Origin of the sequence: Acidovorax sp. K2F (assembly GCF_025246485.1) — a bacterium.
Taxonomy (GTDB): domain Bacteria; phylum Pseudomonadota; class Gammaproteobacteria; order Burkholderiales; family Burkholderiaceae_C; genus Acidovorax; species Acidovorax delafieldii.
Map to the genome: position 1 here is coordinate 110,517 of NZ_JAOBSQ010000007.1, position 41,957 is coordinate 152,473.

The window sequence follows — 41,957 nt, forward strand, 5'->3', positions numbered from 1 at the left end:
AAGGTGAGAGGGTTCTTGCGGTCCGGGCGGTTGAGCGTGACGGTGCCCACACCATCGGCAAAGGTCCAGGCAAAGTGCTCGGCCACATAGCTGGCTTGCGGGTTGAACTGCTCGCGCATGGGGTTGCTCGCCCCGATGAAGTGTTTCATTCGGCTGTCTCCAAAGAATTGTTTTGTGTGTGTTCTTTCACCTTGCCCAGCAGGCGGTACAAGGTGCTGATGTCGCGCTCGCCCAGCGTGGCGAAGGCCTCGACGATCCATTGCTCGTGCTGGCGTGCCATGGTGTTGAACTGCTCGCGGCCTTGCGGCGTGAGGCGCACGAGGTACGCGCGGCGGTCGCCTTCCACGTCCATGCGCTCCACCAGCCCTTCGGCCACGAGCTGGTCGGTGATGCCGGTGATGTTGCCGCTCGTCACCATCATGCGGCGCGAGAGTTCCTTCATCTTCATGCCGTCTGGCGCGCGCTCCAGCTGGGCCATCAGGTCAAAGCGTGGCAAGGTGGTGTCGAACTGCGCGCGCAGGTGGCTGCGCACCTGTTTTTCGATGAGCTGGGTGCAGGTGAGCAGGCGCAGCCACAGGCGCAGGGCCTCGGGGTGTTCACTGGGAGCGGCGCCGTGCAGGCGGGCTTCGAGGTCCATGGCTAGCCTTCTTCCTCGGATGCTCTGTTTTTGGTAGCTGCTTGCGCTTGATTCACTAGCGCTTGTGCCTGCTTTTGCTTGGAAATTTCGCGCAGCATCTGGTCGCGGCCGCTGTGATACTGCACCGGCCAGTCGGTGTGCGCTGCGGCCACGGGGCTCAACTGCGCGGCGGCGTGCAGCGTCCAGGCCGGGTCGGCCAGGTGGGGGCGCGCGATGGCACACAGGTCGGCACGGCCGGCGGCGATGATGCTGTTGGCGTGGTCAGCCTCGGTGATCGCGCCCACCGCCATGGTGGCAATACCCACCTCGTTGCGGATGCGGTCGGCAAACGGCGTCTGGTACATGCGTCCATACACCGGGCGCGAGTCGCGTGTGGTCTGGCCGGAGGACACGTCGATCAGGTCTGCGCCTCCCGCCTTGAAGAGGCGCGCAATGGCGATGGCGTCGTCGGCAGTATTTCCGTCAGGGAGCCAGTCGTGCGCAGAGATACGCACGCTCAGCGGCTTGTCGGCCGGCCACACGGCGCGCAGCGCGGTCAGCACCTCCAGCGGGTAGCGGCAGCGGTTCTCCAGGCTGCCGCCGTATGCATCGGTACGCTGGTTGGTGGCGGGGCTCAAAAAGCTGGCCAGCAGGTAGCCGTGGGCGCAGTGCAGCTCCAGCCAGTCAAAGCCGCAGGCCACGGCGCGGCGGGCGCTGTCCGCAAAGGCGGCAGTCACGCGGTCCATGTCGGCGCGGGTCATGGCGGCAGGTGTCTGGTTTTGCGCGCCATAGGCGATGGGGCTGGCGGCCAGCAGGGGCCAGTTGCCCGCCTCCAGCGGCTCGTCCGTGCCCTCCCAGCCCACGCGGGTGGAACCCTTGGGGCCGCTGTGGCCGAGCTGCAGGCCGATCTTGGCCGTGCTGCTGCCGTGCACAAAGTTGACGACGCGCGCAAAGGCGGCTTGTTGTGCGTCGTTCCACAGGCCGGGGCAGGCGGGGGTGATGCGACCCTCGGGTGTGGGGCTGGTCATCTCCACCATCACCAGCGCCGCGCCGCCGAGGGCGCGCGCGCCCAGGTGCACCAGGTGAAAGTCCTGCGGCACGCCCTCGACTGCGCTGTAGGTGGCCATGGGCGAGACAACGATGCGGTTCTTGAGCGTGAGGCCTTTGAGCGTGAAGGGCGTGAGCATGGGCGGAATCGCGGCCTTGCCACCCGCGAGCCAGGCCTCGTAGCCCTCCAGCCACGCGGCATCGCGCAGCCGCAGGTTCTCGTGGCTGATGCGCTGGCTGCGCGTGAGCAGCGAGTACGTGAACTGCTCCACGGGCATGCCGGCGTAGCGCGCCACGTTCTCAAACCACTCGGTGCTGTTGCGCGCGGCGTTCTGGATCTTGAGCACCTCCACGCTGCGGCGCGCTTCATAGTGCTGCAGCACTTCGTCCATGGGCAGGCCGGTGGCGAACTCGTTGGCGAGGTCGATGGCGTCTTCCAGTGCGAGCTTGGTGCCGCTGCCAATCGAGAAATGTGCCGTGTGCGCTGCGTCGCCCATCAGCACGATGGGCACACGCTTGCCGCCAACGGTCTCGCGGTGCACCCAGGTGTTGCAGATCACGCGCGGAAAGCGGATCCAGTTGGCCGAACCGCGCAGGTGCGTGGCGTTGCTGATGAGCGCGTTGCCGTCCAGGTATTGGGCAAACAGCTTTTCGCAGAATGCAATGGCCTCGGGCTGTTCCATCTGGTCCAGGCCGTGGGCCTTCCACACGGCCTCGGGCGTTTCGACGATGAAGGTGGAGGTGTCGGCGTCAAACTGGTAGGCGTGGGCCTGGAACCAGCCATGCTCGGTCTGCTCGAAAGCAAACGTAAAAGCGTCGAACTTTTTCTTGGTGCCCAGCCATACGAAGCGGCACTGGCGCAGATCGATGTCTGGCTGGTAGGTGGCTGCGTAGCGGGTGCGGATGCGGCTGTTGAGGCCGTCGCTGGCGATGACCAGGTCGGCGTTGTACTGCGCAGCCAGCGCCTGGTCGTCGGCCACGTCGGTTTCGAACACCAGCTCCACGCCCACCGCCAGGCACCGGTCCTGCAGGATGTTGAGCAGGCGCTTGCGGCCAATGCCGCAGAAGCCGTGGCCGGTGGAGCGCACGCTGCGCCCCTTGAAGAACACCTCGATATCGTCCCAGTGGTTGAACGCGTCGCCGATCAGGGCTGCCGTGGGCGCGTCGGCCGCCTGCAGGTTGGCCAGCGTCTGGTCCGACAGCACCACCCCCCATCCGAAGGTGTCGAACGGCCGGTTGCGTTCGACCACCGTGACGCGGTGCGCGGGGTTTTGCTGCTTCATGAGCAGTGCGAAGTAGAGACCGGCGGGCCCACCGCCAATGCAGAGGATGTTCATGCCAAAATAGTTTAGGCTTAAACAAAATACTGTCAATGGGGCCTTCCCGGCGAAACCCCTGATGCCATTGCGGGGTGTTGACGCAGTGCAGCAAATTTTTCAAGATGCGCCGCATGAAGCACTTGCTGCACACCTTGGAGGGGCGGCTGGCGGCCTTGCCGGTGCCGATGGCGGTCCAGTTGCCTGCGGGCCAGCAACTGGGCGCGCCCGAGCCCGCCGTCACCTTGCGCTTTCGCGACCGCATGGCCCTGGTGGCGCTGGCCACAGGCGAAATCGGTAGCGTGGGGGCTGCCATCGTCGAGGGGCGCGTGGCGCTGGAAGGCGGCATGCGCGACCTGATGGTTGCGGCCGCAGGCCTGCTGACACGCGACCCGGCCCGTGACCAGCACCATGGCTGGTGGCAGAGGGTGCTGACACGCGCGCGGTCGATGGCGGTGCACACGCTGGCGCACGACGCGCGCGATGTGCAGTTTCACTACGACCTGTCGGACGACTTCTACGCGCTGTGGCTGGATCCGCGCCGCGTGTATTCGTGTGCGTACTACCGGTCCCCAGACCTGACGCTGGCCCAGGCCCAGGAGGCCAAGCTCGACCACATCTGCCGCAAGCTGCAGCTGCAGCCCGGCGACCGGTTCCTGGACATTGGCGCGGGCTGGGGTGGCTTGCTGCTGTGGGCGGCCGAACACTACGGCGTGGATGCCACGGGCATCACGCTGTCGCGCAACCAGCATGCGCATGTGCAGCGGCGCATTGAAGAGCGTGGGCTGCAGGGGCGCGTGCGCATGCAACTGGTGGATTACCGCGAGCTGCAGGTGGAGCAGCCCTTCGACAAGATCGCGTCGGTGGGCATGTTCGAGCATGTGGGCCGCGCACAGATGCTGCGTTACTTTGAAACCGTGGCCCGCCTGCTGCGCCCGGGCGGGCTGGTGCTGAACCACGGCATCACGGCCGGGGGCGCAGACAACGCGCAGCTGGGCGCAGGCATGGGTGACTTTATCGAGCAGTACATCTTCCCCGGCGGCGAGCTGTTGCATGTGAGCACGGTGCTGCACGACATGGCCCGCGCAGGCCTGGAGATGGTGGACACCGAGAACCTGCGCCCACACTATGCGCGCACGCTGTGGGCGTGGTCCGACGGGCTCGAAGCCCGATTGCCTGCAGCCCGTGAGGTGCTGGTCGCACAAGGAGGGGAGGAGCAGGGTGATAAGGTCTTGCGTGCGTACCGCCTGTACCTTGCGGGCAGCGCCCTGGGTTTTGAACGTGGCTGGATGGCGCTGCACCAGATGCTTGCCATCAAGCCGGATGGCGACACGGCCAGAGGCCTTTTGCCCGGCGCACAATCGAGCTATCCGTTCACCCGCGACTACATGTATGCGGACCCTGGCAACCTCTTCCGATAGGCCTTGACCATGCTCTACAAGTTCAAATCCCGCGCCACCGCCGACCTGATCATGCTCGAACCCCAGGGGCGCCAGATCGTGACCATCATCGGCAAGACCCCTGGCGCCAGCGGCATCGTGACCGCTGCCCAGATCCCCGGCGCCATTGCCGCGCTGGAGGCGGCCGTGATCGCCGACGAAGCGCAGCCCGAAGCGCAGGAAAACGATGAGGCTGCGGTTGAAGAAATCAACGAGGCCGTGCGCCTGCGCCAGCGTGCTGCGCCGTTCATCGAGATGCTCAAGCGCAGTGCTGCGGCGGATGTGGATGTGGTGTGGGGTGTGTGACCTGATCGCGAATGCGTCTACCGCTCACCAGCGTTGTCAGCCTGGCTGCGTGCGGTCCGCAGGCGTTGCAGCCCATGCTCGCGCCACGGCTGATGCGGTGGCGCCAACCATCAATCCACCTTGGCCCCCGACGTCTTCACCACCTGAGCCCACTTCTTGTGCTCGTTGTCGATGTGCTTGGCAAATTCCGCCGGGGTGTTGCCGCCGGGGATGGCGCCTTGTGCCAGCAGCCGCTCCTTCATGGCGGGCGTGGCCAGTGACTTGGCGACTTCCTGCTGAATGCGGTTGACGATGTCGGCGGGTGTGCCCGCCGGGGCCAGCAGGCCGAACCAGGAACTGGCTTCGTAGCCCTTGAGTGTGGGGCCGCCCGCTTGCTCCACGGTGGGCACATCGGGCAGTGCGCCCGAGCGCTCGGAGCTGGTCACGGCCAGCGCGGTGAGCTTGCCGGCCTTGATCTGCGCCATGGACGAGGGCAGGTTGTCGAACATCACGTCCGCATTGCCCGCCACCATGTCCATGAGCGCCGGGCCCGAGCCACGGTAGGGCAGGTGCAGCATGAAGGTGCCGGTCATGCTTTTGAACAGCTCGCCAGCCAGATGGATCGACGTGCCGTTGCCGCTGGAGGCCATGTTCATCTTGCCGGGGTTGGCCTTGGCCACCCGGATGAAATCCTGCACGTTGTGAATGCCCTGGGCCTTGGCCTTGTCGGCATTCATCACCATCACATTGGGAACAGCCGCCACCATGGTGATGGGCACAAAGTCCTTGATGGGGTCGTACGGCAGCTTCGCGTACAGCGCACGGTTGATGCCGTGGGTGCCCACGGTGCCCATCAACAGCGTGTAGCCGTCGCCTGGCGACTTGGCGACGATCTCCGCGCCCACATTGCCGCCGGCGCCAGCGCGGTTGTCCACGATGAACTGCTGGCCGAAGGCCTTGGACAGCTCGGGCGCCATGGCGCGGGCCAGGATGTCGGTCGTGCCACCGGGCGCAAAGGGCACGACGATGCGCACCGGCTTGGTGGGCCATGCCCCCTGGGCGCGCGCCATGGTGGGCAGCAGCGCCGCCGCGCAGGCCAGTGCAAGCGCACTGGCCGCCAGGGTCAGCGCCTGGCGACGTCGCGTACGAAGTGGGTGCACGGCGACTGTCGCACCGGATGGGCGAGTGGGTGCGTGGGGGGGAGTGCGTGCCATGGAGATCGATCCTTGATGTAGGGGGGAGGAGAAAGGTCTGCCCTGGTTCTACGCGCGTTGGCGCAGTGGGGGCAGATGGATAACCCCAATCCTGTCGGCGCATGGGATTTGCCAGGTGCTATGTCTTGCGCATGGTGCGATCAATAACCCACCACGCACCCATGAAAAAAGCCGCAACGCGGCGGCTTTTTGGGGGCTGGCAGGGCTGCGTTCAGAGCCCTGCCGGGTGCGGAAGGATCAGTCCGCGTAGGTGCCAGCGGCCTTGATGACGGCGCCCCACTTGTCGATCTCAGCCGCCACAAACTTCTTGTGTTCCGGGCCATCGATGCGCTTGTCGGTGATGACCACGGCGCCCAGGGCTTCCTGCTTCTTGATGAACTCAGGGTCCTTCAGCGCGACCTTGAGGGCGTCGTTGATCTTCTTCTGCACATCGGCTGGCGTGCCCTTGGGGGCGTACAGGCCGTGCCAGATGCTCACGTTGAAGTCCTTCAGACCGGATTCGGCCAGGGTGGGCAGGTCCTTGAGCGCGGGCGTGGTCAGGCGCTTGGCGGTGGTCACAGCATAGGCCTTGACCTTCTTGCCTTCGATCTGGCTGGTGGTGTTGGTGGTCTGGTCGCACAGCAGGTCGATCTGGCCGCCGATCAGGTCGGTGATGGCAGGGGCCGTGCCCTTGTAAGGCACATCCGTCATGTCCGTCTGCAGGGCAGACTTGAACATCAGTCCGCACAGGTGCGAGGCCGCACCCAAGCCCGCGTTGCCCAGGTTGATCTTGCCCTTGTTCTGCTGGATCCAGGCCGTCAACTCCTTGAAGTTGTTGGCGGGCATGGTGGGGCGAGCGATCAGCGTCATGGGCACTTCGTTGACCATGCCCAGGTATTCAAAGTCGTTGGGTACGCTGAACGACAGCTTGCGGTACAGCGCAGGCATGGTGGACATGCCGATGTGGTTGAGCAGCAGCGTGTAGCCATCGGGTGTAGCGCGGGCTACGCGGGCGGCACCGATCGAGCTGCCTGCGCCGGCGGTGTTGTCCACCACAACGGTCGCGCCCAAAGGCTTGCGCAGCGCCTCGGCCAGGTCGCGCGCCACACGGTCGGTGGGGCCACCCGCCGCAAAGGGCACCACCAGGGTGACTGTCTTGTCCTTGGCGGGGAAGTCCTGCGCATGGGCGCCAAAGGCGGCCACTGCAGCGGCAGCGACGAGGGCGAGTTTCAGCGTTGTTTTCATGGGTGCTCCTGTAAATGACGGGCCATGATAGCGAGGGGTATTTCCGGCAACATTGCGGATAGTACGTAGCACACAAGCCATATGGTCTTTAAGCCAAAGAGGCCTGTAGCGCAGATATTTATTGGCTTGAATGCTATTCAAAAGATAGCATTTGTAAGGGTAAACACTGCGGTACCCCGGCGCGCAAAGTGGACATGTTTTGCGCTGTCGCAAGGGCTGGCGCGATGTCCTGGCCATTGATGTGCATGCACATCTTTTGGGCGCCAGCATGCGTTGCCGGCGCTGCCAGCACCGGCTCACGCAGCGCTCCTGCGGCCCCTGCGAGAACGTCAGCGGGCTCTCAGGGGCTACTTGTAGCTGCGCGCGTCTTCGATGACCTTGCCATCGTTGGGCAGTGTGCCCGGCGGCACCATCTGCACCTCGCCGCGCAGCTTGGTCACTTCGCGGATGGCGTCGCTGAGCTGGTGGGCCAGGCCCTCGGCGGTTTCGGTGGTCTCCACCTGCAGCACCATCTGGTCGTTGGCCATCTCGCCGCTGACCACGAGCCGGGCACGCTGCACCTGTGGAAAGCGCCGCGCGATGGTGGCGATCTGGCCGGGGTGCACGAACATTCCGCGCACCTTGGTGGTCTGGTCAGCCCGGCCCATCCAGCCCTTGATGCGGGTGTTGGTGCGGCCGGTGGGGCACCGGCCCGGCAGCACTGCCGACAGGTCGCCAGTACCAAAGCGGATCAGCGGGTAGTCAGGGTTGAGCGTGGTGATGACCAGCTCGCCCACCTCACCCTCGGGCACGGGGTCGCCCGTGCCGGGACGCACGATCTCGACGATCACGCCTTCATCCAGCACCAGGCCTTCGCGGGCCGAGGTTTCATACGCAATCAGGCCCAGGTCGGCGGTGGCATAGCACTGGTAGCCCGCGATGCCACGCTCGGCAAACCAGTCGCGCAGCGAGGGCGGGAAGGCCTCGCCCGACACCAGGGCCTTGGTGACGGTGGGCAGCGCCACGCCCATCTCTGCAGCCTTCTCGACGATGATTTTCAGAAAACTGGGCGTGCCGATGTAGCCCGCAGGCTTCAGCTCGGCCATGGCCTGCACCTGCTGCTCGGTCTGGCCCGTGCCACCGGGGAAGACGGTGCAGCCCAGCGCGTGGGCGCCGGTCTCCATCATCGAACCCGCAGGCACAAAGTGATAGCTGAAGCTGTTGTGGATCAGCTCGCCGCTGCGAAAGCCCGCTGCGTGGATCGCGCGCGCCATGCGCCAGTAGTCACGCCGTGTGCCCTCGGGCTCGTAGATGGTGCCGGGGCTGGCGAACACGCGGGTCATGCCGGGCCCGAAGTTCAGCGCGCTGAAGCCACCAAACACATTGGCCGCGCGGCCCGCCTGCTGCCGCTCCAGCAGCTCGTATTTGCGCGTGACGGGTAATTGCGCCAGCGCGTCGCGGCTGGTGACAGTCGAAGCATCCACGCCCGCCAGGATGCTGGCAAAGGCGGGTGACGCCTTCTGGGCATGGGCGATCTGCTGCGGCAGCGCCGCCATCAAGGCCGCTTCGCGCTCGGCGGGGCTGCGCGTTTCCAGGGCGTCATAGAACGTGCTCATGCCTGGGTTTCCTTGTGAGGTTGTTTGAGTGAAATATGCCTCTAGCGCTTTTCCATCAAGCGTAAGTAGCTATAAAAACAGGAGTTGTTGAAACTGGGTTCGAGAAGGGTGTTGCCTTGAAAACTCGCGCGCCCGAGGCCAGCGCCACCGCGCAAGGGCCGCCCCGCCGCGCTGGTGGCGTCCCCCTGAGGGGGAAGGCGCTGAAGGCGACACAGGGGGCATGTCAGGCCAACCAGCGCTTGCGCCGCTTGTAGCTTTTGACATCCTTGAAACTCTTGCGCTCGCCGCCGCCCACGCCCAGGTAGAACTCCTTGACGTCCTCGTTGTTGGCCAAGTCGCTCGCGGCGCCGTCCATCACCACGCGGCCGCTTTCCATGATGTAGCCGTAGTCCGAATACTTGAGGGCCATGTTGGTGTTCTGCTCGGCCAGCAGGAAGGTGACCTTTTCCTTGGTGTTCAGGTCCTTCACGATGTTGAACACCTCCTCCACGATCTGTGGTGCGAGGCCCATGGAGGGCTCGTCCAGCAGCACCATGCTGGGGTTGGCCATGAGCGCGCGGCCGATGGCGCACATCTGCTGCTCGCCACCCGAGGTGTACGCCGCCTGCGAGGTGCGGCGCGTCTTGAGACGCGGAAAGTAGTTGTAGACCTTCTCCAGGTTGGCCGCGATTTCGGCCTTGCTGGTGCGGGTGTAGGAGCCTGTCATCAGGTTCTCTTCGATCGTCAGGTGGGCAAAGCAGTGCCGCCCCTCCATCACCTGCACCACGCCACGCTGCACCAGGTCGGCGGGCGACAGGTTCTCGATGCGCTCGCCACGCAGCTCGATGGAGCCCTTGGTGACGGCGCCGCGCTCCCCCTGCAGCAGGTTGGAGATGGCCCGCAGTGTGGTGGTCTTGCCCGCGCCATTGCCGCCCAGAATGGCCACGATGGAGCCCTCGCGCACCTGCAGCGAGACGCCCTTGAGCACCAGGATCACGTGGTTGTAGATGACCTCGATGCCGTTGACGTTGAGAACGATATTGCTGTTGGAGTCCATGGTGTTGCCTTCCTGTACCAATCCAAAGAGTTGTTGCACAACCCTTTGGATTGGCGGCTGCCAAAGAGGCAACCGCTGTTCATTGGCCCTTGAGACGGTCGCTGCCCCGGCCAGTGCCACCGCGCAAGGGCCGCCCCGCCGCGCTGGCGGCGCCCCCCTTCCCGCAGCGCGCAGCGCCAAGAGAGAAGGGGGAAGCGGCAAAGCCGCTCAGGGGGATGTGCTTAGCTCTGGCAATCCGCCGCATCCCGGCGCGTCATCTTCTTGTCGGCCAGGTACTTGTCCGCACCGGCCTTGACCATGGGCTTGAGGATCTGCTCATCGGCCTGGTACCAGTCGGACGAGAAGTTCCACTTGCTGCCATCCCAGGTGTGCACGCGCGCCCAGGTGGAGCCCATGTGGTCGGCGCAGCTGGTGGACAGCGGACGCATCACGCCGCCAAAGCCCAGCGCGTCCAGCTTCTTCTGGTCCAGGGCCAGGTTTTCCATGCCCCAGCGCACTTGTTCGCCAGTCATGACCTTGCCCTTGCCAAAACGCTCCTGCGCGCGGCGCACCGATTCGACGGCCAGCATCTGGATGATCACGCCACGGGTGTACAGCACCGAGCCCACTTCGTCCTTGGGTCCCGTGCCCTGGCCCTTGTCGTGCACGTTCTTCAGGATGTCCTGGATCACCTTGGGCTGCTGGCCCGAGGTGTTCAGGGCCAGCGCGTTGTAGCCCTTGGCGCCTTCACCCACGTCACGCACATCGGGCTCGGCACCAGCCCACCACACGCCGTACATCTTGTCGCGGGGGTAGCCAGTGGCCTGGGCTTCCTTCAGGGCGGTGGAGTTCATCACGCCCCAGCCCCACAGCAGCACGTAGTCGGGGCGGCTCTGGCGCACTTGCAGCCAGGTGGCCTTCTGCTCCACGCCAGGGGCTGTCACAGGCAGCATCTGCAGCTCAAAGCCGTGCATCTTGGCGCGCTCTTGCAGCAGCGGGATAGGCTCCTTGCCGAACGGGCTGTCGTGGTACACCAGCGCAATCTTCTTGCCCTTGAGCTTGTCCAGACCGCCGTTGGCCTTGCCAATGTGCTGGATCAGGATGTCGGCGCCGGTCCAGTAGCTGCCCATGAATGGGAAGTTCCACTTGAACGCCTGGCCGTCCTGCGCCACCGACAGGCCGTAGCCCAGTGTCATCAGCGGAATCTTGTCCACGGGGGCTTTTTCGGTCAGCGCAAACGTGATGCCGGTGGCCTGGGGGTCGAACAGCGACACGCCGGGGCGGCTCTTGAGGCGCTCATAGCATTCCACGCCACGGTCCGTGGCGTAGCCCGTTTCACATTCTTCAAAAGTCAGCTTCACACCATTGATGCCGCCATCGCGGGCATTGATCATCTTGATGTAATCCTGCTTGCCGTTGGCCCATGGCACGCCGTTGGGCGCGTAGGGGCCTGTGCGGTACGACAGCAGCGGGAAGAACTGCTCCTTGGCTTGTGCGAAAGCGCTCGTCGCGATGGACGATGCACCGGCAGCAACCACCGCAGCGGCGATCACGATTTTCGAAAGCTTCATGGATGTCTCCTTTGGATGAATGTGTTGAAGCACGGGAAAAAACAGGACAGATAGACAGTTAACGCGGCAATGCGGCAGGCACGTATCGGGACTTGCGAGTAAGGGGTTTCCTGCAGTGCTGTCCGGTCAATGGGGGAAGGGCCACAGGCGCAGCTTCTGCTTGGCGGTGGACCACAGCTTGGCCAGCCCATGGGGCTCGACGATGAGGAACCACACAATCAGCGCACCGAAGATCATCAGCTCGGCATGCGATACGCCCGCTGTGGACACCTCGATGCCAAAGAGCCCCATGAAGGCCGGCAGGAACTGGTTGAGCACGATGGGCAGCACCACGATGAAGGCCGCACCAAAGAAGCCGCCCATGATCGAGCCCAGCCCGCCGATGATCACCATGAACAAGAGGCGGAACGATATTTCCACCGAGAAGGCTGCTGGCTCCCACGCGCCCAGGTGCACAAAGGCCCACAGTGCACCGGCCATGCCCACGATGAACGAGCTGACCGCGAACGCGCTGAGCTTGGCGTACATGGGGCGGATGCCGATCACGGCGGCGGCCACGTCCATGTCGCGAATCGCCATCCACTCGCGGCCAATGGCGCCACGCACCAGGTTCTTGGCCAGCAGGGCCACGATGACCAGCAACGCCAGGCAGAAAAGGTATTTGCTGGTGGCGCTTTCGATGGGCATGCCCAGCACCTGCAGGTTGTTGACCGACACCGACCCCGAGTCGGAGTTGTTGGTGAACCACTTGATGCGCAGGAACATCCAGTCGCTGAAGAACTGCGCCGCCAGCGTCGCCACGGCCAGGTACAGCCCCTTGACGCGCAGGCTGGGCAGCCCGAACAGGATGCCGAAGAACGTGGCGCACAGGCCGCCCAGGATCAGTGCAGGGATCAGCGGCATGCCTGGAAAGCGCACGAAGAAGTTGTAGGCGCCGTAGGCTCCCACGGCCATGAAGGCGCCCGAGCCCAGCGAGATCTGCCCGCAGTAGCCCACCAGGATGTTCACCCCCAGGGCCGCCAGCGCCATGATGACAAAGGGGATCAGGATGGCGCGGAAGATGTAGTCGCTGGCCAGCATGGGCACGGCGATGAAGGCAATGGCCAGGATGATGCCGATGGCAATGCGATCCTGCGCGATCGGAAAGATCTGCTGATCGGCGCGGTAGCTCGTCTTGAACTGGCCGTTTTCGCGGTAGAGCATGGAAGTCTCCTGTTCTTGTTGTTATGCGTTACACGCGGTCAATGATCTTTTCTCCGAACAGGCCCTGTGGCCTGAACAAGAGGAACACCAGCGCCAGCACATACGCAAACCAGATCTCGATGCCCCCGCCCACGAAGGGGCCCAGGTACACCTCGGAGAGCTTCTCGCCCACGCCGATGATCAGCCCGCCGATGATGGCGCCGGGCACCGAGGTGAGGCCGCCCAGGATCACCACGGGCAGCGCACGCAGCGCCACCGTGGTCAGTGAGAACTGCACACCCAGCTTGCTGCCCCAGATCATCCCGGCGACCAGGGCCACGACACCGGCCACGCACCACACGATCACCCAGATGCGGTTGAGCGGAATGCCGATGGACTGGGCGGCCTGGTGGTCGTCGGCCACGGCGCGCAGCGCGCGGCCGGTGGAAGTCTTCTGGAAGAACACCGACAGCAGGGCCACCAGCGCGGCGGCAATGGCGGCGGCAATCACGTCTTCCTTGTTGATCAGGATGCCGCCCTGAAAGAGGCTGTCGAGCATGAAGATCGGCTCCTTGGGCATGCCCACATCGATCTTGTAGATGTCGCTGCCGAACAGCGTCTGGCCCAGGCCTTCCATGAAGTAGGTAATGCCCAGCGTGGCCATGAGCAGCGTGGCGCCCTCCTGGTTCACGAGGTGGCGCAGCACCAGCTTCTCGATCAGCCAGGCCACCACAAACATGATGGCGCCTGCGATCACAAAGGCCGCCAGGTTGGCCACGATGGGGCTGCTGATGCCCGTCCACTTGGGGATCCACTCGGAAAAACGGGCCATGGCCAGCGCTGCGAACAGCACCATGGCGCCCTGTGCAAAGTTGAACACGCCCGAGGCTTTGTAGATCAGCACAAAGCCCAGCGCCACCAGCGAATACAGCATGCCGGCCATCAGGCCGCCGATCAGTGTTTCAAGAAAGAATGCCATGTTGTCTTCTCCTGATCAGTGCGAGGTGCCGAGATAGGCACTGATCACGTCTTCGTTGCTGCGCACTTCGTCGGGGCTGCCGTCGCCGATCTTCTTGCCGTAGTCCAGCACCACCACGCGGTCGCTGATGTCCATCACCACGCCCATGTCGTGTTCGATCAGCACGATGGTGGTGCCGAACTCGTCGTTCACGTCCAGGATGAAGCGGCACATGTCCTGCTTTTCTTCCACGTTCATGCCGGCCATGGGCTCGTCCAGCAGCAGCACCTGCGGCTCCATGGCCAGGGCGCGGCCCAGGTCCACGCGCTTTTGCAGGCCGTAGGGCAGCTGGCCCACGGGTGTCTTGCGGTAGGCCTGGATTTCCAGGAAGTCAATGATGTGCTCGACGTATTCGCGGTGGCGGATTTCCTCGCGCTCGGCCGGGCCGATGCGCAGCGCCTGCATCAGCAGGTTGCTTTTGATCTTGAGGTTGCGGCCGGTCATGATGTTGTCGATCACGCTCATGCCCTTGAACAGCGCCAGGTTCTGGAACGTGCGCGCCACGCCCATCTCGGCCACCTGGCGCGAGTTCATGTGGTCAAACGTCTTGCCCCGGAAGGTGATGGAGCCCTCGGACGGCGTGTACACGCCGTTGATGCAGTTGAGCATGGAGCTTTTGCCTGCGCCGTTGGGGCCGATGATGGCGCGGATCTCATGCTCCTTGACGTTAAAGGAGATGTCGGTGAGCGCCTTCACGCCGCCAAACCGGAGGCTGATGTTCTTGACGTCGAGGATGACGTCGCCGATCTTTTTAGTGGTCATGGTGGGGGGCTTCTCCAGCGGGTAGAGCGCGGGCTTCATGCGGCACTCTTCACAGGCGCAAATGTCTTCGTGTCCGACAGCTTGAGCGTGGCGCTCACGCTACCGGTGCGGCCGTCCTCGAACTTGACCTGGGTCTCGATGTACTGCTCGGTGCGGCCTGCGTACAGCGCATCCACCAGCACGCCGTACTTGTCGGCAATGAAGCCCCGGCGGACCTTGTTGGTGCGGGTGAGTTCGCCGTCGTCGGCGTCCAGCTCCTTGTGCAGCACCAGGAAGCGGCTGACCTGGCTGCCAGCCAGCATGGTGTCGGTGGCCAGGTCGGCGTTCACCTTCTCGATGCACTCGCGGATCAGTTCGTAGACCTCGGGTTTTTGGGCCAGGTCGGTGTAGCCAGCGTAGGGCAGGTTGCGGCGCTCGGCCCAGTTGCCCACGGCGTCGAAGTCGATGTTGACCATCACGCAGACCTTCTCACGCTTGTCGCCCAGGGCCACCACCTCCTTGATGTGCGGGAAGAACTTGAGCTTGTTCTCCACGTACTTGGGCGCAAACATGGCGCCGTCGTTGGCGCCGCCCATGATGCGGCCCACGTCCTTGACGCGGTCGATGATCTTGAGGTGGCCGTGGGCGTCCAGAAAGCCTGCATCGCTGGTGTGGTACCAGCCGTCGGCCGTCAGCACCTCGGCCGTGGCGGCCGGGTTCTTGTAGTACTCCTTGAGCAGCCCGGCCGACCTGACCAGGATCTCGCCGTTGTCGGCCACCTTGATTTCCACACCGCGAATTGGCACGCCCACCGTGTCGGCGCGCGCCTGGTTGTCGGGCTGCAGGCACACGAACACGGCGGTTTCGGTGGAGCCGTACAGCTGCTTCAAGTTGATGCCGATGGAGCGGTAGAAGGTGAACAGGTCGGGCCCGATGGCCTCGCCCGCCGTGTAGGCCACGCGCACGCGGCTGAAACCGAGGTTGTTGCGCAGCGGGCCGTACACCAGCACATTGCCCAATGCGTACTTGATGCGGTCGAGGGTGCCCACGGGCTCGCCATCCATGAGGGCGGGGCCCACGCGTTTGGCGACGCGCATGCAGGCCTCGAACATCTTGCGCTTCAAGGCGCCCGCGTCTTCCATGCGGATCATCACGCTGGTGAGCAGACCTTCAAAGATGCGCGGTGGCGCAAAGTAGTAGGTGGGGCCCACTTCCTTCAGATCGATGGTCACCGTGCTGGCCGACTCGGGGCAGTTGACCACGTAGCCGCAGGCCAGCCACTGGGCATAGCTGAAGATGTTCTGGCCGATCCAGGCGGGTGGCAGGTAGGCCAGCACTTCTTCGCTGCTGGTGAGCTTGTCAAATTCGGCGCCCGCACTGGCGCGGTCCAGCAGCGTGCTGTGGGTGTGGACCACGCCCTTGGGGTTGCCCGTGGTGCCGGAGGTGAAGAACATTGCAGCCACGTCGCCGGGCTGGGCCTTGGCCACCTCGGCCTTGAACCAGCCGGGGTTCTTTGCCGCAAAGGCCTTGCCGGACTCGATCAGGGCATCCAGCGATGCCAAGCCGGGCTCTGCGTAGTTGCGCAGGCCGCGGGGGTCGTCAAAGAAGATGTTGGAGATCTGCGGGCATTGCTCGCGGATTTCGAGCAGCTTGTCCACCTGCTCCTGGTCTTCCACCAGGCAAAAGCGCACCTCGGCGTTGTTGAGCGGGAAGATGCACTCGGCCGCCACCGCGTCCTGGTACAGCGGCACGGGGATGGCGCCCAGCGACTGGGCGGCCAGCATGGTGGCGTACAGGCGGGGGCGATTTGCGCCCACCACCACCATGTGTTCATGGCGCTTCAGGCCCGCCAGGTGCAGGCCGGCCGCTACCTGTTCCACCAGGCGCACCAGGTCGGCCCAGCTGTGGGTTTGCCAGATGCCATATTCTTTTTCGCGCAGGGCCGGGGCATTGGGGCGCTCGGCGGCATGCTTGAGCAGCAGTTGCGGGAACGTGGTCAACATTGCAGGTTCCTGAAAGTGAGAAGGTGTCAGCCCGGTGACTGCCGGGCGCGCAAGCTTGTGATTGCGCGATGGGGGAATGCTAGGACCCACTTTGACGTCATCTTGTCTTGCCGACGACAATTTAGGGGTAACTCCCGGGTGGGTAAAACCCTGCCCACGGGCGGGCGGTATCCTCCGGGGCATGTACGCCCCGTTCTTCGGCCTTCAGCACCCGCCGTTCTCCATCGCCCCCGACCCCCGCTACCTGTTCATGAGCGAGCGGCACCGCGAGGCGCTGGCGCACCTGCTGTACGGCCTGGACGCTGGCGGTGGTTTTGTACTGCTGACCGGCGAGGTAGGGGCGGGCAAGACCACGGTGTGCCGCTGCTTTCTGGAGCAGATCCCGCCGCATTGCAACGTGGCCTACATCTTCAACCCCAAGCTCACCGTGGGCGAGCTGCTGCGCTCCATCTGCGACGAGTTTGGCGTGCCCCACCGGCCCTCAGTGGCAGGCGTGGAGACGGTCAAGGACTACATCGACCCGCTCAATGCGGCTTTGCTGACGGCGCACGGCGCCGGGCGCAACACGGTGCTCATCATCGACGAGGCGCAGAACCTGTCGGCCGACGTGCTGGAGCAGCTGCGCCTGTTGACCAACCTGGAAACCAGCGAGCGCAAGCTGCTGCAGATCATCCTCATCGGCCAGCCCGAGCTGCGCACCATGGTTGCCAGCCCTGCCTTGGAGCAACTGGCGCAGCGCGTGATTGCGCGCTTTCACCTCGATGCGCTGAGCGCGCAGGAAACCCAGCAATACATCGCCCACCGCCTGGCCGTGGCGGGCCTGCAAGGCCCGCTGCCCTTCAGTCGCAGCGCCATCCGGCGGGTGCACACGCTGTCGCGCGGCATTCCCCGACGCATCAATCTGCTGTGCGACCGGGCGCTGCTGGGTGCCTATGCCGCCGGGGTGCGCGAGGTCAGCGCCCGCATCGTCCAGCGCGCGGCGGCTGAGGTGTTTGATGCGCCAGCGTCGGCCGCTGCTGCGCGCAACGCCCGGGGCCTGTGGCCGCGCTGGGCGGTTGCGGGCCTGGGTGTGGTGGCGGGAGCCGCCCTGGTGGCGGGAGGCTGGGCACTGGGAACTTGGCCGCAATGGTCTCGGCAAGGCGCCGTGACATCCGCCGTGCCTGCGGGCGCCATGGCCAGCAAAACATCTGCCAGCGCGCCACCGAGCGGCGCTGCCAGCACAGCGGGGGTAACGCCCGCAGCCCCTGCGTCAGGGGCTTCGGCCCCGCGCGGGGCAGCGCCGGTGGCCATGTCAGACCTGCAGCAGTTTGTGGCCGCACTGCCCGCCAGCGATACCGCCGCCTGGCAGGCGCTGGCCTCGGCCTGGGGTGCCAGTGTGGCCGATGGCGCCGACGCCTGCGCCGCATTGCCCCGCGACGGTTTGCGCTGTTATCGCAACCGCCGCGCCGGCCTGAACCTGGTGCGGCAGATCGATCGTCCGGTGCTGCTCACGCTGTTCCCGTCCGAAGAGGGCGACGTGGCGGTGTCGGCCGTGCTGCGCCGCCTGGACGGCGACTCGGCCACGCTGGAAGGCGGGGGCCGCACGGTGCGTGTGCCCGTGGCCGAGCTGGCCCAGGTGTGGCGCGGCGACATTGCCACGCTGTGGCGCACGCCGCCCGATATGCCCGACAAGGGCGACCTGGCGGAGACCCCCGCTGGCGCCGCCTGGCTGGACCAGCAACTGGCCACGGCTGCAGCCGGGGGCACGCGGGCTGCCGTACCTGCAGCCGGCCGCGCGACCACGCCGGCCCAGCGCCAGTCCCGCATCCAGCGCTTCCAGCTGGCCCAGGGGGTGACCCCGGACGGCCGGGCGGGCCCCTTGACCCTCATGCTGCTCAACCGTGTCAACGGCGTGAGCGAACCGCGCTTGCGCACCGGAGGCTGAACCCAGTGTCTTACATCCTTGATGCGCTGCGGCGCGCAGAAGCTGAGCGCGGCCGTGGCGCTGTGCCCGGCATCCATACCCCGGCGGTGCCTGTCCCCGGTGCCGTGCCGGTGGCAGGGCGATCGGCCATCAGCCCGGTGCTGATGGCCGTGGCGGTGGTGGTTGTGGCTGCTGTGGCGGCCGGTGGTACCTGGTGGTTTTTGCAGCGGCCGGTGCCTGCGGGCGCCGTGGTTGTTGCTGCAGCGCCCGCACCATCCGCCGCTGTGGCGCCGTCCATGCCGGCGGTAGCGTCCACGGCGCCGCCCGCAGCGCCTGCCGCTCTGCCGGCAGCCCCCGAAGCGGCCCCTGCGGTGGTGGCGGCGGTGACGCCCCCTCCGGCAGCCGCGCCCCGCGCGGCGGCACCGCAGCGGGAGCGTCCCGCGCCGGTGTCCAGCAACTCGGTCGCACCGCGCTCCCCCGCCACAGACTCCGAACGGTCACGCCCTGCAGAGCCTGCCCCCCGTGAGCGCGTGCCTGCGGCCCCAGCGCCGCGTGTACCCGACATGGCTGCGGCCAGTCCAGCTCCTTCGGCAGCACCGGCGGCTACGGGCACCGTGTTTGCCCAGGCCGATCTGCCCGAGGCTGTGCGGGCACAGCTGCCGTCGCTCAAGATCTCTGGCGTTACCTATTCCAGCAACCCGGTGTACCGCATGGCCATCGTCAACGGCCAGGTGCTGCACGAGGGCGACCCGGCCGGGCCGGGCCTGCTGCTGGAGAAGATCGAGTCCGGCCGCACCATCTGGTCGTTCAAGGGCTACCGGTACGGATTGGCTTCGCAATAGCAGTATTTGGGCAAGATTGGCCGGTAGCGCTAGTGCAATATGCGCTGGCAGCTATTTAATTGATAGCAATTGTGTGGGCATGCGCTAAGCCACCTGTGCCGCTCACATTCGCTGAGAACTGGGGGGCCCAGGGCTATCGCAAGAACCGCCCGTCGCGCCCCACCAGCGTGAGCTCCACAAAGCGCGAGGCGTTGCGGTCGGGCGTGCTGGCGCTGATCTCGAACCCGCCCAGGTCCCACTTTTTCAGGTTCCAGGTGGCGTCGATGAAGGCTGCGCGGGTGGGGTTGCGGCCTGCGCGCTGCAGGGCCTCGGCAAACACGCGGGCGTTGATGTAGCCCTCCAGCGCCAGGTGCGAGGGCTCGGCCGTGGCGCCGGATGCCTTCCAGGCGGCCTGGAATTCGCGCACCACGGGCATCACCACGTTGGAGGGCAGGGGCACCACCTGCGAAATCGCCATGCCCGTGGCGTCCGCGCCCAGGGCCTTGACGGTGGCCGGGGTGCCCATGACCGACAGCGCGTACAGCGTCACGCCCCGCTTGAGCGCGCGGAACGCCTTCACGAACTCCAGCGTGGGCTTGCCCGCCAGGCCAATCACGATGGCCTCCAGGTTGCCGCCAGCCAGCTTGGCTGCGGCGCTGCCCGCGTCCGAGGCGTTGTTCTCCACCGTCACCGTGGTGGCTTCGGGCAGTTTCAGCCGGTCCATGGACTGCTTGGCCGCGTTGAACACCTCTTTGCCGAACGAGTTGTTCTGGTAGACGATGCCAATGCGCTGGATGCCGATGGTGGACAGGTGCTGCACCAGCTTCTCGGCCTCGTCGGCGTAGCTGGCGCGGATGTTGAACACGTTGCGGGCGTTCTTGGTGCGGCTGAGCTGTGCGCCGGTGAAGGGGGCAAAAAACGGGATGCCGCTCTCGATCACCTTGGGCAGCATGGCGTCGATCATGGGCGTGCCCATGCAGTTGAACAGCGCGAAATATCCGGGGTCGGCCAGAAACTGCTCCACATTGGCCAGTGCCTTGGGCACGTCGTAGGTGTCGTCCTGGGTGACGAGTTCAATGGCCTTGCCATGCACGCCGCCGCGCGCGTTGATGCCCGCAAATGCGGCCTTGGCGCCCTGGTGCATGGCCGAGCCCAGGTCGCCCAGCGGGCCGGTGAGGGCGGTGGATTGCGCAATCTTGATTGCGCCCTCCTGCGCGCGGGCCGCGCCGCTCCAGCCCAGCCCGGGCAGGCCGACGGCCGCTGCGGTGGCGGCTGCGGCGGCCAGCACCTGGCGGCGGGCCAGGGGGCGCGGCGCGGTGGGCGCGGGTGGGACGGTGCGTGCGGTGATGGAAGGGTGTTGGGTCATGGTGCTTGTCTCCTCGGGGGCTCCGGCCCTGTACGGGCGGGGCGCGAGGCGACATCATCCCGTCACGATTGGCATTTTTTTGTCGGTCTGGCGACAATTGGGATCGTGGTATTCCCGCATGCCGGGGCGGCTGCGGGACGCCCTTTTTCGTGAGAACCTTTGCGCCATGGACCCACGCACCCACCAGGACCTGTCGCTGCACCAGCGGCGCCGTTCGCCCACGCCGCAGGAGCTTGACGGTATTCCGTGGCTCGACTTGCTGCTGCCCGCCGAGCGAGAGCGCGCCGTGGCCTCGTTGCTGGTGGGGGACGCCAAGGCGGGCGACTATGTGTGCCGCGTGGGGCGCCCGGTGACCTACTGGTTTGGGGTGGTGGAGGGCCTGCTCAAGATGAGCACCGACAACGCCCAGGGCCAGACCATGACCTATGCGGGCCTGCCGCCCGGCGGCTGGTTTGGCGAGGGCACCACCATCAAGCGCGAGCCCTATCGCTACAACATCCAGGCCCTGCGCAAGAGCGTGGTGGCCGGGCTGCCGATTGACAGCTTTCACTGGCTGCTGGACCACTCCATCGGCTTCAACCGTTTTGTGATGAACCAGCTCAACGAGCGCCTGGGCCAGTTCATTGCAGCCCGCGAGATCGACCGCCTGAACAACCCCGATGTGCGTGTGGCGCGCAGCCTAGCGTCGCTGTTCAACCCCGTGCTGTACCCGGGCGTGGGCGAGGTGCTGCGCATCACGCAGCAAGAGCTGGCCTATCTGGTGGGGCTGTCGCGTCAGCGGGTGAACGAGGCGCTGGCGGCGCTGGAGGCGCAAGGGGCGATCCGGGTGGAGTACGGCGGTCTGCGGGTGCTGGACCTGGCGGCGCTGCGATCGAGTGTGACACCCCCCTGAGGCGCTGTGCGCCTTCCCCTGGCGTGGAGTGCGCCCGATTGAAAGTCCCGTCAGCTACGCGGCAGTGCGGGAGCGCGGGATGATGGGGCTGAGGCCAGGTGGCGCGGGGCTGCCGTGCGCGTGGGCGCTGGCACTGCGGTGGGCGATGCGGAGGCGCTGGCCATGCCCCAGCTGTTTTCGTCGCCGCCGTCGCGCGTCAGGCGGAAGGTGCCCACCATCTGTGTCAGGCGTCCGGCCTGGTCCTTGAGGCTGTCGGCAGCGGCTGCGCCTTCCTCCACCAGGGCGGCGTTCTGCTGGGTCATTTCTTCCAGCGCACCCACCGACTGGCTCACATGCCCGATGCGCTGGCTTTGCTCCTGCGTGGCCGCCGTGATCTCGCCCATGATGTCGGAGACGCGGCGCACCGACTGCACCAGTTCTTCAATCGTCTTGCCGGCGTGGTTGACGAGCGTGCTGCCCTCTTGCACCTGGTCCACGCTGGTTCCGATCAGCGCCTTGATTTCGCGCGCGGCCTGGGCCGAGCGCCCCGCCAGGTTGCGCACCTCGCCCGCCACCACCGCAAAGCCACGGCCTTGCTCGCCCGCGCGAGCGGCTTCCACCGCCGCGTTCAGCGCGAGGATGTTGGTCTGGAACGCGATGCCATCGATCACGCTGATGATGTCGGCGATCTTGCGCGAGCTGGCGCTGATGGTGTCCATGGTGCGCACCACCTGGCCTACCACTTCGCCGCCGCGTGTGGCCGCATCGGACGCGGTGGACGCGAGCTGGTTGGCCTGGCGGGCCGAGTCGGCGCTTTGCGACACCGTGCCGGTCAGGTCCACCAGCGCTGTCGCGGCGCCCTGCAGGTTGTGCGAGGTCTGTTCGGTGCGCTGGCTCAGGTCCAGGTTGCCCGAAGCCACTTCGGAGCTGGCCACCAGGATGGAGTCGGCGGTCTGGCCGATTTCGCCCACCAGGGTGCGCAGGCGCTCCTGCATGGCGGCAATGGCTTCGAGCAGGCGGCCGGTTTCGTCGTGGATGCGCACTTCGACCTGCGAGGTGAGGTCGCCGCGTGCAATGCGCTCGGCCACCACGACTGCGCGGCCAATGGGGGCGGTGATACTGGCCGTGATGCGCCAGGCAATCAGCGCGCCCAGCCCGATGGCCAGCAGCACCAGCAGCCCGCCCACCACGCGGGCACTGCTCTGGGTTTGCTCTGCCGAGACGGTGGCCTCGGCATTCAAGGTGTTTTGCAGCTCGATCAGTTCGCGCAGCTTGGCGCGCCAGGCGGTTTCTGCGGGGGCCACGCGTGTCATCAGCGCCAACGTGGCGCTCACGGTGTCGCCGTCGTCAGCGGCCTTGATGGCGCTGTCCAGTTCGGGGCGGGTCTTGCCGCCCAGGGCCTGCACCTCGGTCAGCAGCTTGAGTTCTGCGGGGGTGGCCGTGGCAGGGGTGAGCAGCTGGGTCAGAGCAGCTTCTTGCGTGGCGTATTCCTTGAGCGTCTTGCCCACGGCCACGATCTGCTCGCGCGCCTGCTTGGGATCGATGTCGTTGAGCATGGCGGCGGAGCGGCTCTGGATGCCGATGGCGCTCACGCTTTCCAGCATGCCGTTGACCAGCTTGGCTTTGTTGGCGCCCACGCCGGTGATCTGCGTCATCTGATCGTGCACTTTGCCCACGGACAGCTGGCCCACTGCCGCCACCGCCACCAGGAGTACCAGCATGCAGCCGAACCCCAGGCCGAGCCGGCTGGAAATCGACAGGGATTTGAAGGTGGAAGCAGCCGGCATGGGGGTCCTTGGGTATCGAAAAGGATCAAAGCGTGATCAAACGGGGGCCTCTGCGCAAAGCAATAACGGTGCCCACCGGCCGCCGCGCGTCCGTTGAACGGGCGCTGGAGTCGGTGCAGTGTAGGCAATAACAACAAAATGTGTCATGAGCGTTGAGGATGGTCCCATGCCCGATCTGCATAGCCGTGTTTGTTACAAATGCCGCGCCGCACGACCCTGGTGCACTGGCGTCAAAGTGCAACAGAAGGTGGCGCTGAAACTATTGGAAAAACCATCGCAGGCGCCGGTAATGAATGCCTTTGTTGCTATCAAAAACAAAGTGAATGTGGTGCTTGGGGTTTGCCCTTGCCCCCGCCACGGGTGCAAGCGATCAGGTATAAACCTGTAACACTTGCGAGGTCTTTCATGCATCCGTTTTTTCCCTCTTCCACGCTGCGCACCGCCCTCGCTGCAGCCACCCTGGCCTTGCTGGCCGGCTGTGCGGTACCCCGGCCAGACACCGGTTTGCGCGAAACCCTGGTGGCCGTGACGGCCTCGCATGAGCTCATTACCTTCCAGGCCGCGCAGCCCGAGCGCATCCTGGAGCGGCGCCCCGTGACAGGCTTGGCGCCCGGCGAGCGGCTGGTGGGCATCGACTTCCGCGTGGCCAAGGGCGTGCTCTATGCGCTGTCGCAGGCGGGCCGCCTGTATACGCTCGACATCCCCACCGGCGCGCTGCGCCCGGTGGGCCCTGCACCCGCCGCGCTGGCGCTGCAAGGCGCAGTCTTCGGCTTTGATTTCAACCCGGCAGCCGACCGTATCCGGGTGGTGTCCAACACCGGCCAGAACCTGCGTCTGCACCCCGATACCGGGGCGGTGGTCGATGGCGACACTGCGGTGGAAGGGGTGCAGCCCGACCCCAGCCTGCGCTACGCCTGGGGCGACGTCAACGCCCGCCGCAGGCCCGACATTGCCGGTGCCGCCTACACCTACAACCCCAACGACAGCAAGATCACCACCAACTACGCCATCGACCGTGCGCTGGGCGTGCTGGTGATGCAGGGCTCGCGCGAGGGCACCCAGCCCGTGGTGTCGCCCAACGCCGGGCAGCTGCGCACCGTGGGCCCGCTGGGGCTGGGGCCGCTCACGGACGTGAGTTTTGACATCGCCGACGTGGGCAACACCGCCCTCATCGCCGTGCGCACCGCCGCCGATACCCAGACCCGGCTGCACCAGGTGGACCTGGCGACCGGCGCCACCCGCCCCCTGGGCTTGGTGGGCGATGGCGCGCCCCTGGTGGGCCTGGCGATCGAACCATGAGGCCGGACGGCCTGCCGACGCTGCGGCCGCGCGCGGTGCACCAAGCCTTGCGTCACGCCATGCGTACCTCGTCAGCGGCACTCGCTGCGCTGGCGTTGGTGGCCGGCGGCGCGCAGGCAGGCACCGTGCAGGTGGATGTGTCCGACGCTGCGGGCAAGCCTGTGGCCGATGCGGTGGTGTTCCTGGACTCGGCCGAGGCGCGCAAGCAGGTCAAACCGCTGACCGGTGTGGAGATGGCGCAGGAGAAACGGCAGTTTGTGCCCGGCCTGCTGGTGGTGCCGGTGGGCACCGAGGTGCTGTTCCCCAACCGCGACTCGGTGCGGCACCATGTGTACTCCTTCTCGCCAGCCAAGAAGTTCGAGCTCAAACTCTACAGCGGCACGCCATCCAACCCGGTGCTGTTTGACAAGGCCGGCGTGGTGGCCCTGGGCTGCAACATCCATGACCAGATGGTGGGCTGGGTGCTGGTGGTGGACACGCCGTACTACGCCCGTACCCCCGCCGCCACTGGCAAGGCGCAGCTCGACAACGTGCCGCCCGGCACCTACACGCTGCGCACCTGGCACACCCGCCTGCCGGTGGGTACCCCAGCCCTGGAGCAGGCGCTGACCGTGCCTGCTACAGGCTCTGCCACGGCGTCGGTGCGCATGACGGGGTTGCAACCTTGAAGCGGCTGCGCCTGGCCCGGCGCAGCCTGATCCTGCGGTTGGTGGGGTTGTCGCTGCTGCTGCTGCTCATCGTGCAGGCGGCAGGGTTTGCCGTGGTGCGGGCCTCCATCGACCGCAATGCCCGCGCCCAGATCGCGCGGGCCCTGGACCTGGACGAAAACATCTGGCGCCGCCTGCTCGACCAGAATGCCGAGCAGCTGCGCCAGGGATCGGCTCTGCTCGCGGCTGACTATGGCTTTCGCTCGGCGGTCAACTCGGGGGACGAGGAAACCATCCAGTCGGTGCTGGAGAACCATGGCAGCCGCATCGGCGCAGCCGTGACTGCGCTGCTCGGAACGGACCTGGAGCTGCGCGCGGTCAGCCTGTCCGACAGCATGGAGCAATTCCCGGCCACGCTGCGGCAGGTGGTGCCGCGCCTGGCGCAGCAGCCCCAGGGCAGCCAGATTGCGGTGATGGATGGCGTGCCCTACCAGTTCGTGATGGTGCCCATGCGTGCGCCGGTGGTCATTGGCTGGGTGTTGATGGGTTTTCGCATCGACCAGTCGCGTGCCGACGAAATGCGGCAGCTCTTGTCGGTGCATGTGGCCCTGATGATCAAGTCCCCGGAGGGAGCGATGACCCTGTCGGTCAGCACCTTGCCCGCAGATGCGCGGGCCTTGCTGCTGAGCACCGGTGGCGCGGCAGGCGAGCTGCAGACAGCCGAGGGCACCTTGCTTGCGCGCTCCAGCAAGCTCGACAGCGTGGGGGGAGAGGTGCACTCGCTGCTGCTGCGTTCGGTGGACGAGGTGGTGGCGCCTTATCGCCAGCTGCAGGTGTTGCTGGCCATCATCACTGTGGCGGGTGTGCTGCTGTTTGCGGCAGGCACGGGCCTGGTGGCGCAACGGCTCACCACGCCCCTGCGCTCGCTGCTGGCGGCCACGCAGCGGCTCTCACGCGGTGAATACGATGTTCCGCTGGAGCACACCGACCGCACGGACGAGATCGGCAACCTGGCGCGTTCGTTCGACCACATGCGCGTGGACATCGGCGCGCAGCAAACCGAAATCCGCCGCCTCGCCTACTGGGACCGCTTGACGGGCCTGCCTAACCGGGAGCGCTTTCGTGACGCCGTGGTGCAGGCCATCGCCGCAAGTGCCGATCCTGCGCAGCCGCTGGCAGTGCTCACGCTGGACCTGGACCGCTTCAAGCATGTCAACGACGTGCTGGGCTACACCTTTGGCGACCGCCTGCTGCAGGCCGTGGCCGAGCGTCTGAGCCAGCAGGTGCGTTCGCCCGAAGACATGGTGGCGCGCCTGGGGGGCAATGAGTTCGCCATCCTGCTGCAGCGCGCCGACGCCGCTGCGGCACACGAGATTGCCCAGCGCATCAACCAGTCTTTCGAGGAACCTCTGGCCTTTGAGGACCAGACGGTGGACCTGAGCGCAGGCATTGGTTTTGCCTGCTGGCCGGGCAATGCGGGTGACGCCGACACGCTGCTCAGCCGCTCTGAAATCGCCATGTATGCCGCCAAGCGCAAGCTCAGCGGAGCCCTGCAGTACGACGCAGCGTTTGATTCGTCCAGTGCGCAGACCCTGTCGCTGCTGACCGAGCTGCGCCACGCCGTGGAGCACCATGAGCTGCGCCTGTACCTGCAGCCCAAGGTGCCCTTGCACGGGCAGCCGGGCCTGGCGGCCGAGGCGCTGGTGCGCTGGCAACACCCGCAGCGCGGGCTGGTGCCGCCCATGCAGTTCATCCCGTTTGCCGAGCAGACCGGGTTTGTGCGCCACCTCACGCTGTGGATTTTTGAAGAAGTCGCGCGCCTGCTGGCCGACCCGCGCACGCAGGGCCTGCCGCTCAGGGTGTCGGTCAACCTCTCCACCCGCGACCTTCTCGACCCCGAGTTGAGCCACCGGCTGGCTGACATCCTGGCGCGCCACGGAGTGGCGGCCAGTGCCTTTTGCCTGGAGATCACCGAAAGCGCGATCATGGACGATCCGCAGCGCGCCGAGGCCATGCTCAACCGCCTGTCGGAGCAGGGTTTCAAGCTGTCCATCGACGATTTCGGCACGGGCTATTCGTCGCTGGCCTACCTCAAGCGCCTGCCGGTCGATGAGCTCAAGATCGACAAGTCATTTGTGATGGGCATGGAGACGGGCGAAGACGACGCGATGATCGTGCGCTCGACCATCGACCTAGCGCACAACCTCGGGCTCACCGTGGTGGCCGAAGGCGTGGAGACCGCCGCCATCCTGGAGCGCCTGCGCCTCCTGGCCTGCGACGAGGCGCAGGGGTATCACATTGCGCGGCCCCTGCCGGTGGATGATTTCCTGGCCTGGCAAGCCCGCCAGGGGTAGCTGGCGCCAGGCCGTTGCATCTCAGTTTGGGGGCTAAGAACCTGTTCAAAGCAGTTCACAGGCGAAAATACACCCAATGTCTTCCTCCTCCTCTCGCCCGCCCGCGGGCTCCGCTGCTGCCCCAGCCTCTGACGCTGGCGGCTCCACGCCTGCTTCTTCCTCTGCGCCTGCCGCGCGTCCCGTGCTGCGCCGCCCGACCCTGGCGGCCAAGCCTGCGCCTGCACGGCCTGCGCCGCCACCCAGAGCCCCCCGTCCGTCGCGCGCTCCAGCGCCGTCCAGCTACCGCGTCGCGTCAGGCGCCTTTGTGGCGCCAGTGCGCCAGGTGCCTGCGCCGGCCACCAGCACCGTGGGGGGCTTGCCCACCTCGCGCCTGAACAAGCGCATGGCCGAGCTGGGTCTGTGCTCGCGCCGCGAGGCCGACGACTGGGTAGAGCAGGGCTGGGTCAAGGTCAACGGCGTGGTGGCGACCATGGGCCAGCAGGTCACGGCGGCCGACCGCATTGAGGTGGACAAGATTGCCCAGGGTTTCCAGGAGCAGCGCGTCACCATCCTGCTGAACAAGCCCATTGGCTATGTGAGCGGCCAGGCCGAGGACGGTCACACGCCCGCCGTGGCGCTGATCAACCCCCGCACCCACTGGCGCGATGACCCCAGTCGCAACCGCTTCTCTCCGCCGCAGCTGCGGGGCCTGGCACCTTGCGGGCGGCTCGATATCGATTCGGTAGGCCTCCTGGTGCTGACCCAGGACGGTCGAGTGGCCCGGCAGATCATTGGCGAGGACTCCGAGATGGAAAAGGAGTACCTGGTGCGCGTGGTCTACCAGGCCCCCGGTCAGGCGGTGCCACGCCACCCCGGCGAGCGCTCCGCGCCGCTGCAGGAAATCGACGAGCGTGACCCGGTCAGCACCAATGTGCAGGCGGTGTTTCCCAGAGAGTTGCTGGAACGCCTGCGCCATGGCCTGAGCCTGGACGGCGAACCGCTCAAGCCCGCCAAGGTCGATTGGCAAAACCCCGAGCAGCTGCGCTTTGTGCTCACCGAGGGCAAAAAACGCCAGATCCGCCGCATGTGCGAACTGGTGGGGCTCAAGGTGGTGGGTCTCAAGCGCATCCGCATCGGTCGCGTGACCTTGGGCAACCTGCCTGTGGGGCAGTGGCGCTACCTGTCGCCCAACGAGCGGTTCTGAGAGCCCCGGGCTCCCTGACACTTTTTAAACGGAGCCCTTTCATGCCCCCACCGTCCACACCCCGGCTGCGCAAGCCTGCTGCTTCTGCCCCTCCGGTCGACGGCGCCACTGTGGCGAACGCCAACCCGCTGCGTCAGTTGCGGGCGTCCGACCTGCGCGGTGTCGCGCGCCTGGCCGCGCAGGCCACCACCGGCATCAGCCGGGTGGCCGAGGGGGTGCACCAGTCGGTGCTGGGCACGCTGGGGCTGCCGGGCGGTGCCCAGCCGGGTCGTACGCGGGGGCTGACCGGGTTGGTGTACCAAAGCATCCGGGGGGTAACGCAGCTGGTGGATGCGGGTCTGCAGGCCGGGCTGGCGCGGCTGGAGCCGTTTTTTGCTCCGGCCACGCCATCCGACGCAGTGCATTGGGAGCGCGAGGCGGTCATCGCAGCGCTCAACGGCGTGATGGGCGACCGGCTGCAACGCGACGGTAACCCGCTGTGCACGCAGATGGGCTGGTACCAGCACGGTCTGCCCCTGGACTTGCGCGCGCTGGCTGCACCGGGCGCCGCCACGGGCAAGCTCCTGGTGCTGGTGCATGGCCTGTGCATGAACGACCTGCAGTGGCTGCGCCATGGCCACGACCATGGCGCCCATCTGGCCGAGGTCCTGGGCTATACCCCTGTCTACCTGCGCTACAACACCGGCCAGCACACATCCACCAACGGTGCTGAGTTATCGGCCCTGCTTGCATCCCTGGTGGCTTCGTGGCCCGTGCCGGTGACGGAGCTGTCCATCCTGGCCCACAGCATGGGTGGGCTCGTGGCGCGCAGCGCCTGCCACCATGCTGCACAGGCCCCGGCAGGCTCCGGCGGCTGGCTGCCCCGGCTGCGCCACCTGGTTTTTCTGGGCACCCCGCACCACGGCGCGCCCCTGGAGCGCGCGGGTCATTGGGTGGATGTGCTGCTGGGCAGCACCGCGTACTCACGCCCCTTTGCCCGCCTGGCCCAGTTGCGCAGTGCGGGCATCACCGACCTGCGCTACGGCCATGTGCTCGATACGGACTGGCAGGGGCGCGATCGCTTTCGCAAAAGCCCCGACCAGCGCACCCCGGTGCCGCTGCCTTCCGCGGTGGCGTGCCACGCGGTGGCGGCCACCCTGGCTGCGCGGCGCAGCCCGGTGGGCGAGCGGCTGGTGGGGGACGGGTTGGTGCCCTTGAACAGTGCGCTGGGCATCCACGATGATCCCGAGAGGACGCTGGGCTTTGCCAAGCCCCGGCAGGCGGTGTTCTACCGCCTGGGCCACCTGGACCTGCTGGCAGATGCGGGCGTGGCCCGGCAGCTGCAGGAATGGATGCAGGTATGAGTACCTGGGCGGCCTGCTTTTTGACGCAGGCGGCGCTTGCCAGGGGCCGGGGCGCGGCTACCATGTCGCAGTGCGCTACGTAACAAGGAGAATTTAGTGAGTGATCCGAAATACCGCCTGGTGACCCGCAGTGACTTTGACGGCCTGGTCTGCGCGGTGCTGCTCAATGAGCTGAACCTGATCGACGAGATCACTTTTGTTCACCCCAAGGACATGCAGGACGGCAAGGTGCCTATCACCAGCCGCGATATCACCACCAACCTGCCCTACGTGCCGGGTGCGCACCTGGTATTCGACCACCACGAGTCCGAAACGATCCGCAACTCGGGTCGCCGCGACGAGAACCACATCATCGAGGCCCACGCCCCCTCGGCCGCGCGCGTGGTCTACAACCACTATGGCGGCAAGGCCGCGTTCCCGCGCATCACCGACGAGATGATGGCCGCCGTGGACCAGGCCGACTCGGCGCAGTATTCACGCGACGACATCCTCAACCCCCAGGGCTGGGTGTTGCTGAACTACCTCATGGACTCGCGCACGGGCCTGGGGCGTTTTCGGGAGTTCCGCATCAGCAACTATGCGCTGATGATGGACCTGATCCAGTATTGCCGCGACCACACCATCGACGAGATCCTGGCGCTGCCCGATGTGCAAGAGCGCGTCAATCTGTACCGCGAGCACGCCCCCAAGGCCCAGGCCCAGCTGCAAAGCTGTGCCATTCGCATCGGCAATCTGGTGGTGCTGGACCTGCGCGACGAGGAAATCATCTGGGCGACCAACCGGTTCATGATCTATGCGCTGTTTCCACAGTGCAACATCTCCATCCATGTGATGTGGGGCCTGCAGAAGCAGAACACGGTGTTTGCCACCGGCAAGTCCATCCTGGACCGCAGCAGCAAGACCCACGTGGGTAACCTGATGCTGGAGTTTGGCGGCGGCGGCCACGCGGCGGCGGGCACCTGCCAGGTGGCCAACGACAAGGCCGACACCATGCTCAAGACGCTGATCGAGCGCATCACCACCGACGGCTGAGCACTGAGGCCCGGCCGGGCGGTCAACGACCGCCATGCCTGGCCCTTGAAAAACGGGCGCACGCCCCTACATCACGCCTGCTGGTTCGGCAGGCGTGATTTTTTGTGCCGATCCCATTCGTATTCGTTCAGACCGATTTCCATAGAGAGAACCCCTCCATGAGCAAGCAAACCCTGTCGTTTCAGGCCGAAGTGGCCCAGCTGCTGCACCTGGTTACCCATTCGCTGTATTCCAACCAGGAAATCTTCCTGCGCGAGTTGATCTCCAACGCGTCGGACGCCTGCGACAAGCTGCGTTTTGAGGCGCTGGACAAGCCCGCCCTGTACGAAGACGCGCCCAACCTTGAAGTGCGCGTGACCTTCGACAAGGCCGCCAAGACGCTGACCATCACCGACAACGGCATCGGCATGAGCCAGCAAGAGGCTATCGACCACCTGGGGACGATTGCCAAGAGCGGCACCAAGGACTTCATGGGCAAGCTCTCGGGCGACCAGAAGCAGGACGCCCAGCTCATCGGCCAGTTCGGCGTGGGCTTCTACTCCGGCTTCATCGTGGCCGACAAGATCACGGTGGAATCCCGCCGTGCGGGCCTGAAGGCCGAAGAAGGCGTGCGCTGGATCAGTGGCGGCACTGGCGACTTTGAGGTGGAAACCATCACCCGCGCCCAGCGCGGCACCAGCATCATCCTGCACCTGCGCGACGACGCCGAGGAATACCTCAACGCCTGGAAGCTCAAGCAGGTCATCGCCAAATACTCCGACCACATCAGCCTGCCCATCCTGATGGAAAAGGAAGAGTGGAAAGACGGCGAGCTGATCAACCCCAACGACGAAAACGGTGGCCGCCAGCCCGGCGGCATGGTCAAGACGGGCGAGTGGGAAACCATCAACAAGGCCAGCGCCCTGTGGACGCGTCCCAAGAAGGACATCACCGACGAGCAGTACGCCGAGTTCTACAAGACCATCAGCCACGATCACGAAGCCCCACTGACCTGGGCGCACAACCGCGTGGAAGGCAACACCGAATACACGCAGCTGCTGTACATCCCCGCCAAGGCGCCGTTCGATTTGTGGAACCGCGACAAGAAGGCTGGCGTGAAGCTGTATGTGAAGCGTGTGTTCATCATGGACGACGCCGAAGCGCTGATGCCCACCTACCTGCGCTTCGTCAAGGGTGTGATCGACTCGGCCGACCTGCCGCTGAACGTGAGTCGCGAGCTGCTGCAGGAAAGCCGTGACGTGCGGTCCATCCGCGAAGGCTCCACCAAGCGCGTGCTCTCGATGCTGGAAGACCTGGCCAAGCACGACAGGCACGACACCGCAGCGGGCGCCGACGGCGTGACCGACGTGGTGGATGCCGACGACAAAGCCAAGGAAGGCAAGTACACCGCGTTCTACGCCGAGTTTGGCGCCGTGCTGAAAGAAGGCCTGGGCGAAGATTTTGGCAACCGCGAGCGCCTGGCCAAGCTGCTGCGTTTTGCATCCACCACCAGCGACGCCGTGACGGTCGGTTTTGCCGATTACAAGGCCCGCATGAAGGAAGGCCAGGAGGCGATTTACTACATCACTGCCGACACCCTGGCTGCTGCCAAGAACAGTCCACAGCTCGAAGTCTTCAAGAAAAAGGGCATCGAGGTCCTGCTGATGACCGACCGCGTGGACGAGTGGGCACTGAACTACCTGCACGAGTTTGACGGCACCCCGCTGCAAAGCGTGGCCAAGGGTGCCGTGGACCTGGGCAAGCTGCAGGACGAGGCCGAGAAGAAGGCCGCTGAAGAGGCTGCCGAGGCGTTCAAGCCCGTGCTCGCCAAGCTCAAGGAAGCCCTGAAGGACAAGGCCGAAGACGTTCGCGTGACCACCCGCCTCGTCGATTCACCCGCCTGTCTGGTGGTGCAGGACGACGGCATGAGCACACAGCTGGCCCGCATGCTCAAGCAGGCCGGCCAGCAGGCGCCCGAGACCAAGCCCGTGCTGGAGGTGAATGCCGAGCACGCGCTGGTCAAGAAGCTCGACGGCAGCGTGCACTTCCATGACCTGGCGCACATCCTGTTCGACCAAGCCCTGCTGGCCGAAGGCGGCTTGCCAGAAGACCCTGCGGCGTACGTCAAGCGCGTGAACGCGCTGCTGGCCTGAGGTTCTCGCAGGTGGTGGGCGGGTGCGCCCCCGGGGCGAAATCTGCTTTCACCCCGCGTGAATAGGGGCTGGGAAGCCATTCAAAGTGAAACCCCGGGGCTGGGCAGCGCCCGGGGTTTTTCTTTGGCCGCTGCGGGGCCAACTCACTCCGGCGGCTGAGCCTGCTCCAGCAGCCGCGCATGCACCTGGTTGCGCTCTTGTGGGGCTGCATCCATCAAAGTCTTGAGGGCCTCATCGGGTAGCCGCATGCCGCGACGCCGGTCGGTTGCCACCGGTAGATTGCGCCAGCCGGAGAGCACCAGCCAGTCCCACAACTCCCCCGAAATCCGATGGGTGACCGCCATCTTCAGCGCCTCCCGTTGGATGTCCGTGCCGACCGCAGGCACCTGCCCCACCGGCGCGGGGCGGCGTGCCTGTCGGATCGAAAAAACGTTGCGTATCCAGTCCTTCATGGGCGGGGGGCGTGTTGATAGGGTGCAGCATAGCCCACCGTGTTGGCTTTGCTCAAGCCTCACGGGCCTTGCATAACGCCGCACAACGCTGCCGTCCGCAGCGGAGTTCACTGCGTTGGCGTGCGCGGAATGTCCTGCGCTCCAACGCGTGAATCACTGAAGCCCTGATGGCCTGCGCGGGCCAAGGAAACCAAGGGCGGCGCCTTCTCCCGCCGAATTGATCACCACAGCACTGCACGCGAGTGGTGCGAACGATACGCATTGCGTCACGCAATGGTTAACGATTGTTGCCCCGCAGCAATGCGCCTGTTTCGTGGCTAGATTCGAGTGCTGCTTCAGCCACCAAGGCTGGGCGTCTTCGCGGTCTCCCCTCACACCGATTTTTACCAACCCGAAAAGGGGCTGGTGAGGTTGCGGCGTGGCCAAAAACTTGAGCTGTTCATCACTTCAGGACCAACTATGTTCAATCCGTTGTCGCGCCTCTTTGTGGGCGCGCATCCGCCCAGTAGACAGATGCAGGAATTTGACGGTACTACGCAGCCCGAGCAGGGCATGCGCCATCAACGCTGGGCGGAGAAATCCCGCCGGGCATCCCGCGCCTTGCGCCGGTTTGGCTGGCTGTTGCTGGCGAATGGATTGGTCGCGGGCGCTGCCCTGGCGCAGTCTGCGGACCTGGTGGTGAACCACGCAGACTCTCCGGACCCGGGGCCAGCTGGCGGCATCTTCACGTACACGCTGCGAATCGACAACAACGGACCCAATGGGGCGGTGGGTGTCACGTTGACAGACACCTTGCCCGCAGGTTCCGTCTTCATTGATGTGAACACCACCGCAGGCACCTGCAACCAGGCTGGCGGCACGGTCAGTTGCGCCTTGGGCGACATTCCGTTCAATGCCAATCAAACGGTGACGGTGCGCGTGCGCTTGCCTTCGGCCGGGGTGTGGACCAACACCGCCACGGCGGGCAGCACCACCGCAGACCCCAACGCCAGCAATAACGTCAACAGCATCCAGGCCACAACGGCCACGCAAGCGGCTGACCTTTCGGTGTCTGCAGTTCCGTCTGTTGCCAGCGTGAATGCAGGCCAAGCTTACAGCTACGCATTGCAGGCTACCAACCAGGGGCCGGACGCGGCAGATGGCAGCCAGAGCATTAGCTTCACCGTGCCTGCCGGGGCTTTGATCACCGCAGCACCCTCGGGCAGTGGCTGGTCGTGCACGCCGTCCAGCGGCTATCCGCTGAGCAGTGGCAACGTGAGCTGTACCCGCTCGGGCACCTTGGCGAATGGTGCCACCACCTCGGTGTTGACCGTACCTGCTGTGTCCAATGTGAACGGCACCGTGACTGCCGCATTTGCCGTGGCTGGCCGCAAGCCAGACAGCGCGACCATGCCGGATGGGGATTTGACCAACAACACGGTCACTGTAGATGTGGCCTCCAACGCTGGAGCGGATGTGTCGGTCACCAAGACGGCTGCCAGTTCCAACGTGGCGCAGGGTGCCAACGTGGTGTACACCCTGACGCCCCGCCTCAATGGCGGCATGTCGCTGGTGGGGCAGGTCGTCACGGTGACCGACACCTTGGGGGCGGGGTTGACCTTTGTTTCTGCGACGGGCTCCGGATGGACATGTGATGCCACCATCACCTGCACCCGGTCAGAGTACACGGGCGCCAACTTCAGCAACATGCCCGCGATTACCGTGACAGCCACGGCGGATAACACCGGGGTGTTGAGCAACACGGCGGGTGTCAGCACCGCGCTGCCCGACCCTGTGCCTGGCAACAACAGCGCCACGGCCAATGTCACGTCCAGCAACGACGCAGACATGCGGTTGACCAAAACGGCGAGCATCAACCCGGTGGTGCCCAACCAGCCATTCAACTACACACTGACAGCACGCAACACCGGCCCCTTGGCCATCCCGGCGGGCCAGACCATCACCATCACAGACCAGGTTCCGGCGGGGGTCACCCTCAACACCCTCGTCAGCGCGACCGGATGGACCTGCGATGCTTTGCCGTTTGCAGGGCCTGGTGCATGGAACTGCTCTCGTTCCACTGCGTTGTCGGCCAACACCGACGCGCCTGTGGTCACCGTCTCTGCCATGCTGACCGGCACCGGTACGGCCACCAACAACGCCTGCGTGGCCCTGGGGGCAGGCGTACGGGTGGACAGCAATGCCGCCAACAACTGTGCGGGGGTCGGCGTCACATCGACCGCAACGCAGGCCGATCTGCGGGTGGTGTCTAAAACGGCGTCGCCCGCCACCGTGGTGGCCGGCGAGAACCTGACCTATGTCATCACCGTGGAGAACCTGGGCCCTGCAACGGCCACCAATGTGGTGGTGTCGGACACGTTGGCCAGCCTGGTCAATACGGGGGGCTTTCAGTCGGCTACAGCCTCGCAGGGCTCTTGCACGCCCAACGGGGTGACCAACGGGACTTCGCAGAACCTGAGCTGTTCTCTGGGCACCCTGGCAGCAGGTGCACAAGCGACGGTGACCCTGGTGGTACGCCCCAATATCGCAGCTACCGGAAATCGCACGAACACGGCCACCGTGCGGTCCACCGATGTGGGCGATCCTGATCAATCCAACAACAGCGGCAGCGTGACCAGCCAGGTCACGGCCCTGGTGGATGTCACGGCTGCCAAGACCGCGACCCCCGCCTCCGTGGCTGCCGGAGCACCGATCACCTTCGTGGCGACGATCGGAAACACCGGGCCGTCCACCGCGCAAACGGTGCAGATGGTGGACACCTTGCCCTCCAACGCCGCCTTCATCGAGCTGGTCACCGTCAGCGGCGGTGGATCCTGCTCGCCGATCACGGCGGGCACCGTCGGAGGAACCCTCACCTGCACCTGGACGAGCATCACGGCGGGCTCGCAGCAGACGGCCACCTATCGCATGCGGCCCCTGGGCAACGCTGCGGGCAGCAACGTCGTCAACAGCATTGCTGCAACCACTGCCACTGCCGAGTCCAACACGAGCAACAACAGCGCAACGACCACGACACCCGTCACGGCCGCACAGCTCGATATCCTGGTGAACAAGGTGGACAGCGCCGACCCGGTGGACCTGGGGCAACCGACCACATACACCATCACCATCAACAACAGCGGACCTTCCTATGGGACCAACGTGGTGATGACGGACATCTTCCCGGCCCCAGGCTCGGCGCCGACCGCGACGTTCAGCTACCAAGGTGCGTTGACCGTGAATGCGGGGGGCGTGTGTACCGAGCCGACCGTGGGCGCTACCAGTGGCACGCTGCGCTGCGTTTTCCCAGGCCTTAACAGTGGCCAGACGGCAACGGTGACCTATGCCATGCGTGCGGAGACGCTCACGGTGGCGGGTGCCACCAGCGGCACGGCCTTCAACCGGGTCAGCGTGACCGTGGACGAGACGGAAACCACCCTGGCCAACAACGTGGTCACGCATGACACCACTGCGCGCCGCTTTACCGTGGCGACCGATCTGGCCCTGGTCAAGTCAGCACCTGTGGGGCCTTTGGCGCCTGGCGCATCGCTCAACTACACACTGACGGTCACCAACAACGGCCCTCTGGCCAGCGATGGCGCACAAGTGGTGGATGTGCTGCCTGCGGGGGTGAGCTTTGTCTCGGCCGTTGGCTGCGTGAATGCGGCAGGCACAGTGCGGTGCGCGATCGGGCCCCTGGCAGTGGGGGCTTCGCGGACCTTCACGCTGGTGACAGCGCTGGCATCGCCCTATACCGGCGCACGTCCGCTGGTCAACACAGCCACGCTGGATGCGCCGGGTGACACCAATCCCGGCAACAACTCCAGCACCACCACCACCACGGTGTCGGTGCCGCCCAGCGGGACCAGCAGCATTCCAACCTTGTCGGAGTGGGGGCTGATCATCCTGTCCACCCTGCTGGGCCTGATGGCTTGGGGGCAGGCGGCACGGGGGCGTCGTCGCTGACCGCTTCGCAGTAGTCCCCCTCGGCGCTTCTCACACCTGCCAAACGCTCAGGCTGGTGTTGGCCAGCACGCACCAAGGCGTGCTGGCCGCTTTTTTGTTTGTCGATAATGGAAGCTTCGCCTGAATCTTTGCAGGCAGCTTTGTTGTCCAAGATTTCCATGCTGCGTTTTTTTCTGACCTTTGTACTGCTTCAGCTTTCCCTTTTTGGCATCAACATGCTGGGCGTGGTACAGCAGCATGTGGTTCTTCCGTGGACGGAGTTGCTGGCGCGCGCCTGCGTGGCGTTGGTCATGCTGTTTGATGAAACCGCTGCGGCGGCGGGCAAGGTGCTTTGGAACACCGCGACCGGCTTTGGTGTTTCGATCGAGCCCGGATGCAACGGCATCGAAGCCTGCATCGTGCTGTTTGCTGCCGTGATGGCGTTCCCCTCGTCCTGGCGCCACAAGCTGGTGGGCCTTTTGGTCGGCTTTCTGGCGGTGCAAGGGCTCAACGTGGTGCGGGTGATCAGTCTTTTCTACCTCGGGCAGTGGAACACGCAAGTGTTCAACTTTGCGCACGAGTACCTGTGGCAGGCACTCATCATGCTGGACGTGCTGGTTGTCTGGCTGCTCTGGGTGCGCGCAGGCAGCAAGTCGCAGGAAGCGTCCGGGCCTCCATCGCCGCCTGAAGATCCACCTGCGCCCCCGGCGTACTCCGCAGTCTCTCCAAAGCCTGCCGACCCGCTGGTGAGCGCGTCTCTGGACCTGTCGCCGCCCGTGCGATGAGCCGAAAGCGAAGGAACGGACTGCCCATGCGCCGACTATCTCCCTTGACGATCTTCATGCTATCTGCCTTCGGGTGGATCGTGGCCCTGACGACTGTATGGTCGCAGGTGTCCGCATGGACTTCCTACCCCGTGGGGGCGCTTTCGCACATGGCGCTGGAGCAGAGTGCGCCGATGTGGGTGCGGCAGGTGCATCTGTCGCCGGGCACCATGGAGGTGGATACCGCGATCTCCGTGCCTGTTCCCGACGCGGGCGGGCGACGCGGGGAGATCACCATCGATGTCAGCACAGCACGCTATGCCTACGGGCTGCCGATCTTCATTGCGCTGCTGCTGGCGGCCCGAGGCAGGGGGCGCCTGGGCCGTGTGGCTGCAGGGTATGTCCTGCTGCTACCGTTCCAGGCATTCAGTCTGACGATGAGCGCCCTGATGCAAATGGTGTTGGCCGCCCAGGCAGACATCCGTCTGCTCAGGGTGTCCCAGTGGCAAATGGAGGCCATTGTGTATGGCTACCAGCTGGGCTCTCTGGTGCTGCCTACGCTGGTGCCTATCCTGCTGTGGCTGTGGATGGACCGCAAATTTGTGAATGATGTGCTGATCCGCAGCTGGCGCGGGTCGCTGCCGTCTGCCGCGTCCTCGCCTTGAGCCTGGCCGACGGGCACTGCCGGCCACTACCCTGACAGTGTTTCGGTGGTCGCGGCGCGTTGCTGCCCAGGGGCGCGGTGGAGGGCTGGTGCGCCCACAGGATCCAGCCGGTACCCCATCCCATAAATCGCTGAGATCGTGTAGCCGTTGTTCTCGGTCAGCTCCAGCTTCGTGCGCAGGCGTGACATGTGGGTGTCGAGCGAGCGCGAGGGGGTTTCGGCGCTGTCGCCCCAGACGGCTTCGCGCAGGTGGGTGCGGGACAGCAGGCGCCCGGCGTTACGGAACATGAACAGGGCCAGTTCGTACTCGCGGTGCTTGAGTTCGATGGGCTGGCCGTGCACGCTCAGAGAGCGCTTGTCGGCGTCAAAACAGTAGGCGCCGAAGGTCATGCGGGCGCCCATGCTTTCGGGGTAGGCGCGGCGCAGCAGCGCTGTGATGCGGGCCACGAGTTCGCCCATGCGCAGGGGCTTGCTCATGAAATCGTCGGCACCGCGCGAGAGCGCTTCGACCACGTCGCGTTCATCGTTGCGGCGGGTGATGAACAGGATGGGCAACTGCATGCCGCTCATGTCGCGCACGGTCTGTACGACCTCGGTGCCCTCCATGTCCGGCAGGTGCCAGTCGACGATCAGCAGGTCGAAGGTGTCGTGCCGCAGGGCCTTCAGCAGACTGGTGCCGTCGGCGTAGGTGTGGCACACATGGTGGTGGCATTCCAGGGTGCCCTTGATCTGCTCCAGCAGGAGAAGGTCGTCGTCAAGGACTGCGATGCGCATGTTGGTGGGCTCTGGGCCGGGGGCCGTGAAATCAAAGAAACACCTCTTTGGGGAAGAGGTGCCTTGATGGTGCCCCACATCGGGCAGCTGTGCGCAGGGGTTGACAATCGTTTGCAATGGCCTGGCCTGCGCTGGTGGGGCCTGTCCGCGCCCGGTCCGCCTTGTCAGGCCACCAGCGGTTCTTCCTCCATCGCCTCGATCTGCTCGATCAGCATGTCCACCTGCCCGCGCCAGTAGTCGCTGCTGCCAAACCAGGGGAAGTTGGCCGGGAAGATCGGGTCTTGCCAGCGGCGTGCGAGCCAGGCGCTGTAGTGGATCAGGCGTAAGGTGCGCAGCGGTTCGATGAGTGCCAGCTCGCGGCGGTCGAAGCTGCGGAACTGCTCGTAGCCGTCGATCAGGGCGCCGAGCTGGTGGGTGCGCTGGCGCCGGTCTCCCGACAGCAGCATCCACAGATCCTGCACGGCCGGACCCATGCGCGCGTCGTCCAGGTCCACAAAGTGCGGGCCGCCGCGGCCCCATTCATCCAGCGGGGTCCAGAGGATGTTGCCGGGGTGGCAGTCGCCGTGCAGGCGGATCATGGTGGCATTGTTCAAGCCAAATTGGCCTGTAGCGCTAGTGGAATATGCGCTGGCGGCTATCAAATCAAGAGCTTTGTCGCACTGTGCCTTCCAGGCGGCTTGCATGTCGAGCGGAATGATCTCGTTCATCAGCAGCCAGTCGCGCGATGCCGTGCCGAAGGTGGCCAGGTCCAGCGTGGGCCGGTGTGCAAAGGGCTGGGCGGCGCCCACGGTGTGGATGCGGGCCAGAAAGCGGCCGATCCATTCCAGCACTTCAAAGTCGTCCAGCTCGGGCTGGCGCCCGCCGCGCCAGGGGCTGACGGAGAACGCAAAGCCATCGTGCTGGTGCAGGGTGGTGCCGTTCAGCACCAGCGGGCCCACGGCGGGCACCTCGGCGGCCATCAGCTCGGCGGCAAAGGCGTGTTCTTCGAGGATCTGCGCCTCGCTCCAGCGGCCTGGGCGGTAGAACTTGGCCACCACGCGCTCGCCGTCTTCCAGCGTGACCTGGTACACCCGGTTTTCGTACGACGACAGGGCCATGAGGCGGCCATCGCCGTACAGGCCCACGCCAGCCAGTGCGTCCAGCACCTGGTCGGGGGTGAGGCGGGCGTAGGGGTGCTGGTCGTTGGCGGGGTTGGTAGCGGTATCGGGGGGCAATGGGGTCATGCCCCATTGTCGCCGCCATGCCCTTGGCCGCCGGGTTGCGGGCTTTAAGCGGGCAGCATCGTCGCGATATGCCCCGCGCGCGGGTCGCCGCTGCCCGCCAGGACGCTCGCAAACAGGGTTTGCGTGGCCTGGGGGCCCGCATGGCGCTGCACTACCAGCCAGGGCTGTGGCCCTGCCGACACGGCGGCGCTGAACTGGTTCCAGGCCGCCACCAGGCGGTCGTTCAGGCCCTGGGCGCCCCAGTCGGCGTGGCGCTTCTTGACCTGGGCGGGCGCAAAGAACATCACCGGGCGCGGGCCGGCCAACTGGCCTGCGCCACCCAGGTCCTGCACGTGGCTGGCGCCCACCGAGCAGCTGTAGGCCAGGCCCGTGAAGTGGGCGTGGATGCGCTGGCGCAGGCCCACGCTGCCCGCAAAGTCGATGTAGACGCTGGGTGTGGCGCCGTCGATCTGGTCCAGTGCGTCGTAGGTGACCACGCGGCTGTAGCAGCCCAGGCTTTCGCAAAACGCCACATTGCCGGGCGACGTGAGGCCAATGACCTCGATGCCGTCGCGCTGTGCAAGCTGGAAGGCGGTGCCGTAGGCCGTTTTGCTCGACGCGCTGGACAGCAGCATGCGCTTGGCGCCAAAGAACTGCTGGTCGGCCAGAAAGTCGTCGATGAGCCACGAGGTGATGAACAGCGGCCGCAGCAGCGCCTGCACGTCCTCGTTGTCGGCGCGGTACAGCCCGTCGGTGCTGGTGCGCAGGTAGTGGTTGTAGACCGCATGCAGGCCCGCGCGGTGCGGGGCGCCGTCGCTGAAGCCCGTGGGGTTGACACGCTGGGGCGACAGCACGGCCTGGCTGGCCATGGGCCAGTAGCCATACAGCCGCTCGCCCACCGCCACGGCCGGGTGCAGCGACTGCACCACGGTGCCAAAGCCCCACACGGGCACGATGCCCCAGCCGGCCTCGCCGGTGGGGAAGAACTGCCAGTAGTTCAGCATGTCGCCCAGCGCGGCATAGGTGATGTTGTTGGCCGTGAGGGCAAAGGACTCGACCCGCACGCGGACCTGGCCCTCGGCCAGCGGGGTGTCGTCGGTGGTCAACAGGCGGGTGGTGGCCAGCTGGTCCTGGCGCACGAGAAGGGTGGTGGTGCTCATGCCGCGACGCTAA

General features: G+C 65.7%; 34 protein-coding genes (1 of these 34 only partly in view). 16 read left to right on the forward strand and 18 right to left on the reverse strand.

Going from position 1 to position 41,957, the window contains the following annotated elements; genetic code table 11:
• The 3 genes in view from N4G42_RS02865 to N4G42_RS02875 are tightly spaced (at most 2 nt apart) and all read right to left on the reverse strand, a layout consistent with a single transcriptional unit that may run on beyond the window.
• Positions 1-149, reverse strand: the 5' end (the start) of a protein-coding gene (locus N4G42_RS02865) for an enoyl-CoA hydratase family protein (RefSeq protein ID WP_260666085.1). It extends 706 nt beyond the left edge of the window; 149 of the gene's 855 nt are visible here — the first part of the coding sequence; the start codon lies at positions 147-149; its stop codon lies off the left edge, out of view.
• Entirely contained in the window at positions 146-637 is a 492-nt protein-coding gene (locus N4G42_RS02870) for a MarR family winged helix-turn-helix transcriptional regulator (protein ID WP_260666086.1), read from the reverse strand. The genes N4G42_RS02865 and N4G42_RS02870 overlap by 4 nt, the downstream gene beginning before the upstream one ends.
• A gap of 2 nt (positions 638-639) precedes the next feature.
• On the reverse strand, positions 640-3,000 hold the full coding sequence (locus N4G42_RS02875) for a bifunctional salicylyl-CoA 5-hydroxylase/oxidoreductase (RefSeq protein WP_260666087.1): 2,361 nt from the start codon (positions 2,998-3,000) through the stop codon (positions 640-642).
• 113 nt (positions 3,001-3,113) lie between these two features.
• On the opposite strand from N4G42_RS02875, the gene N4G42_RS02880 reads away from it, so the two are divergent.
• Complete coding sequence (locus N4G42_RS02880) at positions 3,114-4,400, forward strand: class I SAM-dependent methyltransferase (protein WP_260666088.1); 1,287 nt, start codon at positions 3,114-3,116, stop codon at positions 4,398-4,400.
• A gap of 9 nt (positions 4,401-4,409) precedes the next feature.
• Entirely contained in the window at positions 4,410-4,724 is a 315-nt protein-coding gene (locus tag N4G42_RS02885) for a DUF1840 domain-containing protein (RefSeq protein WP_116750262.1), read from the forward strand.
• A 110-nt stretch (positions 4,725-4,834) separates the two neighbouring features.
• Here N4G42_RS02885 and N4G42_RS02890 read toward each other — a convergent pair whose 3' ends face one another.
• From N4G42_RS02890 to N4G42_RS02930, 9 genes are all read right to left on the reverse strand, one after another.
• Positions 4,835-5,917, reverse strand: a complete 1,083-nt coding sequence (locus N4G42_RS02890; RefSeq protein ID WP_409557792.1) for a Bug family tripartite tricarboxylate transporter substrate binding protein — start codon at positions 5,915-5,917, stop codon at positions 4,835-4,837.
• 237 nt (positions 5,918-6,154) lie between these two features.
• A complete protein-coding gene (locus N4G42_RS02895) occupies positions 6,155-7,141 on the reverse strand; it encodes a tripartite tricarboxylate transporter substrate-binding protein (RefSeq protein WP_260666090.1) in 987 nt (328 codons plus the stop codon).
• Between the two features lie 347 nt (positions 7,142-7,488).
• Positions 7,489-8,736, reverse strand: coding sequence for a phenylacetate--CoA ligase family protein (locus N4G42_RS02900; RefSeq protein WP_260666091.1), 1,248 nt, complete (start codon positions 8,734-8,736; stop codon positions 7,489-7,491).
• Between the two features lie 223 nt (positions 8,737-8,959).
• Positions 8,960-9,772, reverse strand: coding sequence for an ABC transporter ATP-binding protein (locus N4G42_RS02905; protein ID WP_056060067.1), 813 nt, complete (start codon positions 9,770-9,772; stop codon positions 8,960-8,962).
• A gap of 221 nt (positions 9,773-9,993) precedes the next feature.
• Positions 9,994-11,322 (reverse strand): ABC transporter substrate-binding protein, encoded by a 1,329-nt coding sequence (locus N4G42_RS02910; protein WP_056059709.1) that lies wholly within the window; start codon positions 11,320-11,322, stop codon positions 9,994-9,996.
• Between the two features lie 126 nt (positions 11,323-11,448).
• Entirely contained in the window at positions 11,449-12,525 is a 1,077-nt protein-coding gene (locus tag N4G42_RS02915; RefSeq protein ID WP_056059708.1) for a branched-chain amino acid ABC transporter permease, read from the reverse strand.
• Between the two features lie 28 nt (positions 12,526-12,553).
• On the reverse strand, positions 12,554-13,483 hold the full coding sequence (locus N4G42_RS02920; protein ID WP_099731398.1) for a branched-chain amino acid ABC transporter permease: 930 nt from the start codon (positions 13,481-13,483) through the stop codon (positions 12,554-12,556).
• A gap of 15 nt (positions 13,484-13,498) precedes the next feature.
• Complete coding sequence (locus tag N4G42_RS02925; RefSeq protein WP_056060064.1) at positions 13,499-14,284, reverse strand: ABC transporter ATP-binding protein; 786 nt, start codon at positions 14,282-14,284, stop codon at positions 13,499-13,501.
• 35 nt (positions 14,285-14,319) lie between these two features.
• Entirely contained in the window at positions 14,320-16,266 is a 1,947-nt protein-coding gene (locus tag N4G42_RS02930) for an AMP-dependent synthetase/ligase (RefSeq protein WP_260666092.1), read from the reverse strand.
• Between the two features lie 181 nt (positions 16,267-16,447).
• Here N4G42_RS02930 and N4G42_RS02935 point away from each other — a divergent pair, with 181 nt between their 5' ends.
• Positions 16,448-18,190, forward strand: a complete 1,743-nt coding sequence (locus N4G42_RS02935) for an ExeA family protein (protein ID WP_260666093.1) — start codon at positions 16,448-16,450, stop codon at positions 18,188-18,190.
• Positions 18,191-18,195: 5 nt separating this feature from the next.
• Positions 18,196-19,011 carry a general secretion pathway protein GspB gene (locus N4G42_RS02940; RefSeq protein ID WP_260666094.1) on the forward strand — a complete coding sequence of 272 codons (816 nt, stop codon included), beginning with the start codon at positions 18,196-18,198 and terminating at the stop codon, positions 19,009-19,011.
• A 133-nt stretch (positions 19,012-19,144) separates the two neighbouring features.
• Here the strand turns inward: N4G42_RS02940 and N4G42_RS02945 are convergent, their stop codons facing one another.
• Positions 19,145-20,356, reverse strand: coding sequence for an ABC transporter substrate-binding protein (locus N4G42_RS02945; protein WP_260666095.1), 1,212 nt, complete (start codon positions 20,354-20,356; stop codon positions 19,145-19,147).
• Between the two features lie 166 nt (positions 20,357-20,522).
• Here N4G42_RS02945 and N4G42_RS02950 point away from each other — a divergent pair, with 166 nt between their 5' ends.
• A complete protein-coding gene (locus tag N4G42_RS02950; protein WP_056059696.1) occupies positions 20,523-21,248 on the forward strand; it encodes a Crp/Fnr family transcriptional regulator in 726 nt (241 codons plus the stop codon).
• 50 nt (positions 21,249-21,298) lie between these two features.
• Here N4G42_RS02950 and N4G42_RS02955 read toward each other — a convergent pair whose 3' ends face one another.
• On the reverse strand, positions 21,299-23,014 hold the full coding sequence (locus N4G42_RS02955; RefSeq protein ID WP_260666097.1) for a methyl-accepting chemotaxis protein: 1,716 nt from the start codon (positions 23,012-23,014) through the stop codon (positions 21,299-21,301).
• A gap of 166 nt (positions 23,015-23,180) precedes the next feature.
• Between N4G42_RS02955 and N4G42_RS02960 the strand changes: the two genes are divergently transcribed.
• From N4G42_RS02960 to htpG, 8 genes are all read left to right on the forward strand, one after another.
• On the forward strand, positions 23,181-23,402 hold the full coding sequence (locus tag N4G42_RS02960; protein ID WP_260666099.1) for a hypothetical protein: 222 nt from the start codon (positions 23,181-23,183) through the stop codon (positions 23,400-23,402).
• Positions 23,403-23,419: 17 nt separating this feature from the next.
• Positions 23,420-24,313 carry a DUF4394 domain-containing protein gene (locus tag N4G42_RS02965; protein ID WP_260666100.1) on the forward strand — a complete coding sequence of 298 codons (894 nt, stop codon included), beginning with the start codon at positions 23,420-23,422 and terminating at the stop codon, positions 24,311-24,313.
• A gap of 59 nt (positions 24,314-24,372) precedes the next feature.
• Positions 24,373-24,981: a methylamine utilization protein gene (locus N4G42_RS02970; RefSeq protein ID WP_260666101.1), complete on the forward strand. Its 609-nt coding sequence runs from the start codon at positions 24,373-24,375 to the stop codon at positions 24,979-24,981.
• The gene (locus N4G42_RS02975; protein ID WP_260666102.1) at positions 24,978-27,314 is read left to right on the forward strand and encodes a putative bifunctional diguanylate cyclase/phosphodiesterase; all 2,337 of its coding nucleotides are present in this window, start codon (positions 24,978-24,980) and stop codon (positions 27,312-27,314) included. Before N4G42_RS02970 ends, N4G42_RS02975 begins: the two co-directional genes overlap by 4 nt.
• A gap of 322 nt (positions 27,315-27,636) precedes the next feature.
• The gene (locus N4G42_RS02980; protein ID WP_233194301.1) at positions 27,637-28,497 is read left to right on the forward strand and encodes a pseudouridine synthase; all 861 of its coding nucleotides are present in this window, start codon (positions 27,637-27,639) and stop codon (positions 28,495-28,497) included.
• A 41-nt stretch (positions 28,498-28,538) separates the two neighbouring features.
• Entirely contained in the window at positions 28,539-29,840 is a 1,302-nt protein-coding gene (locus N4G42_RS02985; RefSeq protein WP_260666103.1) for an esterase/lipase family protein, read from the forward strand.
• Positions 29,841-29,936: 96 nt separating this feature from the next.
• Positions 29,937-30,872, forward strand: a complete 936-nt coding sequence (locus N4G42_RS02990; RefSeq protein ID WP_260666104.1) for an exopolyphosphatase — start codon at positions 29,937-29,939, stop codon at positions 30,870-30,872.
• A gap of 158 nt (positions 30,873-31,030) precedes the next feature.
• Positions 31,031-33,004, forward strand: a complete 1,974-nt coding sequence (gene htpG, locus N4G42_RS02995; RefSeq protein ID WP_260666105.1) for a molecular chaperone HtpG — start codon at positions 31,031-31,033, stop codon at positions 33,002-33,004.
• 143 nt (positions 33,005-33,147) lie between these two features.
• On the opposite strand, the gene N4G42_RS03000 is transcribed toward htpG, so the two are convergent.
• Positions 33,148-33,456 carry a hypothetical protein gene (locus tag N4G42_RS03000; protein WP_260666106.1) on the reverse strand — a complete coding sequence of 103 codons (309 nt, stop codon included), beginning with the start codon at positions 33,454-33,456 and terminating at the stop codon, positions 33,148-33,150.
• A 459-nt stretch (positions 33,457-33,915) separates the two neighbouring features.
• Between N4G42_RS03000 and N4G42_RS03005 the strand changes: the two genes are divergently transcribed.
• From N4G42_RS03005 to N4G42_RS03015, 3 genes are all read left to right on the forward strand, one after another.
• On the forward strand, positions 33,916-37,401 hold the full coding sequence (locus N4G42_RS03005; RefSeq protein ID WP_260666107.1) for an IPTL-CTERM sorting domain-containing protein: 3,486 nt from the start codon (positions 33,916-33,918) through the stop codon (positions 37,399-37,401).
• 158 nt (positions 37,402-37,559) lie between these two features.
• Positions 37,560-38,165 (forward strand): exosortase H, encoded by a 606-nt coding sequence (xrtH, locus tag N4G42_RS03010; protein WP_108497111.1) that lies wholly within the window; start codon positions 37,560-37,562, stop codon positions 38,163-38,165.
• 26 nt (positions 38,166-38,191) lie between these two features.
• A complete protein-coding gene (locus N4G42_RS03015) occupies positions 38,192-38,809 on the forward strand; it encodes an exosortase H-associated membrane protein (RefSeq protein WP_260666108.1) in 618 nt (205 codons plus the stop codon).
• A gap of 26 nt (positions 38,810-38,835) precedes the next feature.
• Here the strand turns inward: N4G42_RS03015 and N4G42_RS03020 are convergent, their stop codons facing one another.
• From N4G42_RS03020 to N4G42_RS03030, 3 genes are all read right to left on the reverse strand, one after another.
• The gene (locus N4G42_RS03020; protein WP_056059686.1) at positions 38,836-39,582 is read right to left on the reverse strand and encodes a response regulator transcription factor; all 747 of its coding nucleotides are present in this window, start codon (positions 39,580-39,582) and stop codon (positions 38,836-38,838) included.
• Positions 39,583-39,746: 164 nt separating this feature from the next.
• A complete protein-coding gene (locus N4G42_RS03025; RefSeq protein WP_260666110.1) occupies positions 39,747-40,805 on the reverse strand; it encodes a serine/threonine protein kinase in 1,059 nt (352 codons plus the stop codon).
• Between the two features lie 44 nt (positions 40,806-40,849).
• Entirely contained in the window at positions 40,850-41,944 is a 1,095-nt protein-coding gene (locus tag N4G42_RS03030; RefSeq protein WP_260666112.1) for a DUF2855 family protein, read from the reverse strand.
• Positions 41,945-41,957 lie beyond the last annotated feature (13 nt).

What these genes read in the sequence shown, in the direction of transcription:
- N4G42_RS02870 (WP_260666086.1), bottom strand. Translation starts at nt 637, where the DNA reads ATGGACCTCGAAGCCCGCCTGCACGGCGCCGCTCCCAGTGAACACCCC.
- N4G42_RS02875 (WP_260666087.1), bottom strand. Translation starts at nt 3,000, where the DNA reads ATGAACATCCTCTGCATTGGCGGTGGGCCCGCCGGTCTCTACTTCGCA.
- N4G42_RS02880 (WP_260666088.1), top strand. Translation starts at nt 3,114, where the DNA reads ATGAAGCACTTGCTGCACACCTTGGAGGGGCGGCTGGCGGCCTTGCCG.
- N4G42_RS02885 (WP_116750262.1), top strand. Translation starts at nt 4,410, where the DNA reads ATGCTCTACAAGTTCAAATCCCGCGCCACCGCCGACCTGATCATGCTC.
- N4G42_RS02890 (WP_409557792.1), bottom strand. Translation starts at nt 5,917, where the DNA reads ATGGCACGCACTCCCCCCCACGCACCCACTCGCCCATCCGGTGCGACA.
- N4G42_RS02895 (WP_260666090.1), bottom strand. Translation starts at nt 7,141, where the DNA reads ATGAAAACAACGCTGAAACTCGCCCTCGTCGCTGCCGCTGCAGTGGCC.
- N4G42_RS02900 (WP_260666091.1), bottom strand. Translation starts at nt 8,736, where the DNA reads ATGAGCACGTTCTATGACGCCCTGGAAACGCGCAGCCCCGCCGAGCGC.
- N4G42_RS02905 (WP_056060067.1), bottom strand. Translation starts at nt 9,772, where the DNA reads ATGGACTCCAACAGCAATATCGTTCTCAACGTCAACGGCATCGAGGTC.
- N4G42_RS02910 (WP_056059709.1), bottom strand. Translation starts at nt 11,322, where the DNA reads ATGAAGCTTTCGAAAATCGTGATCGCCGCTGCGGTGGTTGCTGCCGGT.
- N4G42_RS02915 (WP_056059708.1), bottom strand. Translation starts at nt 12,525, where the DNA reads ATGCTCTACCGCGAAAACGGCCAGTTCAAGACGAGCTACCGCGCCGAT.
- N4G42_RS02920 (WP_099731398.1), bottom strand. Translation starts at nt 13,483, where the DNA reads ATGGCATTCTTTCTTGAAACACTGATCGGCGGCCTGATGGCCGGCATG.
- N4G42_RS02925 (WP_056060064.1), bottom strand. Translation starts at nt 14,284, where the DNA reads ATGACCACTAAAAAGATCGGCGACGTCATCCTCGACGTCAAGAACATC.
- N4G42_RS02930 (WP_260666092.1), bottom strand. Translation starts at nt 16,266, where the DNA reads ATGTTGACCACGTTCCCGCAACTGCTGCTCAAGCATGCCGCCGAGCGC.
- N4G42_RS02935 (WP_260666093.1), top strand. Translation starts at nt 16,448, where the DNA reads ATGTACGCCCCGTTCTTCGGCCTTCAGCACCCGCCGTTCTCCATCGCC.
- N4G42_RS02945 (WP_260666095.1), bottom strand. Translation starts at nt 20,356, where the DNA reads ATGACCCAACACCCTTCCATCACCGCACGCACCGTCCCACCCGCGCCC.
- N4G42_RS02950 (WP_056059696.1), top strand. Translation starts at nt 20,523, where the DNA reads ATGGACCCACGCACCCACCAGGACCTGTCGCTGCACCAGCGGCGCCGT.
- N4G42_RS02955 (WP_260666097.1), bottom strand. Translation starts at nt 23,014, where the DNA reads ATGCCGGCTGCTTCCACCTTCAAATCCCTGTCGATTTCCAGCCGGCTC.
- N4G42_RS02960 (WP_260666099.1), top strand. Translation starts at nt 23,181, where the DNA reads ATGCCCGATCTGCATAGCCGTGTTTGTTACAAATGCCGCGCCGCACGA.
- N4G42_RS02965 (WP_260666100.1), top strand. Translation starts at nt 23,420, where the DNA reads ATGCATCCGTTTTTTCCCTCTTCCACGCTGCGCACCGCCCTCGCTGCA.
- N4G42_RS02970 (WP_260666101.1), top strand. Translation starts at nt 24,373, where the DNA reads ATGCGTACCTCGTCAGCGGCACTCGCTGCGCTGGCGTTGGTGGCCGGC.
- N4G42_RS02985 (WP_260666103.1), top strand. Translation starts at nt 28,539, where the DNA reads ATGCCCCCACCGTCCACACCCCGGCTGCGCAAGCCTGCTGCTTCTGCC.
- htpG (WP_260666105.1), top strand. Translation starts at nt 31,031, where the DNA reads ATGAGCAAGCAAACCCTGTCGTTTCAGGCCGAAGTGGCCCAGCTGCTG.
- N4G42_RS03000 (WP_260666106.1), bottom strand. Translation starts at nt 33,456, where the DNA reads ATGAAGGACTGGATACGCAACGTTTTTTCGATCCGACAGGCACGCCGC.
- N4G42_RS03005 (WP_260666107.1), top strand. Translation starts at nt 33,916, where the DNA reads ATGTTCAATCCGTTGTCGCGCCTCTTTGTGGGCGCGCATCCGCCCAGT.
- xrtH (WP_108497111.1), top strand. Translation starts at nt 37,560, where the DNA reads ATGCTGCGTTTTTTTCTGACCTTTGTACTGCTTCAGCTTTCCCTTTTT.
- N4G42_RS03015 (WP_260666108.1), top strand. Translation starts at nt 38,192, where the DNA reads ATGCGCCGACTATCTCCCTTGACGATCTTCATGCTATCTGCCTTCGGG.
- N4G42_RS03020 (WP_056059686.1), bottom strand. Translation starts at nt 39,582, where the DNA reads ATGCGCATCGCAGTCCTTGACGACGACCTTCTCCTGCTGGAGCAGATC.
- N4G42_RS03025 (WP_260666110.1), bottom strand. Translation starts at nt 40,805, where the DNA reads ATGACCCCATTGCCCCCCGATACCGCTACCAACCCCGCCAACGACCAG.
- N4G42_RS03030 (WP_260666112.1), bottom strand. Translation starts at nt 41,944, where the DNA reads ATGAGCACCACCACCCTTCTCGTGCGCCAGGACCAGCTGGCCACCACC.